Below are 49569 nucleotides of genomic sequence, written 5' to 3' on the forward strand. Positions count from 1 at the left end.
CCACCAGATACGACAAGCTCTCCGTCCGCTACCAGGCAATCCTTGAGGTCACCGCCATCAACGAATGGCTCCACCTACTTCGAAACACGCCCTAGGAACCGGATGGGCGCCCTGTCGACCGGTGGGGATGGCAGGACCTGGAGTGACCGACGCCTCTATTTGGCGGACGCCGCAGCACAGATCGGGGGCGCGGGCATGGTGACCAGGCTGTCTCGGTAACACTCTTGGGTTCAAATGATCAGTGCATCGCCATAAGTCGATCTTGCGGTGATGGAGGGTCGTGTGCGGAACTACGGGCTCTCGCCAGCTCAGCAGGATGAGATCTGGCGGCGATGACGCGCACGTGAGTCGTTCAACTCGATGGGACGCGTGCTGGGGGCGCCGATGCGTCACGTCCGCCGATACGCGCAGACCGGCGGCATCCGCCATCAGCCTCAGCGCCGCTCCGCCCAGCATCTGTCCTGCGCCGAGCGGGAAGAATCTCACGCGGGTTGGCGGCCGGAGAATCCGCCCGTTCGATAGCGCGCCGGCTGGGCCGGGCCGCCTCGACCATCTCACGCGAGATCGCGCGCAACGGCGGACGCGGTGCCTACCGTGCTGTCACCGCCGATCAGGCCCACATGAGCCGCTCCCAGGTCAGGTCGCTGTACAGCGGCGCCCGCCCAGCCCATCCTGCCGTTAACGCCACCGCGGTCTCCAGGGGCGACCACCAGCCCGGCGATCCGCCCGATGCCGGCCGACGATCTGCGGGTCGCCTTGCTGCCACCCAGCGGAACTCCCGCCACCATCAGCACGACCCCACCCACCAGGGTCGGCCCTGGCCGCCGCCGATGCCCACCACCTCGCACCTCACCCCATCCGGGCATCGTGGCCGTCGACCGAACCTCTACCAAGGCGACGACCACAACCGGACGCCCTCCAGTCCACCCCTCGACATATCCGCAATAGTCGATAACCATCTACGTTAAACAACCGAACACACCTGTCCGGTAGGTGACGAATCTCCATTCGATCAGCCTTGCAGCGTGGTCTCGTCGAGAATTTGGGAGTCATGGTGAAACAGGGTAGTCGTCGTCAATATCGCGATCACGTCATCGAAATTCGACCACGGGTCGAGGAATCCCGAACGACGCCGAACGACTCTGCTGGTCCTGCTCTCTCTGACACATCGCAAGCTCCTGTCGAACTGCTGATCGATGGGGAGCCCGTCAGCTACGGCACCCTCTTCGATGGAAGCCTCTACTTGCCCGAGAACGCTTATACACAGGGCGGAGATCTAGAAGAGTTGGCGGAGAAGCTGATCGACTATCGCGATCGGGCCAGGGCAGTGCGCGGCCGCGGCGAAGAGGGGGCATGAAATGGGCGTCCGACGGAACTTCCTCTCCCTCACCGGCGATCAGCGGCAGCGGTTCGTGTCCGCCTTGAAGAAACTGAAGAAAGATGGCGTGATCGACCGTTTCGCCGATCTCCACGAAAAGCACTTCAACATGAGCATCCACAAGAGCTCACACTTCCTTCCGTGGCACCGTGAGATGTTGCGCCGGTTCGAAAATGAACTACACAGGTACGAACCAGGGATCGATTTGCCCTACTGGGACTCCAGCGTTGAACGGAGCACAACGGGGTCCTTATGGAGCCAGGACTTCATGGGACAATTCGATGCCCTGTGGGGGCTGAATCGGGCCCTGGGGGCCAATGCGACACTGCCCTCCCAATCGACCGTGAACAACAACCGTGGCCGCGGCAGCTACGACGCCTTATGGCCCGAACTGGAGTTTGTGATCCACGACCCGCCGCACGTCTGGGTGGGCGGTCGGATGAACGCACCCGATTCCCCCCACGACCCGGTCTTCTACCTGCACCATGCGTGGATCGACCTCCTGTGGGCGTTATGGCAGGAGGCACATCCCAACGCGCCGTTCGTGGCCAGCACTGATGGCACCGGGCTCAACGACCCGCTCATGGAATGGTCGGACCGTACCCCGGCCAACGTCATCGACCATCACGTCCTCGGCTACGCCTACGACGTCGAGCCGGTACCGACCGGTAAACCCGTGACCGGTAATGACATGCTCAGCGACGAAGCGCTCACCCCTGGGGCAGCGATCACCTCGACCAACGGGCGCTACCGGTTCCTCTATCAAAGCGACGGCAACCTGGTCTTGTACGCGCCGTGGGGGCCGCTGTGGGCGAGCAACACCGCCGGCAAGGCGGTGGGCGTCTGCCTGATGCAGAGTGACGGCAATCTCGTCATCTACGGGCCTGGCGGCCTGTACGTATGGGACAGCGCCACCGACGGCAACCCCGGCGCCCGCCTCATCGCCCAAGACGACGGCAACGTCGTCATCTACCGCACCAACAACACAACCGCCTGGGAGACCGGCACGTGGCTGCCTGTCGGCCCCACACCCGGCGCCGACACCATGACCGCCGGACAAGTCCTCCTGCCCGGGCAGGGCATCCGCAGCACCAACGGGCGCTACCAACTGACCTACCAAGGCGACGGCAACCTCGTCCTCTACGGACCCGCCGGCGCGATGTGGGCCAGCAACACCGCCGACAGCCGCCCCGGCGCCTGCATCATGCAAGGCGACGGCAACCTCGTCATCTACGCACCCGGCGGCCAGTACATATGGGACAGCGCCACCGACGGCAACCCCGGCGCCCGCCTCATCGCCCAGAACGACGGCAACGTCGTCATCTACCGCAGCAACAACACACCCGCCTGGGACACCGGCACCTGGTAGCCGTGACCTTCCTTGAGGCCAACTAGTACGGCGGTCAGAGATCGTGATCTTTCTATCGGCGAGCCACGCTGTCTTGACGAGGAGCACGACGCCGCGGTGACGCAAGCGAACACCAGCGGCCGCCCGGCCTCCACTACCCGGAACTCGATCGTCTCCAGCAGCAGCTCGATGAACTGCTGCACCGTCCGGTACCGCTTGGCCAGCTCGGCTCGCCACGCCTCCGCCGCGTCATCGTCGGTCTCGGGCACGAAGGATGCGATCACCTCGACCGCCACCGTCAGCTTCTCGCGCGGCACCACCCGTTCGATCTCGTTCCACACCTTTGCCAACGAGATGAGCTGGTCTTCGGTCGGCTGCGGCGCGTTCATCACAATCTCCATCGCCGAGGCGACGTGCCGCGCCGCCGACCCCAGCTTCGGCAGCGTCCGCAGCTGCTCGGCCTCGCCTGCCCGCTCCGCCTTGGCCAGCAGGTTCGAGGTGATCAGCAGGTCCAGCACGTCCAGCGCGTCGTCGATCGACGCTGTCTCCAGGTGCCGGACCGTGGCCAGCAGCGTTGCCGCCTGCCGCACGGGCTCCAGGTCCCACGGCGTCGGCGCCTGGGCGCCATCCCGTACCGGGCCAGCGCCGCTGGCTTCACCGCCGGCAACCGACTCGGTCTCGCCCCTCCCCCAGCGATCTCGGGCAGGACCAAGACCGAGGTCCGTGACAAGCTCATCAAAGCGAACAGAGAGCTGGAGGCCGGGGTCAGGACTCCCGCGAACTACACGGTGGCCGGCGCGGTCGAGGACCGGCTGTCCAAGGGGCTCAAGATCTAAGGTGGGGGCAGGGGGCCGTCGAGCACGCGGTCGACGGCGCGTCTGGCGTCGACGATGCCGTGGCCATAGACGGGATTCGGCCATTGCCAGCCGGGGTCCGGCACATTGTGGCTTGCCGTTTCCTCGATGATCTGCTTTACCTGGCGGGGCGTCAGGTTGATGTTGCAGGAGTAGAGCAGGGCGGCGACGCCGCTGACGAAGGCGGCGGCCGGTGAGGTTCCGTCGACTTCGGCATACTGCGGTGAGCCGAAAGTCGCGTACAGGTTCAGCGTCTTTATGTGCGATCCCGGCGCACTGACGCTCATGTGATTGCCCGTGTTCTGCTTGAACCATTGATAGCCCGGCTGGGTCATCGCGCCGACGGCGATGACGCCGTCATAGGCGGCGGGATAACGCGGTGCGTTGGTCGCGTCATTTCCCATTGCGGCCACGACGGTGGTTTTTGCCTGCAGGGCGTAGTTCACCGCGTCCCTGAGATGCTTCAGGTCACCGATAAGGCTGTTCAGGCTCACATTCGCCACATGGGACCACTCGCCGGCCCACTGGATCGCCTTCGCCATCTCGTCGGTGTTGCATCCGGCTCCGGGCTGGCCGCCGGGAGTGTTCGTTCGGCACACGCACCGGGCCGTGAGGATCTTCCCGGCCCAGGTCACCCCAGCGATGCCGACACCGTTGTCGGTCACCGCGCCGATGATCCCCGCCATCATCGTCCCGTGCCCGTTCTCGTCCTGGGGGTCGTCGTCGGGTGAGGTGAAATCTCCGGTGCGCACCTCACCGGGCTTCACGGTCGGGTTCTCGCAGAAGTCCCATCCCTTGCCCAGCCGGGGCGCGAGATCGGGGTGGTTCTTGTCGGTGCCGCTGTCGACGACCGTGATCTTCACGGTGTCGGAGCCCTTCTGACGGTCCCAGGCGAGTGGAGCGTTGATGCGATCCAGTCCCCACTGGTCGCCGAACTGGGGATCGTTCGGGTTGACTTCCGGTTGGCCAAGGCCGACCGGCTCCACATTGGAAACGCCCGGGATCGCACCGAGCGCGGTCATCACCGCGTCCAGGTCGGTGTCTTCGGTGAGCCGGATCACGTAGGTCGCGTGCATGGCGTCCAGGAGCTCGGGGTCCACGTCATACGGCTCGATTTCTCCGTAGAGCCTGGTGATCGCCTGCACTGGCAGGAAGGCCAGGACGGCATCGATGATCTCGACACCGAAACCGGTGAACGTTCCTCCCGCGAGGGTGTCCGAAATCAGGGGCGAGACATAGGCATTCAGGTCTTGCGTCAACTCCACCACGATTTTGCCGGGGGCGTAGCCTTCAGCGGGCATGGTCCTCTCCTATGGATCGGATGGGTGCGCGGGGTTCGACAGAGGCATGGCACCATCTCCGGTGATCATGGGCAGGGTGGTGCCGTCGGGTGCCACGACGGCGAGCAGCCAGTGCGCGGCGGGTACCCGCGCGTCGAGGCCGTCCAGTCGCAGTTCCGGTCCCGGGCCGGTGACGGTCGCGAGGGACCGGCCGGGCGCGGTCGCGGTCAGCGTCCAAGGCCTGGCGCGCGGGTGCACGGTGGGAACCGGCACGATGAGGGCGGCCGTGCCGTCGCCGTTGTCGGTGAAGCCGGGCCTGATCATCACGGTGGGCCGTGGCGCGATCACGGTGAGCGTCGCCGACGGCGCGCTCCATGCGCTCGGTTGCGCGGCCGCTGCCGGGGACCAGGTGGGACGCACGACGCCGAAGTCCGGTGTCGCGGACGGGTTCCACGCCGGCTCGTCGGGCCAGGCCACCTCGCACACGTACGACAACGGGGTCCATGCCGGTGTCGCCTCGGACAACGCGTCGTCGAAGACGGCGGTCCACCGCCAGCCCGCGGCGCGATCGGCCGGATGGTCAGGGCGAAGGCCGATGGTCGTGAGGACCGGCCATGCCGACGGGTCGGCCCCCGCGGCGGATCTGCGGATGCGGGCGCGTACCTCGGTGTCCTTGGTGCCGCTCCGGCGGATGATCGGCGCGGGTGGTGCGTCGCCGGCCGGGCGGGTTCCGGGGTAGCTGACGGATACGGTCAGCGACACGGTGGCATCGTCGTCGGAATGGCGCGTGAGCGTCGGTGCGGGGGGCGTGTCACCGAGCGGGACGGCGACCACGAAAGCCCCGCACGCCTTCGACGGCGCTTCGAGGCCGGTGGCGGTCGTCGCCACCAGCTGCATCGCTTGCACAGCCTCAAGGCGACCGGGCAGCCGGCATCGCACCCGGAGGTCACCTCCCTGGGCTGTCACGGACGCGCCCGCCAGCTGTGCCATATGTGCCCGCGTCGCCGCGGCGTCGACGATGGTGCGCAGCCGGGCCGCCCGCGACCAGCGAGGCTCGTCGCGGGCGGGCGGCGGGGAGAGCAGTTGCTCGTCGGTGACGTAGAGCCGCCAGGTCACACCGGCCGGCGCGCCAGGTGGCAGTGGTGTCGTCAGGTCGAGTTCGGCGAAGCCATCGGGGCGGCGCTCTCCGCTGAACAGGACCACACCGGCGTGCGCCCGTGAGACGAACGGGCGCGGGTCGTGGGCCACGAAGGATGCCGTCCCCGTCGTCGTACGGCCGATCGCGTCGGCCGCCGTGACGGTGCACGTCACGGTGACCGAGCCCCCCGGCGTCGTCGGTGCGGCCGCCGTCTCGCCCGTCCACAGACCTGCGGCGTGAGGGGTGAGGACGACCGGCGACGCCGCACCGGTGAGCTCCGCCTCGACAGCGGTGATCGGCGGTGCCGCGGCGGGCGGCTCGGGGAGAGCGACCCGGATCGACAGGGTGCCCGGGACGGCCGGTGCGTCGCCGCCGGGTGAGGGATCGGCGGCGATGAGCTCAAGCGCGACCGCGGGTGCCCGCATGTCCGGCGGGTCGGGCGGATCGCTGGACGTGACGCCGAATTCCGACCATTGCCCCCACATGTCGGCGGCGGCGATCCGCCAGGTGGCGGGTTCTGGAGGGCAGTCGCCGTCGGTGACCGCGACCGCGTCGCGGGCGGTGCGCGGCGCGATGATCGGCTGGCGCCATGCTTCATCCGTGTTGACGAGTTCGTTCAGCGGTACGTCAGGATCGCGTCGCACGGCGAGGGGTCCCGCTCCGGCGCCGTGCACGTTCAATGTCGCCGTCCACGTCGTGTCGTCGTTGGACGTCCTGCGGTCGCCGGGCACGTCGGCCCAGGGGGCGGCGGGCGGGTCGGGCGGCGGTGCGGCGACGGCGATCGTCCACAGGCAGACCACCTCGTGGCCGGCCCGCATCAGCTCCGCGGCTCTCGATTTGAGGTCCTGACGTTCGTGGACGCGATAGAGCGACTCGGTCAGCGCCGGGGCCATCGGGTCGCTCTGCGCGTTGGTGGCGATCTTGAGGTGGCGTTCGTTCCGATCGCCGGGGTGGAGCGCGAACAGCGCCGCGACGGCGAAGCACTCGACGTACTCCGCGCCGGCCGAGGCTTCGACGGGCAGAGTCGTCGCGAAGCCCCACCAGCGTGCGCACGCCGGGTCGGCCGAGGCCGCCCAGAGCCCGACCGTCAGGTCGGCCTCGGCGGTCGCGCCCTGGTTGCCGGGCAGGGGACGGGTGAACCTCGCGGCCACCGGCGGTGTGCCCGTCGCGGGCGTGCTCCACGCGCGCGCGACGTCGGGCTCGAGAGCGGCGGCAGCCGCCTTCGCTCGTCCATAGGCATCGGCCGGCTGCAGCGCGTCGTAGGGCATCGGGGTGTCGGGCACGCCCGCGCCCACACGGTAGGCGGGGTCGGCCGAGGCGAACCGGCCGTCGATCCCGGACCACCATGCACCCTCTGGCAGTGGCGCCCCGATCGCATCGAGCGGCTCGCTGTCGAGCCACCCGGGATAGAAGACCTCACCGGTGTGGTCGTCGACGCGCAACCCGCTCACGTAGGCCGCGGGTACGACGTCGGCCGATCCGCCGTAGCGGAGCCCTGGAAGCGGCACCCGGGCGACGAACGCCCTGGGCCTGGTGCAGCGCTCGCTGGTCCGGCCGTCCGCGTCCAGGACGCTCAGTGGCCCGCCGGGTCCCCAGCCGCCGACGAACAGTGCGCGGTCGCCGGTACCCGTCGACCAGAAGTCACCGGCGCCGTTCAGTACCGGCCGTGTCCAGTTCGCCGTACCAGCACGCCATACCGTGAACGGACACACCGGGTATCCGATGAGCGGGGATGGGAATACCCGCAGATGCGTGCCGCGCCGCAGCCACGGGCTCGCGGCCTCGTCGGCCTCGTCGGCGACCAGGCACGACGCCCTGAGCAGCCCCGGGTTGACCCACGTCGGACGCGGTCCGGCGGTCACGGCCACACCTCCCAGGCAAGCGCGGGCACCGCGGTGGACGAGGGCACCGCGAGTGTCGCGGTGCGGCTCGCCGACCAGGTCTTCTTGGACGCGTTGTAGTGCTCGCGCCAGGTAAGGGTGAGCGGCCCGCCTCTTGTCGTCGAGGCCGCGACGAACAGCAGCGATGTCGCGGCGCTCTCCGCTCGGGTCTTGAAGCCCGTGAGCGTGATCTCACCGAGGCGGTCGCCGCGCGCAAGGGGCTCCATGGCCTCCAGGAGCACCGCGGCGACAACGTGGCCTCCCGCACCGTCAGGTGCCCACAGCACCGTCGTGCGGGCGGGCACGTCGAGCGGACCGAGTTCGGCGCCGGCCTCGCGCAGTGCCTGCCGTATGGCGCCGTCGCTGTCCTCGCCGGGGTCGGCCACCAACGTGCGCACGCCGACATGGCGGACGTCCGGCGCGGCTTGGTCGAAGCCGAGCACGCGGAACATCTCCTTGGGATCTCTCCAGCGACTCGTACGGAACGAGACCGGCGGCAGCATGCACTCGACGCGGTGCGGCAGCTTCGGCCGGCCGAGGGCGTCCTTGTCGCGGGGATCGATGAGCACCCCTACCTCATAGGCGGCGTCGGGCAGCAGAACCGCGTGGACCTGCGCGTCGGCGGCGTCGCGGGGCCAGGTGCAGCCGGGCTCCAGGCGTGCGACGCCGAGCCGGTCGACGGCCTCGAGGTGATCGAACTGCACCGACGGCACAAGATCGGGCGCGAAGGGCTGCCTGAGAAGCGCGTTGCCGTCCTCCGCCCAGCCTGGAGGAGGGTCGGTCCGGTCGACGACGATCGTCACTTCGTAACCGTAGACACCGGCCACCGACGTGATCGTGCGCGAGGAGAACGTGGCGATGATCGGGTCGTCGAGGAACCACGGGACATCGCCGCGCACCGTGTAGCCGGCAAGGTAGCGCCCGAGCATCGCCGGATGGAACGTCGTGATCGACTGGTACAGCACGTCGTCGGGCGGCCTGTCCGGCGCGTGCTCGGCGATCTTGAAGTGCCGCGCCGTGGTCCCGCCGACCGCCGGTCGCGGGTCGCCGTCCAGTGAGCCGCTCCAGCCGACGTCCAAGCGGTACGTCGTGCCTTCGGCGAACGGGCTCGGTGGCGGCTGCGTCGTGGCGCTCGCATGGGCGTCGGCATCGGCCGCCGCACCGGCGGAGTTGGCGTCCGCCGCGGCCCCGGCGGCGACGCTCGTCACGCCGCCGATGGCGACGATGCCGAGCGCAGGCTGCGTGATCTCCTTGCGGGGGGCCAAGTGGGCGTGCCGGATCCTCACGACGTCGACTGCCTCGTCCTCCCGCCACTCCAGGACGGCCACCGATCCGCCGACGCTCGCCCGCTGCTCGTGGGCGAGCGACCACGGCACCGGGCCGCTCGGCGTATCACTCCAGACTTCGACGCCGGTGAACCCGCGCTCCGACCAGAGCACCAGCATCGGGGGCGGCCCGACGCGGACGGCCGGCTCCAGCGGCGGTTCGGTGACCACCGTCGTGACCGCTCGCCAGCCGAGTTCTCTGGTGAGGACGGCGACGATGTCGGCGAGCGGCAGCACTCCGGGGAAGTCGGGCAGCCCGTCGACGCGGACCGGGTCGACGGACGGTGGCCCGCCGATGACGAGCGCCGACGCGGGTGGCAGCAGCCCCGCGAAGGCGCGCACGGCGGGCACCTCGTCCAGCGGTTCGATCGCGGGAACGGACGTCGTCACCCTCGCGTGGACCGCGGAGACGGTGGCCGGTGCGGGCCGGGCGTCCAATGGCGGCAGACTCCAGCTCTGGCCGCTCGCCGTGGCGCGGCCGCCGACCGCCCAGCCGCCTGCCGGTGCCCAGGCGCGACGGCACCCTCGCTCGTGCGCGTCGACAGGGTTCGCCGGGTCCCCCGTCCCGCCGTCGAGGAGGCTGAGCGACCACAGCGCGGCGTTCTTGGTGAACAGGGCGAGCACGCGGCTGCTCGCCGGTGTCGTCGGCGCCAGCGTGGGGGGCAGCTGCCAGCGAGCGGGCAGTGGACCTGCGAGCGGCGTCGGGCCGCCGCCGCTGACGCGGTGGAGCCCGAGCCCGGTAAGTGACCAGCGTGCGGGGTAGCTCGGGGAGCCGATCGTCCCGTCCGCGGCGGCCACGGTGCCGGGGCCCTTGGTCGCCGAACTCTGGTCGAGGGCGGCATGGAACGGGTCGGACGCGGGACCGAGATACTTCGGACCCGGCGCGAAGCCGAGCAGCACGGTGCCGTCCGGCCACATCACGGGCGCGCTCGCGGCGTCGGCGGTGAGCGCGCCCGATCCGGCGCCCGCGACGCCGCTTCGGTCGGCCACCGTCGCCGACACGAGCGGGTCCGCGGGCATGTCGAGCTCGCGCCGCTGCTCGGCACCGAAGCCGATATGCACACAGCCGCTGATCTCGAAGAACCACAGGTCGATGGAGCCGCACGCCTCAAGCTCCGCGTATCTGGTGCCGCCCGGGCCCAGCTGCAGTTTCAGGACGGCGTCCAGGCCGAGGCTGAACGGCCCAAGGTGCAGCGCCCCGCGCGCGGTCGCCCGCCCGGCGACGAACAGCGGCCGGGTGCCGACGGCGACGACCGCGCCGACGGAGATACCGGCCCACACAGGCGGGAAACCGTACTTGGCGGAGAACGAGAAGCCGGCCGCGGCGGCGAAGCCGCTCGCCGGCGACTGCGGCACGTCGAGTGGCGGGTCGAACCCGTCGCCGTGGAGCATGAGGAACGCTTCGGCACCGACTCCGAACACCTCGGGCAGGACCGTGGCCCGGATGGGCCCGCCCCCGCCCCGCCTGCCGTCGGTTCCGATATGGACGAACCAGCCGGCCGGATTCGGAACCGGGTAGCGAGCCTCAGCGGGGACCTGTATCTCCAGCAGCGCCCAGTCCGCCCCCGGCGGGAACCGGTACTCGCCCGTAACGCCCGCGTACAGCTCACGAGCCGGGTCGACGACGAGCAGTCCGAGCAGGCTCACCCCCGCCTCGGTGTCCGGTGTCTCCATCACGCCGGCACGCCCGCCCAGCAGCCGCGCGGCGAGCGCCACGTTGATCGCGACGTCGGGAACCCGTACGACGACCCGGCCGAGTGCCGAGAACGCGAACCCGAGATCGGGCAACGTCCCGATCGCCACCGCCGCCCCGAACATCTGGGAGCCGAGAGCCGCCGACGTGTTCGCCCGGTCCGGACGCCACGCGAGCCGCTTCCTGAGGTCGCCTTCGACCCGGGCGTTCCGGTTGAGACCGAGGATCGCCTGGATTCCGAACAGCCCGAGACCGCTGTTGGCCAGCGGCAACGGGGCCGGGAGATCGACCGCGAGGTCGGCGAGCATCGACCGGAACTCGTGCCTGCCGTCGTTCGCCTTCTCGACGGTCAGTCCCGCACTCGCCGCGAGGTTGAGCGGCGTGATGCCGACGCGCAACGCGGCGGCGAACCCGCCGGACGCGTCGAAAGCGAGCCGGCCCTCACCCGATACCAGGCCCGGCACGTCGACGCGGAGGGAGAACCCTTGCAGCGACACCCTGACACCGTGATCGAGGGTGACGCGCAGCACCGCGCCCGCGGCCCTGACCGGGCCGGCTTCGAACGCGACACGCAGATCCAGCTCGAAGAACGAGGAGCCGTGGCCCGAGCGCACACCCGCGACCTGCAGTACCCCGGCCGGCCGCGTCACCTCCCACCGCCCGGCGTCCGACACGTCGATGGACGAGCCCGCGAAGCTCAGTGTCGGCATCGCCGAGCCGTACTCCAGCGTGGCGTTGCGGACGGCGACACGCATCGCTGACGCCGTGGCGGCCTTCAAGATCCCGGCGTCGATCGCGCATGACAGGTCCGCCTCATAATCCACCTGGGCCCGATGTGGAGTGGCGAGGTCGAAGCGGACGGCGGTGACCCGGGCACTGCCGGTGCCACCGAGCGCCGTTCCGAGCAGTGCCGCGGTCGCCATGAGCGGCGCAAGCTCGGCCGCGTCCGGCGGATAGGGCGCCGCCGCCGTGTCGCCCGCTGTCGCGGTGGCGAGCACCGCGAGCGCGGCGATCCGCTCGTCGTGACTCGACAGGACGCCATCGTCACCCGACTCGATCGCGATCGTCGCGCCGTACCCGCCCGGGCCGCGCACCAGCCTTGTCCGGACCATCGAGGCGCCGGCGTCGACAACGGCACCCGAGATCCCGCTCGCATCCGGCGGCGAGAACGGGACCGCGATGTCGATCGACGTGGGGAACGGGTCGTGTGCCTGGGACCAGCCGAGCGCGAAGGCGGCCGGCCCGGCCTGCCCGCGCGCGCTGCCGCCGAAGCCCTCGTGATCGGCGTACGCGGTGAACGGGATGTCCAAAGTGCCCGACGAAGGGATGCCGTCCACCTGCAGTGTCCCCCTCACCTCGAGCGAGAGGGCGTCGTCACTGACGTTGATCATCACTGCGGCGATCGTTAGAGCGACCGATACCGGCCCTGGAAGCGCCAAATGTGCCGGGCTCGCCTGGAATTCGATAGGCCCGGGCGCCGACCAGCGGATGCCGGCGGTACTGATGTCAAGGGTGAGGGTGGGACCGTTCACTGCGGTGAGCGTGACCGCGTTACCGGCGAGCGCCGCCGATGACTCGGCGCCCTGGAGCGGTATGGCAAGGCGTGCGTTCATCGCGCCGCCCGTGACGGTCACCCCGTGGACCCGGCCCGACACCGGCCCCACCGCCACGTCAACGTCGAACGGCGCGGGCGGCACGATGCCGGCCGCAGTCGACAACGCCCCGAGGATCCCAGCATCGCCGACCGGCAGACCTACCAGCAGACCAGCCGTCCGCAGCGCGTCGACCAGCGACCTCATCGCTCGGCCGCGATCTGACGTGATTCCCCGCCACGCTCTGGCCGCCGACGGAACTCAACGGCCATTTCCCGGACGTCCAGTACGGATACGAGCGACTCGAGCGATACAACACCCATGGCTCCGGCCCTTCCGGCGTCCCCAACGCCGCGGTCAAAGCCTACGGACGACATGTACCCTCAGCTCAGATCCGACCACCTTCGGTCACTGCCGACCTCAGGCTTGCAGAAATCGCATCCGTGTGGACTCTGCCGGCAGATACGGGAAGCGCGATCTTCGAATATTCGGCAACCGCCCTGGGCGCGATTCCCTCTCGATCTTGGACCTTTGACAGGGAAATGCCCCCGGCATGAGCCAGGGGCGCCGCGTTCTCTCGGGCCAGTTCGCGTCTTTGAGGCAGGTCGCCTGAAGAAGGAGCCAGGCACCTCATGGTCGAGGTGCCGCCTCCGAGCCGATAATCGCCAATGATCAGAATACGAGTGGCTGGCGATTGGGTCGGGTAACGGTCTGATCTTTGGGGCGGGCACGTGAATCTATGGCTGGAATGTCGAGGCGCGGCGCTGGAGCGCAAGTACGACCGGCCAGGCGTTGAAGACGGCCTCGGAGCGGTCACGGTTTTCGTGCAGGTCCCAGTACACGGGGGGGCGATCTGCTCGGGCGTGGCGGTCGGGCTGCCTTCCGGGCCGTCCACGACGCCCTCGCCGATCCAGACGTTGATCGCCACGTGCCCGGCGTACACGCCGGTGCCGGCCAGTTCCTTGTTCAGGTTGATCACCCAGTTGCGCAGAGCTGCTTGGACCGCGTTGGCGTTGCCGAGCATCGGCAGCGGGTCCACCGACCCACCGCCGGTGGTCGCTCCAGAGCGAACTTCCGCCTATGCAGCCGCTCCCACACAGCCGCCCGGTGCACTCGGCCAGGCAGGAACTCCCGCACCCCGACGTGCGCGTCATGCTGCCGGACGGCGTCCCGGATGTGCCCGAGCATCCGCAAGCACGGCGCCGTGGCGCCCGTCGTGGTCGCCGCCCGCCCGGTCGCCATCACCGGCGACGTGTCCCCGAAAGAGGCAGGTATCCCCGAACCGCGCCGTGTGGACTTCGGCGACGACGACGCGAACCGATCCGATCGCGCGGTTACTGGTCGTGGAACTGGACGATGTCCAGGTGCTTCCCACCGCAGACAAATCCCTGGCGATGACCCCGCTGTCGCTCGCGCGCGGGTTCGTCGCAATCATCGACGGCGTCACCATGCAGTACCTGGCCGACCGCGGACACCGTCGCCCAGCGCGAGACCTTTGCACAGCTCATCGACGGGCTGCTGACCAGCGCGGGCTCCTACACGCCATCGCCACATCCGCCGGCCGGGGTTCACCTGGCGTGGCGGATGTGGCGACGTCGTCGGCGGCGGGCGAGTCCGTTCGCTGAGTGGTTACAGGACGGCGGTGAGCAGGCTTACGGCGGACTCCTGGCGGGCGATGTCGGCCTGGTCGAAGGGGCCCGTCCAGCGCAGGCCGTACTGGTCTGCGTTGTTCCGGTCGTAGGTGAAGGCGGAGCGGGCCTGGGTCGTCAGGTAGTTCCGGTACGGGTGGCCGGGGAGCGCGCGGTCGAGTTCGGCGAGGTTCCGCGCGAAGATGCCCTTGAACGCCGCCTGGTCGGAGTTGCACGTGGCGGCGGCCTCGCAGGGTTCGGTGAGGATGCCGCGCGGTGACAGGCCCGGGTCGGTGGTCACGGCGTCGGCGATCCGCCGGGCGGTGGCGAGCAGGGACAGGTCGCCGGTGGCGCGGTGCAGCTCCGTCAGGCCGCCCAGGATCACGCCCTGGTTGTACGTCCAGGTGGTGCCGCCGTTGTTGCCGCAGTTTCCGCTCTGTGTCGCCAGGCCGTCGTTGACCAGGTGGGATCCGTTGATCATCCCGCTGCGGGCGAACCAGCGCCAGGTCTGGCGCGCGTGGGCGAGGTACTTGGTGTCGCCCGGGATCCGGTTGTGCAGGGAGGCGGCCAGTTTCAGGTAGAGCTCGTTGCTGATGGCGTTCTTGTAGGTCTTCCCGGGCAGGTCCCACCAGATGCCGCCGCCGCAGGTGTCGTCCCAGTACTGGCGCATGTACGCCTCGTCGGTCTCGGCGATCTTCAGGTACTTGGTGTCGCGGGTGAGGTCGTACATGCGGACCATCGCCAGCGCCCACCAGCCGGTGTCGTCGGTGGAGTCCGCGCGGAACTCGCCGCCGCCCTGCGGCCACCAGGGCAGCGGCTTGCGCTGGAGCTCGATGGTGTTCTTCACCTGGGGCAGGTAGCGGGTCGAGCGGGTCCGCGCCATGTAGTCGAGGAGCGCCTGGAGCGCGTTGCCCGACTGCCACCAGGGGCTCTCGGGCTGCCAGCGTCCGCTCGCCTGGTCGTAGAACCCCATCATCGCGTCGACGGCCGATGTGGCACGGGCCCGCGCGGTCCTGTCCTCGCCCGCGTCCGCGCTTGCGGCGGACGTGCCCACGGCGATCGCCAGCACGGCACCCGCTACGAGGGAGACCAGACCCTTTCCCGTACGTCGCTTCAGTCCGGTCATCGCGCACCCTCCATGGCAACGAGGCGTCCCAGCCCATGGCCTCCGCCTGGGCTGGCAGTGCGCTGAATTGTGCCCCGAGTGGGACGAGACGCGCAAGAGTCGGCAGAATCGTTCACACATGTGAGCACTCTTGCTTGAAATTGTCGGCGACGTCGGTTGGTTCGCCGCGACGGCGGGCAGGTGGGGAGCGCGCATCGGCTCGTGCGCCCACGAGAGCCGACGCGCAGGAGCGTGATGGAGAATGTCTGGTGGTGATCGGTCTTGCGCGAGTACGGTCGACGCATGCTCCGGGACCGACGCCACGAGCTGATCCTCCGCGTCCTGCGCTCCGAAGGACCGGTGACGGTGGAGACGCTGGCCGAGCGCTTGGCGGCGAGCCTCGCCACCATACGCCGCGATCTGCAAAAACTCGACGAGGAGGGCCTGCTCAAACGGGTGCACGGCGGTGCGATGCCGGTCGAGGGCCATGACGACCCCTTCACGGACGTCGCCGAGGTCCGGCCCGCCGAGAAGGACGCCGTGGCGCTGCGCTGCGCCGAGCTGATCCAGGACGGCGAGACCGTGCTGCTCGACATCGGCACGACCGCGCACATGGTGGCGCGGCACCTGCGGGGCCGGGCGCTGACGGTCGTCACCAGCAGCCTCCCGGTGGTCGAGACGCTGGCCGACGACCAGCACGTCCAACTCGTCGTTCTCGGCGGCATGCTGCGCCGTGACTACCGGTCGCTGGTGGGCTACCTGACGGAGGACAACCTGCGGCAGATCCACGCGGACCGGCTCGTCCTCGGCACCAGCGGGATACGGCCGACCGGAACCGTCATGGACACGACGGTGGTCGAGGTGCCGGTCAAACGAGCCATGATCGCGGCCAGCGGGCAGGTGGTCCTCGTCGCCGACGCCGGCAAGTTCCCGGGCACCGGCATGGCGAAGGTCTGCGATGCCGCCGACCTGGACGTGGTCATCACGAACGCCCCGGTCGATCCGGACACGGGGGCGGCCCTCGCGGACGCCGGAGTGCAGGTGCTGGAAGTGTGAGGTGCTCGGCGTCCGCTGAACCGCTGCGGCTGTTCGGACGTCGCTTTCTGGGAGCCGCACCGGGCGGTCGTCGGTGAGGGACTGTTGTGCCGCGGTCACCGCGATGAGGGCGTGGAGCGCGTCTTGGCCCGAGCAGGGGCTGGGGCCGTTGCTCTGTACGGCGCGCAGAAAGCCGTGGATCCCCGCTCGGTAGGCAGGGGCGAAGCGTTCCACGAACGTCGGCCAGGGGGCCAGGAGGCCAGGAGGCCAGGAGGGAAGGTGCCCCCGGTTCGGCCGAGGTGAGCGGGACGCGGTCGTCCAGCCCGACGGCCAGGATCGCTCGGGTGCCGGCCAGTTCCAGTCGAAGGCCGACGCCGTCGCAGTGGCCGATCCCAAGGGGCACCTGATCAAGGACACGCCCGGGGCGGCCATCGACCGGTTCCGGCGCGTGCGGGCGCAGCGCGAGGCGGGTGTGCGCGCGGGCGCGGCGCGCCGATCCCCTATCTCGCCGTCACCCGCGCCGTCCTCCGTCCCCTTCCCGGAAGACCCTTACGAGAACTGACGGCAGCGAGCCGTAGCCCGCGGTGGTCGCGGCGTCCCCGCCCGGTCACTCGATCACTCGTAGGGGTTGCGAGGTTTCTTGATCTTCCGCAGCGACCGGCCGCGCAGTTCCTGGACGACCGTGGTGGCGCGTCCGGCCGCCGGCGGCTTCCACACGCCCTCGACCTGGACCCAGGTGTCGGCCGGTGGCCGGGGCAGACCGCGGACGGTCACGGGGAACGGGATGGCGTCGCCCGCGCAGCAGGCGATCTTGAGGCGGACGATCCGCCAGCCGCCCTCTCCCTTGAGGGCGGGGGCGACGAACCCGGTCAGCCGCACGGGGACGCCCTGGAAGGTCGCGGGGTCGCCGGTCTGCGCCTGGAATCCGCGGCCGATGAACTCGCCCATGCTCATCGGGACCGGCGCGCCGGTCCGGGGCAAGGGGCGGAATCCCCCGGACGGCTCGGCCGGTGGCGGGACCGCGCGTCCGGCGTCCCGCGAGGCGGTGAACGAGCCGAGTGCCGGAGGCGCGATCAGGGAGAGCGCCAGGACCGGCAGGCACAGCAGCCACGCCACCCGCGGCCCGCGCGAATGGTCGTGGCCGTGGTCGGCACCGTGGTCCGCTCCGGCGTCCGCGCCGTGCGGGTGCACGGTGTCGGCGTGCCGGTCCGCGGAGGCGTCGTGCCACTCGCGACGGAGACCGGCGGCGCCCAAAGCCAGCAATGCGACGGCGGCGGGCGCCAGCAGGTACCGGAAGCCGGGCCGGACATAGTTGACGTACTCGCCGCTGCCCAGCGTCATCCACAGCACCGCGGCGCCGATGAGCACCAGCAACAGGTTCTGCGCGGCCCTGCTCACAGCATGCCTCCCAGCAGAGCGCTGACCACGACCGCGAGCACGAACGTCAGCGGGATGAACCGGGCGGCGAACCGGCGGCCGAAGAATCCGGACTGCAGGGCGATCAGTTTCAGGTCGACCATCGGACCCACGACCAGGAACGCCAGCCGCGCCGTGGTGGAGAACTGCGGCAGGCTGGCGGCGACGAAGGCGTCGGCCTCGGAACAGATGGACATCAGCACCGCCAGCAGCGCCAGCAGCAGCACCGATGCCACGGGGATCCCGGCGACCGCGGTGACCCGGTCGGCGGGCACCACCACGTTGATGGTGGCGGCGGCAGCGGCACCGATCACCAGGAAGCCGCCGGCGTGCATGATGTCGTGCCGCATGGCCTGGCGGAACTGCTCCACCCGCCCGGCCGCCCCCGCGGCCTGGGGGCGGGACGGGATCCTGAGCCACTCCCCTTTGCCCACCAGCAGCCACGTCCATCCGGCCAGCACCGCCACCAGCAGCGACGCGGCGAACCGTCCGACGACCATCTCCGGGTTCGCCGGGAACGCGACGGCGGTGGCGACCAGCACGACCGGGTTGATCGCCGGCGCCGCGAGGAGGAAGGTCAGCGCGGCGGCGGGCGCCACACCGCGAGACATCAGCCCGCCTGCGACCGGCACCGACGCGCATTCGCATCCCGGCAGCACCGCGCCCATCGCGCCCGCGACCGGCACCGCGGCCCCGGCGTTGCGCGGCAGCACGCGCCGCCACACCGCCGGCGGGACGAACGCCGTGATCGCCGCCGAGAGAGCGACTCCGAACACGAGGAACGGGAACGCCTGCACGCACACCGCGACGAAGATGGTCGTCCACGCGTCCACAGCGGCCGCGCCGACGCGCGGTGCCACCCAGATCCGGCCGGCGACCAGGGCGACCGCCAGCAGGCCGAAGGTCCAGGCGGCCCGGGTCCCCGATGAGGCCGGCCCGCGGCGCCCCCACTCGGCGGGCGGCAGCAGGTCGTCCTCGGCCTCCTGGAGGCCGACACCCTCGATCATGCCGGACATCGTGCCAGAGGCCGCACGCCGCGGACCGCGGTACTCGCGGCCATCCGGTGACCACCGCTTCGGGCAGCGGTCACCTCACCGCGGGATCAGGTTCCGAGCCGCCTGGGTCACCCATCGCCGAGGCCGCCGGAGTGAACAAGGAACGGATGCCGGTGACCAGAGCGCGCCGGGCGGTCGCCCGGCCCCGCCGTGGCACGGTGCGGCACCAGCCCCGCGGGGCGCCGGGCCAGGGACGGTCAGCCCTTACCGAAGACCGCGGCGGGGAAGGCGCCCGCCGCCCGGAGGGAAGCGGTGAAGGCGCCGGCCAGCTCGGTGAGGCGGGCGGTGGCGGCCGGGCCGAGGTGGTCGTAGGGGGCGGCGTCGAGGCGGTCGGTGAGCGCCTCGACCTCGCCGCGCAGGGCCGCGCCCGCCCCGGTGAGGTCTCCCGCCTCGTCCAGGAGGCCGCGCTCGCGCAACCGGCCGCCGGCGGCCGCCCACTCCTCCGCGGACCAGCCGCGGGTCTGCATGAACACCGCCGAGGTCGGCGCCCTGCCGGTGGCGTTGTGCAGGACCAGCGCCTCGAGTCCGGGCAGGTCGGCGACCATCAAGGCGGCGAGGTGGCCGTCGCCGCGGTGCTCGCGCAGCAGCGTCGCTGCGTGCCACAGGGCCAGGTGCGGTTCGTCGGGCACGGGGAGGTCGGCGTTCGCCGAGTACAGCGGCCGCGCCTCCCGGCGGCCGGCCTTGGCGGCGCGCAGCGCCAGCTCGGCCGCCTCGGCCATCTCCTTCGAGGCCAGAGCCTCGGCCCCGAGGAGGCGCCGCAGCGTTCGATCCGCGACGCGCAGCCGGGCCTCCAGCACCGCCTCGGGCGTGGCGATGCGCCACGCGGCCGGGATGTACCGCCGCACATGCTCGTGGTCGAAGTTGTAGAACGTGGCCGTGACGGTTCCCGCGTCGACCATCCCGAGGGGGGCCGCGCGGCCCGCGTAGTAGACCATGGGGCCGCGCTCCAGCCCGAGCGCCGCGAGTTCGTCCTGCTGTTCCGGAGCGAAGTAGACGCAGGAGTGCAGGGGGGCGACGGCGTCATGGCAGCGGCGTCCTGCGGTCGGCTCGAGCGAGTGCGCGCGGCCGGACCCTCCAGTGCCCGTGGACATGGGCACTGGACGGGCCGAATCGGTGAAGAGCATCAGGCTTCCTTCTCTGAGCGGCCGGTCAGCCCGGCCGCGGTGAGGGTGAGGTGCCGGGTCAGGACCTCGGCGGCGGTGTCGGCGTCGCGGGCCAGCGCCGTCTCCTCCAGGCGGCGGTGCTCGGCGACGGCGTCACGGTCGGGGGCGCGGAGCGCCGAGAGGCGGCGGGCCAGCTCGCTGGCGGTCCACAGCCGGTCGAACGTCTCCAGCAGGACGGGGTTGCCGCACCCCTCCAGCAGGGTGCGGTGGAAGACCCGATGGGCTTCGGCCCAAGCGTCGCTGTAGTACTCACCCTCCTGCGGGACGTGCGTGGGGGTGCGGGCGAGACGGTGGTGGGCGGCTCGCACGCGGGCCTCCCAGTCGACGTCCCCGCGCTCGATGGACATGCGCAGCATGACCGGCTCGATCGTCCGGCGGGCCTCCGCGATCTCCTGCCAGCGGCGGTCGGAGACCGCCGGGACGGCGAAGCCCCGGTTGGGCAGCCGCTCGGCGAGGCCCTCACCGACCAGCCGCACGAGCGCCTCGCGCACGACGGCCAGGCTCACACCCTGCCGCTTGGCCAGGTCCTGCGGTTTGAGGGCGGTGCCGGCGGCGTGCTCCCCGTGCATGATCGCGTCCCGCAACCGGGCGTGGACCTGCTCGGAGAGCATCTGTTTCCCCGACGAGGCCGAGGAGTGGATCGTCTGACTCATGGCGCCATCATAGATGATCCGCGAGATAATCGATTATTGCGACGCCGCGTCGACCAGCGCCGTTCCCGGGGTTGCCCTGGGGGTCGCAGGCGAGGTGACAGGCGATCCGATGATCCAGGGGCGCCCGCCTCTCAGGTCCGATCGCCGTGGCGGATGCCCCCCGGCGCGGTTGGGATGGCTGTCCACGCCAGTGCCCGCACGGGATCACGAGGGCGGCATGAGCCGAAGCCCTCCTCAGTCACCGAGATAGAGGGTCAGCTCGCAGGCAACGGGCGCCTCGCGCGGCAGGTCGTTCTGGTACAGCGAGATCCGGGCGTGGCCTCCGCGGTCGGGCCCGAACACCTCGACCAGCAGGTCGGAGGCTCCGTTCACCACGGCGGGGGCTTCGGCGAATCCGGGGACGCAGTTGACGTAGCCGGCCAGCCGGACGACCTGGGTGACACGGTCCAGAGTGCCGAGTTCGGCGCGCGCCATGGCGAGCAGGTTCACCGCGACCAGCCGAGCAGAGCGGTACCCGTCGGCGACGCTCAGGTCGCGGCCGAGCTTTCCGCTGATGGGAAGGAAGTCCTCGCCGTCCTCGTTCTTGGCGGTGCCGTAGGTCCCGGACACGTAGAACAGGTCACCGGCCCGGACCCCGTAGCGGAAGTTGCCGATGGGGGCCGGCGGCCGGACACCGGCGAGACCGAGCCGTGCGAACTCCCGCTCCGGTGAGCCGTCCGATTTCTGTTTCTGGCCTTCGTCCATCTGTCCCGCCCTGATCGCGCCGGTCGGCCCTGCCCCTGCGGCGGCCTCCGTCGAGGATGACATGGCCGCCGCCGCGCCGACCCACGCGCCCACCGACGCCTGTGCCTGTCGAAAACCACGTCCGTGCAGGTGAGCGGGCAGGAGGTGGGCTCCGACACGGTCCTTGATCAGTCGCAAGGACAGGCCGCCGCGAGGCGGTTGCCGCGGGACGATGGGCGGCTGTGCTGTTGCGATTGGCCCGCCGTGTTGGAGCGCCGGCGGGCCGGTTCACTCGACGGCCGCGAGGTCGATGATCTGGATCGCCCCCTTGACCGGCCTGACGAGGTACCGGTCGAGAGCCAAGGTGGAGCCGTCACGCCGGGCGCTCGGTATGCTCACCGGCCAGTTGTCCTCGTAGGTGGGCCCGAGATCCATCATCCTGCCCGTCGCCAGGTCGTAGAGGGTGTCGTGCTTGTCGCCGTTGGCCAGGGAGAGGAACCGGTCGTACATCAGCGATCCCTCTGGCGGTTCGCTGACAGGCAGCTCGTCCGCGGGCACGGCGCGCCCGGTGCCCGCGGCCAGTGGCAGGACGCGGGTGTCGGGGACCCGGTCAAGGGTGACGCCGAGTGGAGGGCCGCCCACGCACCAGCTGATCCAGCAGGTCCAGGTATTGGGTGACTTGGGGAGACGCACGGTGCGGGTCTGGCCCGTCGCCAGGTTCCAGAGCCGCTTGAAGTCCGCGTCCCCGGCGCGGCCGCTGCTGGTGCCCGGGGTGCCGATCCACGGCCAGGACAAGATGCGGTAGCCGTCGGTTCCGGGGACCATCCGCACGGGTCCTCCGGCGAGCGGTACCTCGTACACGGCGGTCGCCCCCGACGCGCTCCCGTGCTCGTCGTCGGCGGTGCCGGCGGCTCCGCCGTTCGCTGCGCGGCTCCAGCTGATCGTGCCGCCTCCCACGACCAGTCGCCCGATCCCCGCCTCCTTCGAGCCGGCGTCCAGCGAGACGACCCGGCGGGCGTTTCCGCCGGTCAGCGGGGCGGCCCAGATCTCGGTCACGGCCCGTCCCGCAACCGTGCCCTCCTGCGACCATACGGCCTGGCCGTCGCCGGCGGCGAGGTTCCCCGCGTACCGCGTCGACGTGCCCGGCTCAACGACGTCGGTGACCTTGGTGGCCTGGTGGTCCTGGAGGTCGTACACCCATAGCTGGTCGGTCACGTCAGGACGCGACTCCGTCGAGACCAGCAGAGACGTGCCGTCCAGTGCCACTTCCGGGTTGTACCGGCGCCCGTTCGGCAGCGTGTCCGGCTCGGTCCGGACCGCCGCCCTCGGGACCGGGACCGGCGAGGGGACGGTCTCGGTCGGCAGGCCGCCGGCGTTCTTGCCGGAGAGGGCGCCGGACCCGGGCGCGTTTCCGACGCGCAGGGCGGCCGACGTCCCGGCGGTCACCAGCAGCGCCGTCGTGACCGCGGCCACCGCCATCGTCGCCCGGTTGCGCCGCCGCGCCCGGGCCCGGCCCGCCAGCTGGTCGAGCAGGTCCGGCGCCGCTTGCGGCGCGTCCAGCGACGCGGCCTTGAGCGTGGTCTTCAGTGCCCGCTGAAGGTCATCGGTCATGATGGGCCCCCACTGCCTGGGTCATGGACGGACGCCAGTCCGCCCGGAGCTTGTCGAGAGCGCGGGCGGCCTGGCTACGGACCGTCCCTCGGGAGATGTCGAGCAGCTTGGCGATCTCCTCGTCCGGCAGGTCCTCGTAGTAGCGGAGGACCAGCACGGCCCGCTGGCGCCGCGGCAACGCCGCCAGCGCCCGCCACAACCGGGGATCGCGCTCGGTCTGCTCGAGGCCTCGGTCCACGTAGCCGCCCTCGGGCACCTCGCGGACGAGTCGCTCACGTCTGCGCCGCCGCCATGCGCTGATGTGCAACCGCGCCATGATCGCCCGCGTGTAGCCCTCCGGATCGTCCTTCCTGACCACGCGGGGCCACGCGGTGCGCAATCGGAGCAGCCCTTCCTGCACGAGATCGGCGGCATCGTGCGCATTGCCTGTCAGTACATAGCCGTAGCGCAGGAGTGTCTCGGCTCGGTCGGTAACGAATCGCTCGTACGTCAAGCCGTCATCGTCCACAGGCCATCCCTTCTCAGTCACATCCCAGGACGCCGCGGCACCTTGATCTGTTGCATCCGAGGCCGTCGTCGTCCCCCGGCTGCCCGGCTGGCCATGCCGCTGCTGTGCGGGCCTTGGGCGGGACCAGGCAACTGAGGGACCAGATGGCGGCCAGCGGGACGGCCGACCCACATGGCGGCGAAGGCCAACCCGGCGGAGTGGGAGGCTGGTGGAGGCGATCCGGCCCGTCCGATGCCGCCGACGTGTTCGCCGAGGCCGTGGCCCACGACGGTCCGTGCCTGATCGAGGCGGTCACCGCCCAACGAGGCACCCACGCAACCTCCTGCAGGAGGACCGTGTCGCACGCTCGCCGGCGCTCCAGCAGCACTACGACGAACTCACCCACTACCGCTGACGCCACCCGCCCCGGAAACTGCGTCGTTCGAGCTCATGACAGTCGGTGGGCGCGATGCTGCGCCAGCCGGTGGAGGGGAGTACCTAATTTTCGGCACCTCTCCGTGTCACGCGGAGGCGAGCAGAGAGGTATCCGTTCTCTGGTCATGGTCTGGTAGACGACGTCGCGGAGCCGTCGTTTCAGGGCTTCTTCGTAGCTCTTGCCCTCGACGCGTTTGCACGGACGGCGATGTGGGGGGTTGTTCGACCTGCACTCACGCACCCGGCTTGTGGGTCGATCTGCACGGGGCGGACGGTGGAGCCCAGTTCCTAGCATGACCGCGGAGCGGGGCCTAGTGGGCGGCGTTCCGGTCAGTGTTCCGCCGATTGCAGGAGGTGCGATGAGCGGCATCGAGCTGCGGAACTTCATCGACGGTGAGTTCGCCGCAGCGGTGGGCCACGGCGCGATGGAGATCGTCGACCCGTCGGACGGCGCGGTGTACGCGACGGCGCCGAGGTCAGAGGCCGCAGACGTCGACCGGGCCTGCCGGGCGGCCGAGAGGGCCTTCGCCGGTTGGCGGCGGGCGACTCCGGGCGAGCGGATGGCCGTCCTGCTGCGCATGGCGGACGCCGTCGAGCGCCACGCGGACGAACTGGTCGAGATCGAGTGCCGGGACACCGGCAAGCCGCCGGAGCTGACGATGCGGGAGGAGGTCGTCCCGATCACCGACCAGCTCCGATTCTTCGCGGGCGCGGCGCGGATGCTCGAAGGGAAGGCGACGGCGGAGTACGTGCGCGGCCACTCCTCCTCCGTGCGCCGGGAACCGGTCGGCGTCGTCGGGGCGATCGCGCCGTGGAACTACCCGGCGATGATGGCGGTCTGGAAGTTCGGCCCCGCCCTGGCGGCGGGGAACACGATCGTGCTCAAGCCGTCCGACACGACGCCCGCGAGCGCCGTGTTCCTGGCCGGGCTCTTCGCCGACCTGCTCCCGCCCGGCGTCTTCAACGTGGTGTGCGGCGACCGGCGAACGGGTGCGGCGCTGGCCGGACACCCGGTTCCGGCGATGGTGTCGATCACCGGGAGCACCGCGGCGGGCCGCGCCGTCGCGCGGTCGGCGGCGGACACGGTCAAGCGCGCGCATCTGGAGCTCGGCGGCAACGCGCCCGTGCTGGTCTTCGGCGACGCCGACCTGGAGGCCGCGGCCGACGGGATCGCGTTCGCCGGCTACTTCAACGCCGGGCAGGACTGCACCGCGGCCACCCGGGTGATCGTCGCAGAGGAGGCGCACGACGCGTTCGTCGGCGCGCTGGTCGAGCGGGTCCGCCGGATCGGGCTGTCGCGGGACGAGCCCGCCGCGGACCGCGTCCTGGACATTCCGCCGCTGAACAACCCGGACCAGCTCGCGCACGTCGCGGGCCTCGTCGCGCGGGTCCCCTCGCACGCGAAGGTGCTCGTCGGCGGCCGGGAGGCCGGCGGCCCCGGCTACTTCTACCTGCCGACGGTGGTCGACGGGGTGACCGCGGCGGACGAACTCAGCCGCACCGAGATCTTCGGTCCGGTGGTCACCGTGCAGACGTTCCGCGGCGAGGCCGATGCGGTCCGGCAGGCCAACGACTCGCCGTACGGCCTGGCCTCCAGCGTGTGGACACGCGACCTCGCCCGGGCGCTGCGCGTCTCCGCCGCCGTCGACGCCGGCCACGTCGGCGTGAACTGCCACCTCCCGCCGGTGCACGAGATGCCGCACGGCGGCGTGAAGCAGTCCGGCTACGGCAAGGACCTCTCGCTGTACTCCGTCGAGGAGTACACGCGGGTCAAGCATGTCCTGTCGGCGCTCGGCGAGGACGCCGAGTGACCCGCCCCCCGACCCCGCGCTTGGAGGCTGCGAGACCATGACCGACGCACCGAGGACCGGCCCGGTGGACGCGACGAGGATCCCCCGGTACGCCGATCCGGGCACCTTCGCCCGGCTGCCGCGGGCCGACCAGGTCGACCAGGTCGACGTGGCGATCGTGGGGGTGCCGTTCGACACCGGCGTGTCCTACCGTCCGGGGGCACGTTTCGGGCCGGGCCACGTCCGGGCGTCGTCGAAGCTGCTCAGGCCGTACCATCCGCCCCTCGACGTCGAGCCTTTCCACGCCCAGCAGGTCGCCGACGCCGGCGACATGGGGGTGAACCCGTTCGACATCGAGGAGGCGATCGCCACCATCGAGCGCCGGTCGGACGAGCTACGAGCGGACGGGGCGAAGCTGCTGACGATCGGCGGCGACCACACCATCGCGCTGCCGCTGCTGCGGTCGCTGCACCGCGACCACGGCCCGATCGCGGTGCTGCACTTCGACGCGCACCTCGACACCTGGGACACCTACTTCGGCGCCCCCTACACCCACGGCACCCCGTTCCGCCGGGCCGGCGAGGAGGGCCTGCTGGACCCCGAGCACTGCATGCACATCGGGATCCGCGGCCCGCTGTACTCGCGGGAGGACCTGGCGGACGACGACGCGCTCGGGTTCCAGATCGTCCGCGCCGACGACTACGAGACCGGCGGGACGGCCGCCGCGGTGGAGCGGATGCGGGCCCGGCTGGGCGACCGGCCGGTGTACGTGTCGGTCGACATCGACGTGCTGGACCCGGCCCACGCCCCCGGCACCGGCACCCCGGAGGCGGGCGGGCTGACCAGCAGGGAGCTGCTGACCACGCTGCGGGGGCTGGCCGGGCTGAACCTCGTCGGCGCCGACATCGTGGAGGTCGCGCCGGCCTACGACCACGCCGAGATCACCGGGATCGCCGCGGCGCACGTGGGGTACGAGCTGCTCGGCGTGCTCGCGTTGGACCGTTCCGGCGAATCCCGATGAACAAGGAGTGATGCACGTGCACACCACGAAGCCGGCCTTCGCGTGGTCGCCGAGATCCTGGCCGTCGGAGCGGGCGTACGCCGTCCCGGACGCCGAGGAGGTCTGGTGCTACACCGATCGGTTCTCCTACCTCCCCGGCGAGACCGTCGCGTTCCACCTGAGCGCGAGCGTCCCGTCGTTCACCGTCGAGATCGTCCGCGACGGCGCCCGCCCGGAGACGGTCTGGCGGCGCGACGGCGTCACCGCCGGGCGGCACGAGGCGCCCGCCGACGCCCACGCGCAGGGCTGCGGCTGGCCGGCCGGCCTCACGCTGGAGATCCCGGACGATTGGCGGCCCGGCTTCTACATCGTCACCGTGCGGGCGGTGCTGAGCGACGGCGAGCTCTGGGAGCGCGAGCACTTCTTCGTGGTGAAGGCCCCGGCGGGGCGGCGCCCGAAGGCGGCGATCGTCCTCACCACGGGGACCATGCTGGCCTACAACGACTGGGGCGGCGCCAACCACTACCGCGGCCTCGGCGACGACCCGCGCGACGACGCGGGTTGCCCGCTCGCCTCGACGCAGCGCCCGATCGCGCGCGGCATGATCCGCAAGCCGGAGGGCGCGCCGCGGGAGGCGAACCACCTCACGCTGCCGATGAACGGCGCGCCCCGGTACGCCTCCTATGAGTGGGCCCGCCTGAACGGCTACAGCCGCCATCACGGCGACGCGTTCTGGGCGTCCTACGAGCGGCTGTTCGTGCGGTGGGCCGAGGAGCGCGGCTACGAGCTGGACTACCTCACCCAGCACGACCTGCACGTCGACGAGACCGTCCTCGACGGATACCGCTGCGTGATCGTGGTGGGCCACGACGAGTACTGGAGCTGGGAGATGCGCGACGCCGTCGACCGGTTCGTGGACGGCGGCGGGGGCCTCGCCCGGTTCGGCGGGAACTACCAGTGGCAGGTCAGGCTGAGCGACGACCTGACCACGCAGTACTGCTACCGCCTCCCCTCGCTCGACCCCGACACCGAGCGGTCGCCGCGGACCGCCACGACGATGTGGGAGGCCAAGTCGGTCGGACGGCCCGGGGCGACCACGATGGGCCTCAACGGGCTCGGCGGCGTCTACACGCGCTACGGGGTCGCGACCCCGCGGTCGTCGGGCGGGTTCATCGTCTACCGGCCCCATCACTGGGCCTTCGAGGGCACCGACCTCTACTACGGCGACCAGCTGGGCGCGGCCCCGACCTTCCTGGCCGCGTTCGAGGTGGATTCGGTCGAGTACACCTTCCGCCGGGGCCTGCCGTACCCGACGTTCGAGGACGGCGCGCCGGAGACGCTGGAGATCCTCGCGCTGACCCCGGCGGTCCGCGGCGAGGAGGACCGGTTCGGCGGCCTGCTGCCCATGGGCGGGCCCGAGGAGGAGGTCTACGCCTACAACCGCGAGCTCGGCGACGACCTGCCCGACTACGTGAACGAAGGCGGGATGCGCGGCGCCGGGATGATCGCGGCGTTCACCCGCGGGCGCGGCGAGGTCTTCAACGGCGGCTCGACGGAGTGGCCCTACGCGCTGCACGTCGGCGACCCCTACGTCGACCGCATCGTCCGCAACGTGCTCGACCGGTTCCTGACCCGCGACCTGGAAGGCTGAGGCGAGGCTGATCATGGACATCACCGACGTCGTCCGGCTCTCCCCGGAGACCGGAACGCCCAACGTCCCGCCCATCGAGGGTTACGAGGTGCTCTCCGCGCGATGGCGCGAGACCGAGTACCTCGCCTACGGCGGCCCCGCGAAGGAGTACACGGGCGGGTTCTGGACCGGGGAGCCCGGCGCGGTGCGGATCGACCCGTGGCCCTACGACGAGATATGCGTGATCCTCAGCGGCCGGGTCGCCGTCGCCGACCTCGACGACGGCCGGGCCGAGTTCGGCGCCGGCGAGGCCTTCTTCATCCCGCAGGGCTTCGCGGGCGACTGGGTGACGATCGAGCCCACGAGCAAGGTTTTCGTCGCCGTCACACGCTGAATGCTCCGTTTGCGTAGTCATGGCCGTACTGCGGCTAGCTTGGCGTCGTGCTTCCTCTCCGGCTCTTCCTGACCCGGCTCGCGCTGCGGCCGCTCGGCACCGCCGACCCGTCCGAGCGGTGGGTCCGGTGGGTCCACGTCAGCGAACTGCCCGACCCCTCCCCGTTCCTGCGGGGAGGGGAGCTGCTGCTGCTCGCCGGGACCGGCTTCCGCCCCGCCGACAGCCGCGACTACGTGCGGCGGCTGGCCGAGACCGGGGTCGTCGCGATCGGGTTCGGGGTCACGCCCGTCTTCGACGCCGTGCCGCCCGAACTCGTCGCCGCGTGCGACGAGTTCGGCATGGTGGTCCTGGAGGTCCCGGCCCGGGTGCCGTTCGCCTCGGTGGTCGAACTCCACCACGCCGAACTGGTCCGCGCCGAGACCCGCGGCCTGAAGCGCCTCTCGGAGGGGCAGGCGGTGCTGATCAAGGCCGCGGCGGGCCCCCGCCCGCTGCGGGCCGTGGTGGAGCGGACCGCCGACCTGCTCGACGGGTGGGTCCGGGTCGTGGACCGCAACCGGGACAGGACCTGGACGGCCGGGCCGGTCCGGGACGACCCCGAGGTGAGCGCGGCGCTCGACCAGGCCTGCCGGAGCCGGTCGCCGATGAGCGCGGCGCTCACCACCGCCGAGGAGAACGTCGAGGTCCAGCGGCTTCTCGGCCCCGCCCCCACCGGGTACGCGATGGCCGTCGCGCGGCGCGCCCCGTTCACCGTCGCCGACCGGGGCCTCGTCGGCGTCACCGCCTCGGCCCTCTCCCTGCTCTTCACCGCCCCCTCGGAGGCGAGCTCGCCGGAGGCGCTCGGCACCGCCGTCGTGGCCGGGCTGCTGCGGCTCCCCGCCCTCGCCCGCGACCTCGCCGCACCCCTCGACCGGGCGGAGGACGTCCGGTGGCGGATCGTCCGCGGGCCCCTCGACGCACCGCCCGGCTCCCGGGAGACGATCGTCCAGCGGCTGTCGGCGCTGCTCGGGACCCCCTTCGTCGCGCAGGACGGCTCCTCCTTCGTCGCGCTCGTCCCCGAGGACACGGTGGACGGGCTGCCGCACGCGCTGGACGAGGCGGGCCTGCCCGCGGGGATCAGCCGCCCTCACCCCGCCGCGGACCTCGACCCCGCGTGGGGCGAGGCGGGCGCCGCGCTCGACGCGGCCCGCGTCGGCGGCGCGACCGTGGTCGCGGGGGCCGGCCTCCACGGCGTCATGGCGCTGCTGGACTCCCCCCAGGCGTCCCGGTACGCCGACCGGCTCCTCGCGGGCCTCGACGCGGCCCCGTCCCCGGACCCCGCCCTGCTGGCCGGCACGCTGCGCAGCTGGCTGGCGCACCACGGCAACTGGGACCGCACCGCCTCCGACCTCGGCGTGCACCGCAACACCGTGCGGCACCGCATCCGCCGGATCAGCGGGCTGCTGGACCTGGACCTCAACGACCCGGACGTGCGCATGGAACTGTGGTTCGCGCTGCGATGGCGGAGCCAGATCCATTGAACCGGCAGGGACGATACGCACAACCCGCACCTCCGGATGGGGCTGAACGTCCACTTCTGCCGCGCGAGAGGGCTTCCTAGCGTTGGCGCAGCGAGCTCCCGCGGACTCCCGGAGGCGGATGACCATGTCGACACACCCAGGTACCGAACACCCGGGCAGCAACGGCCTTGCGGCGAACGCGATGGGGACGAAGGACCTCGTCTTCACGGTCCTGGCGGCGCTGGCGCCGCTGACCCTGATCGTCGCGGTGGCGCCCCTGCACTTCCTGAAGGGCGGCGCGGCCGTCCCGGGCGCCTACCTGGTGGCGGGCCTCGTGATGGCGCTGTTCGCGGTCGGTTTCATGACCATGAGCCGGTACGTCCGCAACGCCGGGGCGTTCTACGCCGTGATCACCCGCGGACTGGGCCGGCCGGCCGGGTCGGGTGCGGCGACGCTGGCCCTGCTCGCCTACAACACGCTGCAGATCAGCACCTACGGGGCCCTCGGGCTCTACGCCGCGGACACCTTCGACAAGTACACCGGCGTGTCGCTGCCCTGGTGGGTCTTCGCGCTGGTCGCGGTCGTGCTGGTGGCATGGCTCGGCTACCGCGGCATCCACACCAGCGCCCGGATCCTCGGGATCCTGCTCGTCCTCGAGATCGCGGTGCTCGTGGTGATGGCGGTGTGCGTGCTCGCCAAGGGCGGCGCCGGCGAGACGTCCTTCACGTCCTTCTCCCCCGCGACGGTGTTCACGCCGTCCAACGCGGCGATGTTCGCGCTGGTGTTCGGCGCGTTCATGGGGTTCGAGTCCACCGCGATCTTCAGTGAGGAGGCGCGCGGCGGGATCCGGACGGTGCGCCGCGCGACCTACATCGCGGTCGGCTTCATCGCCGTCTTCTACGCGCTGATCACCTGGACGATCGTGCAGGCCGTCGGCGCGGACGGTATCGCGGCGGCCGCCGGCCAGGACACCGCCGGGCTGGTCATCGGGGTGTTCGACCGGTACACCCCGGACGGGGTCTCGGCCGTCATGCAGGTCCTGCTGCTCACCAGCGCCTTCGCCGCGCTGCTGGCGCTGCACAACGCGGCGAACCGGTACCTGTTCGCGCTGGGCCGCGAGGGGCTCATGCCGAAGGCGTTCGGACGCACGCACCCGCGCACGCGGGCCCCGCTGGCGGCCGGCGCGGCGCAGACGGCGGCGGCGGGCGTCGTCGTGGTGCTGTGGGCCGCGTTCGACCTCGACCCCTACCTCCAGCTGCTGCTGTGGGGCAGCGCGATCGGCTTCCTCGGGATCATCGTCCTGTGGGCCCTCTGCTGCCTCGCCGTGGTCTCCTACCTGCGGCGCAACGCCCCCGAGGCGGGCCTCTGGCGCACCCTGATCGCCCCCGGCCTCAGCTTCCTCGCCCTCTGCGTGATCCTCGTCCTCGCGCTCGCCAACATCTCACTACTGACCGGTGCGGGCACGGCGACCAACGCGGTGCTGCTCGGCCTCGGCGTGCTCGCCTTCGCGGGCGGGATCGCCTCGGCGCTGTCGCTGCGCTCGCGGGCCCCGGAACGGTACGCCGTCCTCGCCGAGACCAGCGTCGACGAGCCCGCCGAGACGGTCGCCGTGGAGCCCGCGTGACCTGGCAGCGCGGTTACCGGGCCCTCGACCTCGCGGCGTCCTGGAACGCCCCCCTGACCCTGCTCGACGACGTGGACGCCTCCTTCGCCGGGGAGCGGACGCTCTACGGCCTGCCCTTCCGCTTCGGCACCGACCTCGACGGGGCGTCCCTCGTCCGGGTGACGCGGGACGCCCCCGCCGTGATCCCCGTGGACGAGGACTGCCACTGGATCCTCTTCGCCCACGCCATCGAGGAACCCAGCCTCTTCGAGGGCGCCCCGGTCGGCGAGACCGTCGCCCGCTACACCCTCCGGTACGCCGACGGCGGCGCGGAGAGCGTCCCCGTGCGGCAGCGGTTCGAGGTCGGCCCCACCCCGCGGCTCTGGAAGGGCCGCCCGCTCCCGCTGGACTGGGGCCAGACCCCCTTCCTCGCGCTGCCCGACGCGCAGCACCGGCTCATGCACCGCACCTGCGGGCGCTACGACGCCGCCGGGGCCAGGTACGTCGACATCGACGACCCGCAGGCGCGCTCCCCTTACGTCCTGCCCTACCGCTTCTACTTGTGGCCGTGGCGCAACCCTCACCCGGAGCGCCGGGCGGCCGCCATCGAGATCGAGTCCGCCGGCCCGGCCGTCCTGATCGGCGCGATCACGCTGAGCCGGCTCGCCGAGGAGCCGTTCGGCCGGACGGTCTCCCGCGAGCTGATCTTCTCGCTCGCCGGCGGATCGGTGGACGAGGACGTCGCGGTGACCGTCGACCGCGGCACCGCCACCTACGCCTACCGGACGGTCGACGACGCCGGCCTGTCGACCCCGCCGGCGTGGGGAGGCGCGACCAGCGAGCGCACGGGGTACGTCCGGGTCGCCGCGACGCCGTCCGCGACCGTCGCCCTCGACGTCGCCGGAACCGTCGAAGCCCGCTTCACCTGGGGCGACCTCCTCGAACAGGGCCAGATCACCACCGGCGACGGCACCGAATGGCGACTGACCGAGCCGGGCCGCGCCTGGATCAGGGGGACGGTCGTCGACGCCGCCACCAGCGAGCCGCTGACCTGCCGCCTGCACTTCCACACCCCCGACGGCGTCCCGCTCGCACCCTACGGGCACCACGCGCACATCAACTCCGACGGCAACACCTGGAACCTGGACATCGGCGGCGACGTCCGCCTCGGCCAGCGGACGTACGCCTACGTCGACGGCGAGTTCGAGGGGTGGCTCCCCCACGGGCGGGTCGTCGTCGAGGCCGCGCACGGCTTCGACTACGTCCCGCTGCGCGAGGAGCTGACGATCCGGCCGGGGCAGCGGACGCTCGAACTGCGCCTCGAACGCTTCCACGACCCGGAGGCGGACGGCTACGTCGCCGGTGACACCCACGTCCACTTCGTCTCGACGCACGGCGCCGAGCTCGAGGCGCGCGGCGAGGGGGTGCGGGTCACCAACCTCCTGCTGAGCCAGTGGGGCCACCTGCACACCAACGTCGAGGACTTCACCGGGCACCCGCATACCTCCGCGGACGGCGCGACCCACGTCCACACCGGTCAGGAGAACCGGACCGCGATGCTAGGCCACATCAACCTGCTCGGCCTGCGCGCGCCGATCCGCCCCTGGTGCACCGGCGGCGCCGAGGAGTCCGACCTCGGCGGCGGCCTGGAGACCACCCTCGCCCACTGGGCCGACGAGTGCCACGCCCAGGGCGGGACCGTCCTGCTCGCGCACTTCCCCGTCCCCAACGGCGAGGCCGCCGCCCTGATCGCCACCAGGCGGCTCGACGGCGTCGAGATGATCGCCTACGACGGCTACAACATCACCCAGTACTACCGCTATCTCAACGCCGGCTACCGCCTCACCCTCGTCGGCGGCACCGACAAGATGAGCAGCGAGGTGCCGATCGGCCTCGTCCGCACCTACGCCCGCGTCCCGGACCCGGCGACGATGGACTACTGGGACTGGTGCGAGGCCGTCCGCTCGGGCGACACCGTCGTCACCAGCGGCCCCCACCTGCGGCTCTCGGTCGACGAGGCCCCGCCCGGTTCGGTGCTCACCGGCACCGGCGGCAGGACCGTGCACGGCGCGGCGGAGTTTCACTCGATCTTCCCCATCGGCCGCCTGGAAATCGTGGTCAACGGCACGGTCGTCGAATCGCGGCGCTGGGACGAGCCCGTCCTGACCGGCGCGCTCGACTTCGACCTGCGGGTCGAGGAGTCCTCGTGGGTCGCGGCCCGATGCTACGGGCCGGGCGACGGCATCGCCCGCCACCGGGACGTCTGGGAGCGGCCCATCATGGCCCACACCTCCCCCGTCTACCTCGCCGCCGGCGACGCGTACCGGCGCACCGACGAGGGCGTCCTCGCCGAGATGCTGCACCTCATCGACGGCGTGGAGGAGCACATCCGCCACCGCGCCAGGACCGCGTGGCCAGGCCCCGTCGACCACCGCCACGGGACGTCCGACCACACCCGGTACCTGCTCGCACCGCTGGCCGAAGCAAGACAGGCGATCCGAGCATCCTCGGCGACCGGCCCTGCCGAACCCGCCTCCGTCCGCCGAACCAACCGCGCCGGTGACGAAGCAGACGCGATCTAAAAGCTCCTAACAGAATGACCGGGTCGGGATGGGTGCTGTCATGGCGCGGCCGGCCCGTACCGGCCCGGTCGACCGGTCAGAGCCGACCACAGGCGGGTGCCGAGCTAGAAGTGCCACCACTCCTCCGCAAGCACCACAAAGCTGGGCACTGACGGCGCTCGCCGTAGGGGCGCGGTCGGCCCTCGGACTTCGGTCCAGGTCGCTGTCAGGAAGTGCCGCGGTCAGTGGCCGCTGCGGAGGGGGTCGAGCCAGGCCAGCGGGGCGGGTGTGGCGCCGGTCGCGATGTGCTCGGCCAGCAGCCGTCCGGTCAGCGGCCCCAGCGTCACTCCCCACATGCCGTGCCCACCCGCGATGTAGACGCCTTCAGTGGCCGACGGCCCGACCAGGGGGATCCCGTCGGCGGTCAGCGGGCGGGCACCGACCCAAGGATCGGTGACGGAGCGCCACTCGGCCCCTTCCAGCAGCGGACGCACCGCACGAAGGGTCGCCGCGAGCGCACGCCGGTCCGGTGGGGCGTCCGGACGCTGGAACTCCATGATGCTGGTCACCCGTGCCGCGCTCGTGCCCCGCGGCGCAAGCGCGGCACGGGCTGCCGGGAAGTACAACGGCCCCTGCAACGGACGACGCAGCGGCATGGTGAAGCTGTAACCGCGTCCGCCGTACTGCGGGACCCGTACGCCGTGGTCGCTGGCCAACTCCGGCAGCCACGCGCCGGAGGCGAGGACCACCGCGTCCGCGTCCCGATGCCCGTCCGCACACCGGATGCGGACCCCGCCCGCGTGCCGGTCGACGCCCGTCACCGTCACGTGTTCGATGATCTTCCCGTCCCGGGCCCGGACCTGGTCGGCCAGCGCCGCGGTGTAGGCGCCCGGATCGAGATACCGCTGCCCGTCGATCCGGATGGCCAGCGCGATCTCCCGAGATAGATTCGGCTCGGCGGCGCGTGCCTGCGCTCCGGTCAGCAGCCTGACCTCGACCTGCTGCCCGGCCGACGCGACGCCCTCAAGTTCGTGCAGCAGTCCCGTCGCCTGCCCGGCCTCGGTGAAGGCGGCCAGCACAGCGGCCTCATGCACGGGAGCATCCACGCCGGCTCGGCGCTGCGCGTCGAACGCGTCGAAGATCTGGGCGTTGAGCATGCGGTACCCGTCCATCGCCCGGCTCCAGCGGCGGCCCGTGCAATGCCGCACCAGGCGCACCAGAAAACGGACGAGCTCGATGTCGGCCCGAACCGGGAGTCGCACCGGCGACGCCGGATCGAGCACCGCGCGCAGACCGTACCGCAGCATCGAGGGCTCGGGCAGCGGCACCGTCAGCGAAGGCGCCACATAACCGGCGTTCCCCCACGAGGCTCCTCGCCCGACCCGTCCCCTATCGAGCACCTCGACCTCGACGCCGTAATCCTGCAACGACCAGGCGCACGAAAGCCCGACCATTCCCGCGCCGACGACCACGACCCGCCGCAGCGTCATACGGCCGCCCTCACCCGCACCGGCCAGCCGCAACCGGGTCGGTCGAAGACTCGCATAGTCGAGGCACCCTTCATGGTCTCCCTCTTACCCCTTGGGCTGCGTGGTGTGCGGTGATGCGGAAGCGTTGTCATGACGCCTTTCTACTTCCGGCCGCTGCCCAGAGGAATCGGTGAGCTCGGCGGTGAGACGTCGCAAGCACTCACCACGATCGCCTTGGACCCCCGCGACCAGCGCTGATGACCTCGTCCCGCCACCCGCACCGGCCTCGCCGGCACACCTCCTCATGCACCGCAGCGGGACGTCCGGCTTCAGGGCTTCCAGCGTCGTGGCCGGAACGGTGTCGCGCAGCATCGGTGTGAACACGCCGCCCGGATGGACGGAGTTCACCCGGACGCGCTGGGGTCCGAACTGCACGACCGCGACCTTGGTCAGCCCGCGGACGGCGAACTTCGCAGCCGTGTACGCGGGGTTCGGCACACTGGCGCACGACCCGCATGTCTGCGCCTATCTGCAAGCACGGATCGATCGCGAGACCCACAGGGCAAGTTGCAGCCGGATGTTTGCTCGGATGATTCACCGTGTTGCCAGCGCCCGAGTCGCTCGGCTGCGGCTCGTTCGGGCGGGTGGCGGCATCGGTCGTCGTCGTGCTCCTGGCTTCACGCCCCGGCTGCAGCCCAGCCGCGGCCCGGGCGAGGGTTGACCGCTCGGCGTTCGATGTCCGGGACGGGGACCCCGGCGGATTTCACTGCCCGACCGGATGGCCCGGCAGGCCGCGATAAGGGAGCGGCTCGCTGTAGACGAGGTTGGTGGTGGTGCTGCCGAGTTCCAGCAACTCGTCCACGACCTCCTCGAGGTGCCCCATGGAAGTCGCGGCGATCTTCAGCACGTAGCAGTCCTCGCCGGTGGTCCGCAGGCATTCGAGGATCTCCGCGCGCTCCTGCAGGAGGTCGTGCAGCGGAGTGTGCCGGTTTCCTGGATATTTCAGGCGTACAACGGCCAACACCGGCAGCCCGGCTTTGGCCATGTCGACGCGGGCGTGGTAACCGGTGATGACACCTGCCGACTCCAGCCGCCTGACCCGCTCGGTAGTGGCCGAGGCGCTGAGGCTGACCCGCTTCCCCAGCTCGGTGAGGGGGATCCGGCCGTCGCGCTGCAACTCGGCGAGGATCGCCCAGTCGGTCGCATCAAGATTCTCGGTCACCAGTCCAAAATACCGTCAGATCCACGGCCCGACCGCAGCTACGCCGGGCTGATTCCCTTCAGATAGGCCCGATCAGCTGGATAGCCTGACCCCGTGAAACTTGGAGTCAACGTTCCGAACTTCGGGCCCGGCACTGACCCGGAGAGGCTGCGCGGCTGGGCGCAGACCGTTGAAGGGCTCGGCTTCGACCTGCTGATGGTCTCCGACCACGTCGCGGTCACGCCCGATGTCGCCGAGCAGTACCCGGCCCCCTTCTACGAACCCTTCACCACGCTGTCGTGGCTCGCGGGCGTCACTCACCGGGTGCGACTGGGGACGACGGTGCTGGTCGCGCCCTACCGGCACCCGCTGCTGGTCGCCCGCATGGCCGCCAACCTCAACCGGCTCAGCGGCGGACGGCTGGTCCTCGGCGTAGGTGTCGGCTGGGCGCGGCAGGAGTTCGAGGCGCTCGGCGTCCCCTTCGAACACCGCGGCAGGCTCACCGACGAGCACCTCCACGTCCTCAGGTCCGCCTGGAACGACGCCGACGACTACCAAAGCGGCCACATCCCCATCTGGGTGGGCGGCAGCAGCGACGCCGCGCTCCGCCGCGCCGTGCTCCTTGGCGACGCCTGGCACCCGCTCCGCTTCACCATGCCCTGGCTCGACGAGGCGGTGGAGCGGCTCAGGACGATCGCCGCAGCCGAGAGCCGCCCGACCCCCGCCCTGGCTCCGCGCATCGTGCTGCGTCTCACCCCCGAGCCCCTCACCGAACGCCGCGCGGGCGAGGGGACGATCGACCAGGTGATGGCCGACCTGGAACACCTGCGCCAGCTGGGCGCCGAGACCGTCCTGCTCGACCCTTACCTCGGCGACCCGGACGAGACCCACCACCCCGAGACCGCATGGCAGACCCTCGCCACCGTGGCCGCCCACCACAAGGAGCACCCATGACACCCGACGAAGAACGCCTGCTGCGCAGGGCCATCGACCTCGCCGCCAAGTCCCGCGCCGCCGGCCACGCCCCCTACGGATCGCTGCTGGCAGGTCCTGATGGCGCCATCCTCATCGAGGAGCACAACACGGTGCGCGCCGACCGGGACATCAGCGCCCACCCCGAGCTGAAACTGGCCCGCTGGGCGGCCCGCGAGCTCGATCCGGCCACCGCCGCCACCACCACGATGTTCACCAGCTGCCAGCCCTGCGGCATGTGCACCGGCGCGATCGACCGCTCGGGCCTGGGCCGGGTCGTTTACGCCCTCTCCGCCGAGCAGCACGCCGAGCTCACCCCGAAGGGCGGATTTCCCCGCGTCCCCCAGGAGGGGCCCGCCCTCTTCGACGAGGCCCGAGTCCCGATCGACGGCTACTACACCTGACACACACCTGCATGGCGTGGCGGTGAATGGACGCCGGGCGACAGGCGGGCCTTCGAACCGGGCCGCACATTCGACTCATTCCCTGCTGCATCCCCATGAGCCCGAGGATCTGGTGAGCCGCTCTCGGTCGGTCCGAAGACACCGAGTGACAGGTGCCAGCTCACGGCCATGTTCGCTCGTTGTTTGCTCGTATGCCGCGGAACAACGTGGCAGGGGCCGACACAGGGCGTCATCAGTGCGGACGGTAGAGCAGACAGAGCGGCACAGAGCCGCACGGGTCGGCAGTCGACAGCACGGCGACCATAGTGATGCAGGGGTCTTCTAAACCGACGGTCGCGGGTTCGAATCCTGCCGGGCATGCCCCTCCACCATGGTAAACGTATGCTTGCAGTCCAAGATCTACGCCTGATATGTCCGCGTGTTAGCTCGATGTCCGCTCCGATGTCGCCGGCACCCACCGGCTGAGCGGCCAGCCCGGGGCATCATCCCCACCAGGGAAGGACAGCCAAGGCACTGACCAATTCCCGGGAACCGCCTACTATTGCGCCATGTCGCTCGCAGTACGCTGGATTCGGCTGCTGATGGTGGTCTTGGCAGCCGGCTTTGCCGGTGCGGCCTTCGCAATCCGTGCCGTGATGGACGGGCCCATCGAACAGTATTCAGGCGCCGCCTTGTCTGCGGCCATCGTCTACACGATAGTGATCTGCATACGGCCGCCGATTTCACCATTGTCTGCGGGCAGTGCCACGATCGCATACTGCTGGTTCATCGAGTTCGCACAGCTCACCCCCGTCCCTGCGGCACTCTCCCAACGCAGCTGGTTCGCACGCCAGCTGCTGGGCGCCCAGTTCGACCTCATTGATGTCGCCTGGTACCCCGTCGGCGCCATCCCATTGATCGCCGCGCATTGGCTGCTCCGTGCCCGCACACGTTCCCGAACCGACCCGGCCCCCGCCCTCACTTCGTGATCCCGAACAGTCGGGCCGAGCCACCTGCCCCCTGGAAGCGAACCATCGCCCCTCCCGGCGGTACGCCATCTCACCCAACTCGGACAGGGGCTCGAGTCTGAAGGGTTCTGAGGTGGATCGGGGGTCACTGCCATGACACGCTCGGCCTGCTCGAGGGAAAAATTCAGCGTCCTTCTCTCAAGTGCCGGCGATCCAGCTTCCGTGCAATCCGAGCGGGATCCGGCTCGGCAGGTGGATCTCGGCGATCGGATTGCCGGTGAAGTCCTGCGCCGCCAGGATCACCAGGTCCGAGGCGTTCCGATCGGGATTGCGGACGTAGGACAGGACATAGCCGTCGTCCGCGCGGGCGCCGGAACGCGGGACGAAGACCGCCTCACTCGCGCTCGCGCGCTTCGGGAACCTGTGGAACTGCGACCGTCCGGTGGCCAGGTCATGCTTGACCAGGCCGTTGGTGAACGCCGAGTCAGGGGACCTGCGCATCGCGCCTCGGATCGCCAGGCAAGCACGACCCGTTCAACGACGCCATGCCGAAAAGCAGCCCTCTCCGCGGGCGACCTCCTCACAGCAGCGCCCCGCCGTCCCGTTGGAAGAAATGCGACGGTGAACGAGCGCGCTTTCCGGCTGCTGCGCTGGATGACCGGCCAGCCCGAACCGGCCCACCCGGCCCCTCAATCAGCCCTTGCGTCCGGACCGAACGACGCGGCGGCCATCCCGGTGGCTCCGCAGCCGTCCCCCGCCCACGAGCCTCGACGACCGGCAGCCATAGCGCGGGCAGCCGAGAAGCCGGATTGGCCGATCCCCTTCTGGCGTATTGCGGCCATCCCCCTGAAGGCGGGTCAGGCTTCGACGGCCTCAACCGACCCCTGGTCATCTTGGCCGTGGGCGCGGAATCGGCGTACGTGCGGAGACATGACCGCACAGGAGGTGGCGCCGAGGATCAGCACGGCGGCTCAGCGGCGCCCTCGACTCCCACGGCCGAGGCGATCGGGCCGGCGACCAGGAGCGAGGGGCGCCAGCGCGAGCGCGCCGAGCAGGTCCCAGCTGGCGGGCCAAGTGCACGGCGATCGCGGTTATCGCCTACTCCACCGGCGCCCCCGCGAGCCTGCCGAGGCTCCGCGCTGCGGCTTGGCGGCGGGCGGCCTCTCACGGGGAGCTGGCCGGGTGGCGCAGCTCGGTCGCCGTGCCGCCCTCCGCCGCGCCTTAGCCCTCGATCACTTCCTCAACGCAGCGATCGACTTGCACCGCCCGCCTCTGATCGCGGTCGACCTCGGCCAACTCGCGTTCTGCGGCTCCTCCACCCTCTGCGGACTCATCACCGCGTGGAAGAAGATCGAGTTCGCCCAAGGCCGTGGGTCGTGCTCGATCCCACCCCCGAGCGCCCAGGCTGCTGCACCTCGCCGGGCTCGAGCGGGCACTGGACGTCCAGTCCGCCCTCCCCGAGCCTCCGGACCGGCTTTACTGATCGCTCCTGCGCAAGACCAGGAACGGCAACGCTTCGCGGGGGCTCGGCAGCATCCCCGACAGGAGACCGGACTCTGATTGGCACGATGCAGGCCGGGTACAGCACCAAAACACCACATTTCTACCTATTCGGGGAGGTAGGGCCATGACTAGGAGGGCGAGTCCTGCGCGCACTCCGATGTCTGGGATGCTGAAGGCGCCGCGGAGCCGGGGCATGCTCAACGGGCTGCTGCTGGTGCTCCTCGGGCTGTGGGGCGGGTTCATACCGTTCGTCGGCCCCTACTTCAGCTTCGGGTTCGGGTCGACCGCCACCTGGGACTACACCTCTGACAGGCTGGTGCTGTCCATCCTGCCTGCGATCGCCGTCGCGCTCGGCGGGCTGATCCTGATGATCAGCGCCGTCCGTCCCGTCGCCATGGTCGGCTCGTGGCTGGCCATCGCGGGCGGGCTGTGGTTCGTCGTCGGCACCACGATCGCCCCCCTGTGGGGCGGCGGCCCAGGTAGGGCGCTGGGCGGCCAGACACGGCAGATCGCCGAGCACCTGTCGTTCTTCCAGGGGCTCGGCGCGATCACCATCCTGCTGGCGGCGACCGCACTCGGACGCTTCCTGGTGGTCGGCGTGCGCGAGGCACGGCGGTTCGAAGCCGAACGCGCCGCCGCAGCGGGCGGGGCCGCCGGTGGCGAGGGGCGTCCCGAACGGGGCACCGCGGTTCCGGAAGGAGACCGCTCCAGGGGCTCGACGGCCGCTCCGCAATGGGAGCGGCAGGGACCGCCGCAGCAGTCGCGCCGAGAGCCCGGCGAGACCCACGAGCGGCGGTGGCATGCGAGCCTGCCGAGGCGGCGGTGAACCGCACGTCTGGACCAGCAACCGCGACATCTCAGTTGATGCTCCTTGCATGACATCTCCCAGGTGCGACGCACTGCCCCTGATCGCGTCCATGATCGGCGGGGCGTCGCGCCGCATCTGGACGGGACCCGCTGCTTCGCCCGTGTGAAGACCGCGCGGGTGCGGACGTCCGGTCCCCGGTCTGAGCCGTACAGCACGGCCACGAGCCCTGCGGCGTACTTCCCCCCGACCGTCGCGCCGCCCACGGGCAGGACGAGGTCGCTGCGGCCGTCGCCGTTGAAGTCGGCGGTCCGCACCGGCTTCGCCACCGGACGGGCCTGGGGTTCCAGCGGCACGAGCGCGACCGCCGCAGGGCCGGGCGGGGCGGGCCCGGACCGGGCGGCCGGCCCGCGCGGGACCGCCGGACCGGCCCCGCCGAGCACGACGACGCACACGACGCTGATGACGGCACGGGCGCGTGTGTTCTTGGACCCCCGACGCTAGCAGGGCCCCCCTTCGGTGGCACCGACACTAATCCGGCGTACGGCACTGACAGCATTTCGGCGCTCAACACGAGGCAAGGCACTCCAGGCGAGACGATCTCGGGATGAGGTGGGCTTCGACCGTGACCGGACCCTCACCGAGCGACATCGGCATGGTGCTAGCACACGCATGACTCCGCCAACCAAGATCATGACTGGCCGAAGGACCTCACCGAACCCGATGGGCTTCAGGGCACTTGCCTGCAGCATGTATGGCCCGGGCCGGTCTCCAGGAGTGGCTCGCGGGCCGACGCCGCCCACAGCGCGCCGGCGGTGCTGCGCGGTGGGTGACGCCTCCGGAGGCCGGCCTTGGGTCACCGGTGGGTCACCGGTAGGCCAGCACCCCGCCGGTCGCGGCGGTGCGGTTGTCCCAGCCGGCCGATCCGAGCAGGCCACCGTCCGGGGCGGGCGCGAGGTCGCCCAGCTCGACGTACTGGAGGCCCGGCGCCTTGACCAGGGAACTGCTCCAAGAGCCCGAGGCCGTGCGGCGGAACAGCCACGACCGCTGGTCGCCGGTGTAGGCGAACATCCAGAGCCCGCCCTTGCCGTCCGGCACGAACGAGCCGTTCTCGTGCCACGCCACGTGCTTGGGCAGCCGCTCCGAGCGCCAGCGCTTGCCGTCGAAGCGGAGCAGGTAGGCATCGGTGCGCATCTCGGACCAGATGCTTGCATTCACAGCCAGCCACAGCGCGCCCTTCGCAGCGAAGAGCCTGCCGTAGGCGAGTTGCGTCTTGGCGGGGTCGCGCAGCATGGCGGGCAGGGAGCCGCGCGGGTCGGGGGCCGACCGCCAGCGCTTGCCGTCGAAGCGTCCAGCGACCTGCCCGCCGCCGCTCCGCCAGCCCACGGCCCAGAGGTCCTTGGGCGAGCGCAGGTCGGCGCTCCAGACGACGAACGGCGTGGTCGTCTTCTTCCAGCCGCGCCGGGTGCCGTGCCAGGCGACGGGACGGCGGTCGGTCGGCCCGTCGGTCCCGAAGACCCACACGTCACGGGGGCCGACGACTGTCACAGCCGTCACGACCGTGTTCCCGAGCGCTTGTACGGCCTTCCACTGCCTGCCGCCGAAGCGCATCGCAACGGGCGGCCCGTTCTTGACACCGAGCGTCGCGGCCCACACATCGTCCGGCGAACTGGCGTCGGCGGCGACGATCTCGCCGCGAGCCTGCGATGGCAACGCGACCTGCCGCCAGGCGGATCCGTCACGCCGGAAAGCGGTGGCGCGGCCGTCCCGGTAGCTGCGGCCGCCAAAGGCCCAGGTGGTCTTGCCCACCGTCAGCAGTCGGGACCCGTTGCGCAGCGACTCGTGCTGCACCGAGGCCCGCCAGGCGGGGCTCGTCGCAGCCTGCGCGGCCGGGACGGTCAGCAATGCGGCGGTGGCGGCTCCCGCCGTCGCGAGGGCCGGGGCGGTCGTTCTCATGGGGGTCTCCTATCGTGAGCTCGCTCACCACCCTGACCGAGACGATCTTCGTGCGCCTGAGTACAAATACTCATATCCAGCGGAAACACTCCAGGCGCCGCTGCTTGGGGCGCGGGTATGCCTGACTCGGCCGCCGGCCGTTCACGCCGACGACGCAAGATCGAACGGAGGGAGTCTCAAGCGTGACCATCCGATCGTTCTGGATCACACATGGGCTCTCCGTCATCCTCGCCAGGCACTATCGGTACACGCCCCAACGCGGTCGGCGGCAGACCGTGGGTCGGCTCCGGCCTGGCATAGGGAGATCCTCGACGTCGGGGGGCGTCGACCTGGTCGAGCGCGCCCATGCCGAGCAAAGCGGCGCGCTGCTCCAGTCACCGGCGCCGATGCCGGGAACACCCCCAGCACCGACACCGCCCCCAACGGCGGGAACAGCGCCGTTCCCGCGGAGATCATGCAGCTGATGCTCTCGCCCGAAGGACCGAGCATCGAGCGAAGTCGCGCCATTGGCAAGCTCGCCATGGCTGCCATACCTGCCATGGACCAAGACGCGGTGGTAAACCTGTTCCGGGCGGAACTCCCGCTTTCCACCTGACCAACCGGGGAGCTGCGCATCACCAGTGTCCGCTGCGAGACTTCATCTCCCCGATCCAGTTCGACGGCGCCCACTACTGCGACGCCCCCCGGCCAGCCCAGCGCCCGTGGCCCAGAAACCGCAACCGGCAGCACTGCCCGAGGCCCGAAGCGCCCGCGCCCGGTCCGCAATGGCCTCCACTGCGCGTGCCCGACCCACTCACGGATCGAAGCTCAACTGCCACGCCTCCTTGCGTGCCGGCTTCAACTCCGCCCGCACCGACAGACGCGTGTGCTCGGCGTGGCCCGGTAGGAGTGACCACACTCGTTGCGCACGAGGCGCGACAGCACGCCAGAATTCGGGGAAGCAATGAGGGAGATCGGCTCGCTCCAGCAGCGAAGGTGCAAGCCACGAAGATGGCCGGTGGCGATCAGCGTGGCCTGAACGTGTGGGTGCCAAGAACGGCTCTGTCGCACTTTCGGTTGAGCAGGCATCAACACGAGCAGACGGGTGAGGTGAGGCTGCGCGGGACCCACCGGGCGGCCTGCCACACTGCGGACATGAACGGAGACTCTCCCGGTGACGGGCTCGCCGTGAACCGCGCCCTCTGGGATGCTCGTGCCCAGGCACATGGCACGACCCCCAACGACATGCTGTACGACGTTGATTCGTTTCTGGCGGGCCGGCAGACGCTCTACGGGATCGAACTGGAGTTGGCCGGTGATGTGTCCGGCCAGGATGTGCTGCATCTGCAGTGCCACTTCGGCATGGACACACTCAACTGGGCCCGTCTGGGTGCCAGGGTCACCGGTGTCGATTTCTCGTCGACGGCGATCGTCCGGGCACGCGAGCTGGCCGAGCTCGCCGGGCTGACCGCCGATTTCGTCGAGGCGGACACGCAGAACCTGCCGTTCGATCTGGCGGGCAGGTTCGACCTCGTGATCGCCACCTACGGGGTGCTGTGCTGGATCGGGGACCTTGACGCGTGGATGCGCGGTGCGGCGATGGCGCTGCGGCCAGGTGGAAGGCTGGTGCTGGTCGACCTGCATCCCGCCTACCAGACCCTCGCCAGCTATGAGCCGCTCGTGGCCGACTGGCCCTACGGCGGAGGAGAGCCCCAGCGCGAGGTCGTCACGGGCACGTATGCGGACCCGGACCTGCCGATGAGCGCACAGGAGGTGGTCCAGTACCCGCATTCGGTGGGCGAGATCGTGACAGCGGCCGCCGGAGCGGGACTGATCATCGACCGGCTCGCCGAGCACACCGAGGTCGAATTCCCCGGAAGCCGCATCCTGCCCGAAGGCCCCGACGGCACCCGTCGGTTCCCGTTCGGCGACACCTACCTCCCGATCCTCTACTCGCTGCGAGCGAGATCCCCCCGAACGGCCACTGCATAGCCGCCTCGCCCAGCCACCCTTACGGACAGACCGAGTTGGCCAAGCTGAAGTTTCCTGAGCCCGATGCCAGCGGCAGAGCCTGGAGGATGCCGGCACCGAACACCCATCCCGGAAAGGGCAGGAACCCCGCGCAGGAAAGCGAAACAGCCCTCATCTGAGAGCGGGTTCACGGCCCATAGGGCGTCGGAAATCGGTGAACCCGCGCGCTTCCAAGCCGCGGGATCGCCTGCCACCACGTCTCGGACACGTACATCGCGCTGTTCACGCACTTCATTCCGTGCGGGGTGCAGTAAGACTACGGAGTACGTGATCCAGGAACTCGTCCGCGCGGGATGTCACTGCGAACGAGCTCACTCGCCATTCGGGGTGCGGCCGCGTAGCCGGAGCGCGCGCAGCGACGCCTCGATCGCGAAGCGCTGGTCGGAGTCGGCGAGGTCGTCGCCCATGAGCTGGTCGAGCAACCGCGTCCGGTATCGGACGGTCTGCACGTGCATGCCGAGTTCGCGGCTCATCGTCGTGGCGCGGCCCCGCGTGCGGAGCCAGAGTTCCAGGGTCTCGATGAGCCGCTGCCTGCGCCGCTCCGACACCCAGGCGAGCGGGACGATCGCGCGGTCCGCGATCCGCGCCATCAGCGGCTCGTCGGCCAGCAGCCACAGGGTCATGATGTGGTCCTCGCACAGCAGGAGGCCGCGCCCGTCCCCTCCCCCGGTCCCCGGGCCTTCCACGACGCCGTCCGTGGCCAGTTCGAGCAGCCGGCGCGCCCAGCGCAGCGAGTGCCCGGCGGACGCCGGCGGGACGGTCAGCCCGGCCACCGCCCATCCTCCGGCGAGGGACGCTTCCAGCATTTCCCGCCGGTCGTGCGAGAACGGGCCCGGCACCAGCAGGTAAGGCGCGGGGTCGGCCGCGTCCAGCAGCACGTCCGCGTCCAACAGCGGCCGGACGAGCGGCGAGCCGGGCGGCAAGGCGACCATGGTGACCTGCTCGGGCGGCCGCCAATCGGCGGCGGCCGGGACCTCGGTCGCGGGCTCGCCCCGCGCCAGGCCGCGCAGCAGCCGCAGCCGGGCGGCCGTGCGCTCGACGTCCCGGGCCCGCTCGTAGCCTTCCCGGGACAGCGCCGCCGCCTGGTCCATGTACTCCGCGAGGGCCTCGGCGAGCGCCGCGATGGCCTGGACGGAGACACTCCGGTCCGCCAGCTGGGCGCGGATCCGCGCCCACGCCGCCCCCGTCCCGATGCGGTAGGCGGCCTCCAGCACCGCCAGCGGCCGTCCTTCCATCACCTCGAACGCGCCGACCTTGCGGCACAGCTCGTCGCGCTTGTCCAGCGGCCGCCCGGGATCGACCATCCAGTCGAGGAAGCCCATGATGTTCCGCTCGGTCGCGGCGCGGAGCACCTGGTCGTAAGGGCCGCCACGGGGACGCGCATAGTCCGGGACGCTGTCGCGGACCCGCTCGATGACCTCCTCCACGAGGCTCGGCACGAGTTCGCTCGTGATCACCGGGAGCTGGTCGGCGAGCAGGCGCCGCGCCTCGGCCAGCCCCTCCGGCGCCGGAGGCTCCAGCGCCGGGCGCCGCCCGAGCGGTCCGTGGGACGGGCCCGTCATCGACCCGATCCCGGCTGCTCGGGGCGGGCCGGGTCCCGCGGACCTCCCGGGGCCGGTCGCCGGTTCCGCGCCCTCAGGACCGCCTCCACCGCGAAGCGGACCTCCGGGTCCTCCAGCGGATCGCCGATCAGCTGCCGGACCTGCTGCAACCGGTACCGGACGGTCTGCGGATGCAGATGCAGCCGGGCGCCCACGTCGGTCACCGTCGACCAGGTCTCCAGCCACACCCGCAGCGTCGTCGCCAGGACGGTGCGCTTGTCCTCGGGCAGGTGCTCCAGGCCGCCCAGCAGGCGCTCGGCGAGCAGGTCGGTCAGGTGCGGGTCCGCGCACAGCCAGAGATCGAGGAGATGGTCGTCGACGTGGACGACGGGCGCCTCGGCGATCACGCCCTTGAGGGTGAGCGCGAGCGCCTCCCGCGTCCAGCGCATGGCGTCGGGCAGCCCGCCGAGCGGGACGGTCGGGCCGACCACCACCGGACCGCCCGTCACGGGCGTGCCGAAGACGGCGTGCCGCGCCGCGTCGAACGGGCCGGGCACCAGCAACCGGTACGCGTCGCCCTCCGGGTCGGCCAGGACGTCACCGTGCGCGGCATCGCGCGACCAACGGGTCCCGGGCGGGACGGCGACGGGCGTCGCCTCCGCCGGCAGGCTCCACCCCGACCGGACGGCCAGGTCGGCGAGCGCGGCGGGTGCGGCCGGCGGGCGGTCGACGAGCCCGCGCAGCAGGCGCCGGCGCAGCGCGGCCCGCTCCTGCACCGTCCGCCCGTCGCTTCGCAGATAGCCTTTGACGATCTGGGTGATGACCCGATCCCTGTGGGCGAAATGGACCTCCGCCAGCCACGCGACGTCCTGTCCGGTGACCTGATGGCGGGCGCAGACCTCGACGAGGCGGCGCCACGACGTGCGGAACGCGACGCCGATCGCCGCCTGCACGGTGTCCAGGCTCCGCCCGGCGCCGCCCTCCTGCTCGCCGAACAGCCGCAGCAGCCCGTCCAGCCCGTCCAGCGGCTGCGACAGGCCCGTGGCGCGGACGAAGAACGCCTGGATCGCCTCCTGGACGATCCGGCAGGCCGACGGCGAGGTCCGGTCGGCCGACGCGTAGGCGGGGACGGCGGCGCGAACGGCGGCGCAGACCTCCTCGCACAGCTTCGGCGGTCTCGACCGCAGCACCTCGGCGAGTCCGGGGGACAGCACCACGGGCCCCACGCTCCCGTCCCTCCTTCCAGCACCGCGGCCGCGCCGCGGGCACGCGGCAGGGGTCCGCCCGCGGCGCCGATCCGGCCGGGCGGGAGCGGCCGCCCTCAGACCTGCCCGGCGACGGTACCTCCGGCGCCGGCGCGAGAAAAGGCTCCGCCGCGTCCCGATGCGGACAGAATCCATCCGGCCGCCCCCGATATCGGAACGGGCGGATAAGCCTTTTCGGATATCAGACCGCGCGCTCACGCGATGACAATGAGCATGCCGTCTCACGCGCGCCGGGGAGAGCCGTTCGTACGATCGGCAAAAGTTCGCGGCTCGTTTTACTCACTCGATGACAGAACTTGCGGGGAACGCGTCGAGAGGCCGCGTCCGCTATTGCCGACCCGCGCCGGCCTGCCTACCGTACCGGCCAGTAGGTGAATGTGAGCTCACGCACTCGCGAGAAAGGCCCGGGCCCCCGCCCCGAGGGCCCGGCGTCCCACCCCGAAGAAGGGCAGAACCATGCGGAAATCCGCTGCCGCCGCGCTCACCGCGGCCGGCACCGCAGCCTTCGCGCTCCTCCTGAGCTCGACCGCCTACGCCGCGAACCTCACCGCCACCGTCACCAACGGCGGCAGCGTCACCGCGGCCAACTCCGGCAATCTGGTGTTCAAGGACACGACCACCAACCAGGCGATCACCTGCACCTCGTCGCACGCCAGTGGCAGCGTGCCGAACGGCACCAAGTCCGGCGCCTCGCCGCTCAGCGTCGGGTCGCTCAGCAGCGTCTCGTTCAGCGGCTGCACCGGCACCGTGCTCGGCATCAAGATCACCTTCACGGTGACCACGTCCAACCTCCCGTGGAGCGTCAACGTCACGGGCGCCACCTCGGGCTCGACGACGGCGGGCAGCATCTCCGGGATCGCCACGCACCTGTCGGCCACCGGCTGCAGTTTCGACGTCGGCGCCGGAGGCACGGGCGTGGCCAACGGCAGCTACACCAACGGGACCGGCGCGCTGACGGCCTCGGGCTCCGGGTCGCTGCCGATCAGCAACGTCAGCGGCTGCGCCGGCCTGGTCGGAAACGGCCACAACGGATCGCTGTCCGGCACCTACATCGTCAGCAACGGCAGCGGCGGCCACCCCAGCATCAACGTCACCTCACCGTGACCCCTGCCGCCTGAACCGATCCGGGGCCGCGCGCCCCCGCCGTGAGCCCTGCGCAGCTCCTCCAGGCCGTGCGCGGCGCGCTCGCGCGCGGGGATCTCGGCGGGCTCGGCGGGCAGGTC

At 71.1% G+C, this 49569-nt stretch carries 39 protein-coding genes and 2 pseudogenes; 20 read left to right on the forward strand and 21 right to left on the reverse strand.

What is annotated here, in order from left to right:
- Nucleotides 1-282: 282 nt before the first annotated feature.
- The 3 genes and pseudogenes from ABT299_RS39890 to ABT299_RS39900 all read left to right on the forward strand — a co-directional run.
- Nucleotides 283-620: pseudogene (locus ABT299_RS39890) on the forward strand (helix-turn-helix domain-containing protein); the annotation flags it as partial.
- 431 nt (nt 621-1051) lie between these two features.
- Nucleotides 1052-1357: a hypothetical protein gene (locus ABT299_RS39895; protein WP_500253920.1), complete on the forward strand. Its 306-nt coding sequence runs from the start codon at nt 1052-1054 to the stop codon at nt 1355-1357.
- A gap of 1 nt (nt 1358) precedes the next feature.
- The gene (locus tag ABT299_RS39900; protein ID WP_500253921.1) at nt 1359-2747 is read left to right on the forward strand and encodes a tyrosinase family protein; all 1389 of its coding nucleotides are present in this window, start codon (nt 1359-1361) and stop codon (nt 2745-2747) included.
- Here the strand turns inward: ABT299_RS39900 and ABT299_RS39905 are convergent.
- From ABT299_RS39905 to ABT299_RS39925, 5 genes are all read right to left on the reverse strand, one after another.
- Entirely contained in the window at nt 2702-3316 is a 615-nt protein-coding gene (locus tag ABT299_RS39905; RefSeq protein WP_500253922.1) for a hypothetical protein, read from the reverse strand. The genes ABT299_RS39900 and ABT299_RS39905 overlap by 46 nt on opposite strands.
- Nucleotides 3317-3558: 242 nt before the next feature.
- A complete protein-coding gene (locus ABT299_RS39910; RefSeq protein ID WP_387025023.1) occupies nt 3559-4881 on the reverse strand; it encodes a S8 family serine peptidase in 1323 nt (440 codons plus the stop codon).
- Between the two features lie 9 nt (nt 4882-4890).
- The gene (locus tag ABT299_RS39915; RefSeq protein WP_500253923.1) at nt 4891-7860 is read right to left on the reverse strand and encodes a hypothetical protein; all 2970 of its coding nucleotides are present in this window, start codon (nt 7858-7860) and stop codon (nt 4891-4893) included.
- Nucleotides 7857-12695 (reverse strand): hypothetical protein, encoded by a 4839-nt coding sequence (locus tag ABT299_RS39920; RefSeq protein WP_500253924.1) that lies wholly within the window; start codon nt 12693-12695, stop codon nt 7857-7859. Before ABT299_RS39920 ends, ABT299_RS39915 begins: the two co-directional genes overlap by 4 nt.
- Before the next feature lie 181 nt (nt 12696-12876).
- Nucleotides 12877-13527: a hypothetical protein gene (locus tag ABT299_RS39925; protein WP_500253925.1), complete on the reverse strand. Its 651-nt coding sequence runs from the start codon at nt 13525-13527 to the stop codon at nt 12877-12879.
- Nucleotides 13528-13831: 304 nt separating this feature from the next.
- Between ABT299_RS39925 and ABT299_RS39930 the strand changes: the two genes are divergently transcribed.
- The gene (locus ABT299_RS39930) at nt 13832-14113 is read left to right on the forward strand and encodes a hypothetical protein (protein ID WP_500253926.1); all 282 of its coding nucleotides are present in this window, start codon (nt 13832-13834) and stop codon (nt 14111-14113) included.
- A gap of 4 nt (nt 14114-14117) precedes the next feature.
- On the opposite strand, the gene ABT299_RS39935 is transcribed toward ABT299_RS39930, so the two are convergent.
- Nucleotides 14118-15242, reverse strand: coding sequence for a glycoside hydrolase family 76 protein (locus ABT299_RS39935; protein WP_500253927.1), 1125 nt, complete (start codon nt 15240-15242; stop codon nt 14118-14120).
- Between the two features lie 282 nt (nt 15243-15524).
- Here ABT299_RS39935 and ABT299_RS39940 point away from each other — a divergent pair, with 282 nt between their 5' ends.
- Nucleotides 15525-16277 (forward strand): DeoR/GlpR family DNA-binding transcription regulator, encoded by a 753-nt coding sequence (locus ABT299_RS39940; RefSeq protein ID WP_190857086.1) that lies wholly within the window; start codon nt 15525-15527, stop codon nt 16275-16277.
- Between the two features lie 361 nt (nt 16278-16638).
- Nucleotides 16639-16818, forward strand: a complete 180-nt coding sequence (locus ABT299_RS39945) for a hypothetical protein (protein ID WP_500253928.1) — start codon at nt 16639-16641, stop codon at nt 16816-16818.
- A gap of 53 nt (nt 16819-16871) precedes the next feature.
- Here the strand turns inward: ABT299_RS39945 and ABT299_RS39950 are convergent, their stop codons facing one another.
- From ABT299_RS39950 to ABT299_RS39980, 7 genes are all read right to left on the reverse strand, one after another.
- Nucleotides 16872-17654, reverse strand: coding sequence for a TIGR03943 family putative permease subunit (locus tag ABT299_RS39950; RefSeq protein WP_500253929.1), 783 nt, complete (start codon nt 17652-17654; stop codon nt 16872-16874).
- Nucleotides 17651-18679, reverse strand: coding sequence for a permease (locus ABT299_RS39955; RefSeq protein WP_500253930.1), 1029 nt, complete (start codon nt 18677-18679; stop codon nt 17651-17653). Before ABT299_RS39955 ends, ABT299_RS39950 begins: the two co-directional genes overlap by 4 nt.
- A gap of 245 nt (nt 18680-18924) precedes the next feature.
- Nucleotides 18925-19851 carry an SCO6745 family protein gene (locus ABT299_RS39960; protein WP_387025007.1) on the reverse strand — a complete coding sequence of 309 codons (927 nt, stop codon included), beginning with the start codon at nt 19849-19851 and terminating at the stop codon, nt 18925-18927.
- Nucleotides 19851-20543 (reverse strand): GntR family transcriptional regulator, encoded by a 693-nt coding sequence (locus ABT299_RS39965; protein WP_387025005.1) that lies wholly within the window; start codon nt 20541-20543, stop codon nt 19851-19853. The genes ABT299_RS39960 and ABT299_RS39965 overlap by 1 nt, the downstream gene beginning before the upstream one ends.
- Nucleotides 20544-20777: 234 nt before the next feature.
- Nucleotides 20778-21287: a RidA family protein gene (locus tag ABT299_RS39970; RefSeq protein WP_387025003.1), complete on the reverse strand. Its 510-nt coding sequence runs from the start codon at nt 21285-21287 to the stop codon at nt 20778-20780.
- 267 nt (nt 21288-21554) lie between these two features.
- Nucleotides 21555-22877, reverse strand: coding sequence for a hypothetical protein (locus ABT299_RS39975; protein ID WP_500253931.1), 1323 nt, complete (start codon nt 22875-22877; stop codon nt 21555-21557).
- A complete protein-coding gene (locus ABT299_RS39980) occupies nt 22867-23385 on the reverse strand; it encodes a SigE family RNA polymerase sigma factor (protein ID WP_190857092.1) in 519 nt (172 codons plus the stop codon). Before ABT299_RS39980 ends, ABT299_RS39975 begins: the two co-directional genes overlap by 11 nt.
- Nucleotides 23386-24158: 773 nt before the next feature.
- On the opposite strand from ABT299_RS39980, the gene ABT299_RS39985 reads away from it, so the two are divergent.
- The 7 genes from ABT299_RS39985 (at nt 24159) to ABT299_RS40015 (ending at nt 34294) form a co-directional block, all read left to right on the forward strand.
- Nucleotides 24159-25610 (forward strand): aminobutyraldehyde dehydrogenase, encoded by a 1452-nt coding sequence (locus ABT299_RS39985; RefSeq protein ID WP_500253932.1) that lies wholly within the window; start codon nt 24159-24161, stop codon nt 25608-25610.
- Between the two features lie 37 nt (nt 25611-25647).
- Nucleotides 25648-26610, forward strand: coding sequence for an agmatinase (speB, locus tag ABT299_RS39990; protein WP_500253933.1), 963 nt, complete (start codon nt 25648-25650; stop codon nt 26608-26610).
- Between the two features lie 16 nt (nt 26611-26626).
- A complete protein-coding gene (locus ABT299_RS39995) occupies nt 26627-28240 on the forward strand; it encodes a N,N-dimethylformamidase beta subunit family domain-containing protein (protein ID WP_500253934.1) in 1614 nt (537 codons plus the stop codon).
- 13 nt (nt 28241-28253) lie between these two features.
- Entirely contained in the window at nt 28254-28613 is a 360-nt protein-coding gene (locus ABT299_RS40000) for a cupin domain-containing protein (RefSeq protein ID WP_500253935.1), read from the forward strand.
- Nucleotides 28614-28660: 47 nt separating this feature from the next.
- Nucleotides 28661-30130 (forward strand): PucR family transcriptional regulator, encoded by a 1470-nt coding sequence (locus ABT299_RS40005; protein WP_500253936.1) that lies wholly within the window; start codon nt 28661-28663, stop codon nt 30128-30130.
- A 124-nt stretch (nt 30131-30254) separates the two neighbouring features.
- Entirely contained in the window at nt 30255-31733 is a 1479-nt protein-coding gene (locus ABT299_RS40010; protein ID WP_500253937.1) for an APC family permease, read from the forward strand.
- Nucleotides 31730-34294, forward strand: a complete 2565-nt coding sequence (locus tag ABT299_RS40015; RefSeq protein ID WP_500253938.1) for a CehA/McbA family metallohydrolase — start codon at nt 31730-31732, stop codon at nt 34292-34294. Before ABT299_RS40010 ends, ABT299_RS40015 begins: the two co-directional genes overlap by 4 nt.
- A gap of 221 nt (nt 34295-34515) precedes the next feature.
- Here the strand turns inward: ABT299_RS40015 and ABT299_RS40020 are convergent, their stop codons facing one another.
- The 3 genes from ABT299_RS40020 to ABT299_RS40030 all read right to left on the reverse strand — a co-directional run bounded on the left by ABT299_RS40020 (nt 34516) and on the right by ABT299_RS40030 (nt 36964).
- Entirely contained in the window at nt 34516-35763 is a 1248-nt protein-coding gene (locus ABT299_RS40020; RefSeq protein ID WP_500253939.1) for an NAD(P)/FAD-dependent oxidoreductase, read from the reverse strand.
- An 84-nt stretch (nt 35764-35847) separates the two neighbouring features.
- Nucleotides 35848-36240, reverse strand: coding sequence for an SDR family NAD(P)-dependent oxidoreductase (locus ABT299_RS40025; protein WP_500253940.1), 393 nt, complete (start codon nt 36238-36240; stop codon nt 35848-35850).
- A gap of 265 nt (nt 36241-36505) precedes the next feature.
- Nucleotides 36506-36964 carry an Lrp/AsnC family transcriptional regulator gene (locus ABT299_RS40030; RefSeq protein ID WP_500253941.1) on the reverse strand — a complete coding sequence of 153 codons (459 nt, stop codon included), beginning with the start codon at nt 36962-36964 and terminating at the stop codon, nt 36506-36508.
- A gap of 93 nt (nt 36965-37057) precedes the next feature.
- On the opposite strand from ABT299_RS40030, the gene ABT299_RS40035 reads away from it, so the two are divergent.
- The 3 genes from ABT299_RS40035 to ABT299_RS40045 all read left to right on the forward strand — a co-directional run bounded on the left by ABT299_RS40035 (nt 37058) and on the right by ABT299_RS40045 (nt 39287).
- Nucleotides 37058-37897 (forward strand): LLM class flavin-dependent oxidoreductase, encoded by an 840-nt coding sequence (locus ABT299_RS40035; RefSeq protein ID WP_500253942.1) that lies wholly within the window; start codon nt 37058-37060, stop codon nt 37895-37897.
- Nucleotides 37894-38319, forward strand: coding sequence for a nucleoside deaminase (locus ABT299_RS40040; RefSeq protein ID WP_500253943.1), 426 nt, complete (start codon nt 37894-37896; stop codon nt 38317-38319). Before ABT299_RS40035 ends, ABT299_RS40040 begins: the two co-directional genes overlap by 4 nt.
- A gap of 548 nt (nt 38320-38867) precedes the next feature.
- The gene (locus ABT299_RS40045; protein WP_500253944.1) at nt 38868-39287 is read left to right on the forward strand and encodes a ribosomal maturation YjgA family protein; all 420 of its coding nucleotides are present in this window, start codon (nt 38868-38870) and stop codon (nt 39285-39287) included.
- 177 nt (nt 39288-39464) lie between these two features.
- Here ABT299_RS40045 and ABT299_RS40050 read toward each other — a convergent pair whose 3' ends face one another.
- Nucleotides 39465-39767, reverse strand: coding sequence for a carotenoid oxygenase family protein (locus ABT299_RS40050; protein WP_500253945.1), 303 nt, complete (start codon nt 39765-39767; stop codon nt 39465-39467).
- 1168 nt (nt 39768-40935) lie between these two features.
- Here ABT299_RS40050 and ABT299_RS40055 point away from each other — a divergent pair.
- Nucleotides 40936-41595, forward strand: a complete 660-nt coding sequence (locus ABT299_RS40055) for a hypothetical protein (protein ID WP_500253951.1) — start codon at nt 40936-40938, stop codon at nt 41593-41595.
- A gap of 203 nt (nt 41596-41798) precedes the next feature.
- On the opposite strand, the pseudogene ABT299_RS40060 reads toward ABT299_RS40055, so the two are convergent.
- Both ABT299_RS40060 and ABT299_RS40065 read right to left on the reverse strand, forming a co-directional pair.
- Nucleotides 41799-42029, reverse strand: a pseudogene (locus ABT299_RS40060) (hypothetical protein); the annotation flags it as partial.
- A gap of 412 nt (nt 42030-42441) precedes the next feature.
- Nucleotides 42442-43530: a hypothetical protein gene (locus ABT299_RS40065; RefSeq protein ID WP_500253946.1), complete on the reverse strand. Its 1089-nt coding sequence runs from the start codon at nt 43528-43530 to the stop codon at nt 42442-42444.
- A 454-nt stretch (nt 43531-43984) separates the two neighbouring features.
- Between ABT299_RS40065 and ABT299_RS40070 the strand changes: the two genes are divergently transcribed.
- Nucleotides 43985-44125 carry a hypothetical protein gene (locus tag ABT299_RS40070; protein ID WP_500253947.1) on the forward strand — a complete coding sequence of 47 codons (141 nt, stop codon included), beginning with the start codon at nt 43985-43987 and terminating at the stop codon, nt 44123-44125.
- Nucleotides 44126-44664: 539 nt separating this feature from the next.
- Nucleotides 44665-45501, forward strand: coding sequence for a class I SAM-dependent methyltransferase (locus ABT299_RS40075; RefSeq protein WP_500253948.1), 837 nt, complete (start codon nt 44665-44667; stop codon nt 45499-45501).
- A 350-nt stretch (nt 45502-45851) separates the two neighbouring features.
- Here ABT299_RS40075 and ABT299_RS40080 read toward each other — a convergent pair whose 3' ends face one another.
- Both ABT299_RS40080 and ABT299_RS40085 read right to left on the reverse strand, forming a co-directional pair.
- The gene (locus ABT299_RS40080) at nt 45852-47102 is read right to left on the reverse strand and encodes a PucR-like N-terminal domain-containing protein (protein ID WP_500253949.1); all 1251 of its coding nucleotides are present in this window, start codon (nt 47100-47102) and stop codon (nt 45852-45854) included.
- Nucleotides 47099-48307 (reverse strand): PucR-like N-terminal domain-containing protein, encoded by a 1209-nt coding sequence (locus ABT299_RS40085; RefSeq protein WP_500253950.1) that lies wholly within the window; start codon nt 48305-48307, stop codon nt 47099-47101. The genes ABT299_RS40080 and ABT299_RS40085 overlap by 4 nt, the downstream gene beginning before the upstream one ends.
- A 495-nt stretch (nt 48308-48802) precedes the next feature.
- Here ABT299_RS40085 and ABT299_RS40090 point away from each other — a divergent pair, with 495 nt between their 5' ends.
- Nucleotides 48803-49450 (forward strand): hypothetical protein, encoded by a 648-nt coding sequence (locus ABT299_RS40090; RefSeq protein WP_190853842.1) that lies wholly within the window; start codon nt 48803-48805, stop codon nt 49448-49450.
- Nucleotides 49451-49569: the final 119 nt, after the last annotated feature.

Source organism: Spirillospora sp. NPDC000708 (assembly GCF_040299565.1).
In the GTDB taxonomy this organism is placed as follows: Bacteria; Actinomycetota; Actinomycetes; order Streptosporangiales; family Streptosporangiaceae; genus Spirillospora.

Excerpts from the sequence above, each read along its gene's own strand:
- ABT299_RS39895 (WP_500253920.1), top strand. The coding sequence starts at position 1,052 with ATGGTGAAACAGGGTAGTCGTCGTCAATATCGCGATCACGTCATCGAA.
- ABT299_RS39900 (WP_500253921.1), top strand. The coding sequence starts at position 1,359 with ATGGGCGTCCGACGGAACTTCCTCTCCCTCACCGGCGATCAGCGGCAG.
- ABT299_RS39910 (WP_387025023.1), bottom strand. The coding sequence starts at position 4,881 with ATGCCCGCTGAAGGCTACGCCCCCGGCAAAATCGTGGTGGAGTTGACG.
- ABT299_RS39920 (WP_500253924.1), bottom strand. The coding sequence starts at position 12,695 with ATGAGGTCGCTGGTCGACGCGCTGCGGACGGCTGGTCTGCTGGTAGGT.
- ABT299_RS39935 (WP_500253927.1), bottom strand. The coding sequence starts at position 15,242 with ATGACCGGACTGAAGCGACGTACGGGAAAGGGTCTGGTCTCCCTCGTA.
- ABT299_RS39940 (WP_190857086.1), top strand. The coding sequence starts at position 15,525 with ATGCTCCGGGACCGACGCCACGAGCTGATCCTCCGCGTCCTGCGCTCC.
- ABT299_RS39955 (WP_500253930.1), bottom strand. The coding sequence starts at position 18,679 with ATGATCGAGGGTGTCGGCCTCCAGGAGGCCGAGGACGACCTGCTGCCG.
- ABT299_RS39960 (WP_387025007.1), bottom strand. The coding sequence starts at position 19,851 with ATGCTCTTCACCGATTCGGCCCGTCCAGTGCCCATGTCCACGGGCACT.
- ABT299_RS39965 (WP_387025005.1), bottom strand. The coding sequence starts at position 20,543 with ATGAGTCAGACGATCCACTCCTCGGCCTCGTCGGGGAAACAGATGCTC.
- ABT299_RS39970 (WP_387025003.1), bottom strand. The coding sequence starts at position 21,287 with ATGGACGAAGGCCAGAAACAGAAATCGGACGGCTCACCGGAGCGGGAG.
- ABT299_RS39975 (WP_500253931.1), bottom strand. The coding sequence starts at position 22,877 with ATGACCGATGACCTTCAGCGGGCACTGAAGACCACGCTCAAGGCCGCG.
- ABT299_RS39985 (WP_500253932.1), top strand. The coding sequence starts at position 24,159 with ATGAGCGGCATCGAGCTGCGGAACTTCATCGACGGTGAGTTCGCCGCA.
- speB (WP_500253933.1), top strand. The coding sequence starts at position 25,648 with ATGACCGACGCACCGAGGACCGGCCCGGTGGACGCGACGAGGATCCCC.
- ABT299_RS40000 (WP_500253935.1), top strand. The coding sequence starts at position 28,254 with ATGGACATCACCGACGTCGTCCGGCTCTCCCCGGAGACCGGAACGCCC.
- ABT299_RS40010 (WP_500253937.1), top strand. The coding sequence starts at position 30,255 with ATGTCGACACACCCAGGTACCGAACACCCGGGCAGCAACGGCCTTGCG.
- ABT299_RS40020 (WP_500253939.1), bottom strand. The coding sequence starts at position 35,763 with ATGACGCTGCGGCGGGTCGTGGTCGTCGGCGCGGGAATGGTCGGGCTT.
- ABT299_RS40040 (WP_500253943.1), top strand. The coding sequence starts at position 37,894 with ATGACACCCGACGAAGAACGCCTGCTGCGCAGGGCCATCGACCTCGCC.
- ABT299_RS40045 (WP_500253944.1), top strand. The coding sequence starts at position 38,868 with ATGTCGCTCGCAGTACGCTGGATTCGGCTGCTGATGGTGGTCTTGGCA.
- ABT299_RS40050 (WP_500253945.1), bottom strand. The coding sequence starts at position 39,767 with ATGCGCAGGTCCCCTGACTCGGCGTTCACCAACGGCCTGGTCAAGCAT.
- ABT299_RS40055 (WP_500253951.1), top strand. The coding sequence starts at position 40,936 with ATGCTGAAGGCGCCGCGGAGCCGGGGCATGCTCAACGGGCTGCTGCTG.
- ABT299_RS40065 (WP_500253946.1), bottom strand. The coding sequence starts at position 43,530 with ATGAGAACGACCGCCCCGGCCCTCGCGACGGCGGGAGCCGCCACCGCC.
- ABT299_RS40070 (WP_500253947.1), top strand. The coding sequence starts at position 43,985 with ATGCAGCTGATGCTCTCGCCCGAAGGACCGAGCATCGAGCGAAGTCGC.
- ABT299_RS40075 (WP_500253948.1), top strand. The coding sequence starts at position 44,665 with ATGAACGGAGACTCTCCCGGTGACGGGCTCGCCGTGAACCGCGCCCTC.
- ABT299_RS40080 (WP_500253949.1), bottom strand. The coding sequence starts at position 47,102 with ATGACGGGCCCGTCCCACGGACCGCTCGGGCGGCGCCCGGCGCTGGAG.
- ABT299_RS40090 (WP_190853842.1), top strand. The coding sequence starts at position 48,803 with ATGCGGAAATCCGCTGCCGCCGCGCTCACCGCGGCCGGCACCGCAGCC.